The organism is Prevotella sp. C0209C1, assembly GCF_056583855.1.
The window spans coordinates 1-55567 of the sequence record NZ_JBWPJP010000003.1 but is presented as its reverse complement, the minus strand read 5'-3'; the positions used below and the strand labels follow the sequence as shown (position 1 = coordinate 55567).

The 55567-nt window shown below is 36.9% G+C and carries 65 protein-coding genes and 2 pseudogenes (1 of these 67 cut by a window edge); 45 read left to right on the top strand and 22 right to left on the bottom strand.

The window, feature by feature from the left end:
- Positions 1-214, top strand: the 3' portion of a protein-coding gene (locus AC1DCD_RS01325; protein WP_464639429.1) for an MATE family efflux transporter. Its footprint begins 1139 nt before the window's first position; the window shows 214 of its 1353 coding nt (coding positions 1140-1353); the start codon falls outside the window, past its left edge; it ends in the stop codon at positions 212-214.
- A gap of 92 nt (positions 215-306) precedes the next feature.
- On the opposite strand, the gene AC1DCD_RS01320 is transcribed toward AC1DCD_RS01325, so the two are convergent.
- Together AC1DCD_RS01320 and greA are read right to left on the bottom strand one after the other, a co-directional pair.
- The gene (locus AC1DCD_RS01320; protein ID WP_060932457.1) at positions 307-705 is read right to left on the bottom strand and encodes an HIT family protein; all 399 of its coding nucleotides are present in this window, start codon (positions 703-705) and stop codon (positions 307-309) included.
- 19 nt (positions 706-724) lie between these two features.
- Entirely contained in the window at positions 725-1195 is a 471-nt protein-coding gene (gene greA, locus AC1DCD_RS01315; protein ID WP_036855038.1) for a transcription elongation factor GreA, read from the bottom strand.
- Between the two features lie 701 nt (positions 1196-1896).
- Between greA and AC1DCD_RS01310 the strand changes: the two genes are divergently transcribed.
- Entirely contained in the window at positions 1897-2109 is a 213-nt protein-coding gene (locus AC1DCD_RS01310) for a hypothetical protein (RefSeq protein WP_464639427.1), read from the top strand.
- A complete protein-coding gene (locus AC1DCD_RS01305) occupies positions 2106-4646 on the top strand; it encodes a hypothetical protein (RefSeq protein WP_464639425.1) in 2541 nt (846 codons plus the stop codon). The genes AC1DCD_RS01310 and AC1DCD_RS01305 overlap by 4 nt, the downstream gene beginning before the upstream one ends.
- 427 nt (positions 4647-5073) lie before the next feature.
- Here AC1DCD_RS01305 and AC1DCD_RS01300 read toward each other — a convergent pair whose 3' ends face one another.
- Together AC1DCD_RS01300 and AC1DCD_RS01295 are read right to left on the bottom strand one after the other, a co-directional pair.
- Entirely contained in the window at positions 5074-5793 is a 720-nt protein-coding gene (locus tag AC1DCD_RS01300) for a Bax inhibitor-1/YccA family protein (RefSeq protein WP_308532509.1), read from the bottom strand.
- A 223-nt stretch (positions 5794-6016) separates the two neighbouring features.
- Positions 6017-7267: a clostripain-related cysteine peptidase gene (locus AC1DCD_RS01295; RefSeq protein ID WP_464639423.1), complete on the bottom strand. Its 1251-nt coding sequence runs from the start codon at positions 7265-7267 to the stop codon at positions 6017-6019.
- A gap of 303 nt (positions 7268-7570) precedes the next feature.
- On the opposite strand from AC1DCD_RS01295, the gene AC1DCD_RS01290 reads away from it, so the two are divergent.
- Genes AC1DCD_RS01290 through AC1DCD_RS01280 form a run of 3 tightly spaced genes read left to right on the top strand, consistent with a single transcriptional unit; the run spans position 7571 to position 9363 of the window.
- Complete coding sequence (locus AC1DCD_RS01290) at positions 7571-8056, top strand: arginine repressor (RefSeq protein ID WP_019035860.1); 486 nt, start codon at positions 7571-7573, stop codon at positions 8054-8056.
- Between the two features lie 45 nt (positions 8057-8101).
- Complete coding sequence (gene ung, locus AC1DCD_RS01285; RefSeq protein ID WP_464639421.1) at positions 8102-8767, top strand: uracil-DNA glycosylase; 666 nt, start codon at positions 8102-8104, stop codon at positions 8765-8767.
- On the top strand, positions 8761-9363 hold the full coding sequence (locus AC1DCD_RS01280; protein WP_019035862.1) for a DUF3109 family protein: 603 nt from the start codon (positions 8761-8763) through the stop codon (positions 9361-9363). The genes ung and AC1DCD_RS01280 overlap by 7 nt, the downstream gene beginning before the upstream one ends.
- 165 nt (positions 9364-9528) lie before the next feature.
- On the opposite strand, the gene AC1DCD_RS01275 is transcribed toward AC1DCD_RS01280, so the two are convergent.
- The 7 genes from AC1DCD_RS01275 to prmC form a co-directional block, all read right to left on the bottom strand.
- Positions 9529-10572 (bottom strand): ribonucleotide-diphosphate reductase subunit beta, encoded by a 1044-nt coding sequence (locus AC1DCD_RS01275; RefSeq protein ID WP_008448011.1) that lies wholly within the window; start codon positions 10570-10572, stop codon positions 9529-9531.
- 98 nt (positions 10573-10670) lie between these two features.
- Positions 10671-13190 carry a ribonucleoside-diphosphate reductase subunit alpha gene (locus AC1DCD_RS01270; RefSeq protein WP_464639418.1) on the bottom strand — a complete coding sequence of 840 codons (2520 nt, stop codon included), beginning with the start codon at positions 13188-13190 and terminating at the stop codon, positions 10671-10673.
- Positions 13191-13226: 36 nt separating this feature from the next.
- Positions 13227-13649, bottom strand: coding sequence for a polyketide cyclase (locus AC1DCD_RS01265; protein ID WP_008447938.1), 423 nt, complete (start codon positions 13647-13649; stop codon positions 13227-13229).
- Between the two features lies 1 nt (position 13650).
- A complete protein-coding gene (gene pyrE, locus AC1DCD_RS01260) occupies positions 13651-14283 on the bottom strand; it encodes an orotate phosphoribosyltransferase (protein WP_008447963.1) in 633 nt (210 codons plus the stop codon).
- A gap of 230 nt (positions 14284-14513) precedes the next feature.
- Positions 14514-15218 carry a ComF family protein gene (locus AC1DCD_RS01255; RefSeq protein WP_353585509.1) on the bottom strand — a complete coding sequence of 235 codons (705 nt, stop codon included), beginning with the start codon at positions 15216-15218 and terminating at the stop codon, positions 14514-14516.
- On the bottom strand, positions 15202-15687 hold the full coding sequence (locus AC1DCD_RS01250; protein WP_019035863.1) for a regulatory protein RecX: 486 nt from the start codon (positions 15685-15687) through the stop codon (positions 15202-15204). Before AC1DCD_RS01250 ends, AC1DCD_RS01255 begins: the two co-directional genes overlap by 17 nt.
- Positions 15684-16544 (bottom strand): peptide chain release factor N(5)-glutamine methyltransferase, encoded by an 861-nt coding sequence (gene prmC, locus AC1DCD_RS01245; protein WP_464639415.1) that lies wholly within the window; start codon positions 16542-16544, stop codon positions 15684-15686. The genes AC1DCD_RS01250 and prmC overlap by 4 nt, the downstream gene beginning before the upstream one ends.
- A 28-nt stretch (positions 16545-16572) precedes the next feature.
- On the opposite strand from prmC, the gene ribD reads away from it, so the two are divergent.
- From ribD to AC1DCD_RS01220, 5 genes are all read left to right on the top strand, one after another.
- Positions 16573-17514 (top strand): bifunctional diaminohydroxyphosphoribosylaminopyrimidine deaminase/5-amino-6-(5-phosphoribosylamino)uracil reductase RibD, encoded by a 942-nt coding sequence (gene ribD / locus AC1DCD_RS01240; protein ID WP_464639413.1) that lies wholly within the window; start codon positions 16573-16575, stop codon positions 17512-17514.
- A 142-nt stretch (positions 17515-17656) separates the two neighbouring features.
- Complete coding sequence (locus tag AC1DCD_RS01235) at positions 17657-18430, top strand: sugar phosphate nucleotidyltransferase (RefSeq protein ID WP_036855003.1); 774 nt, start codon at positions 17657-17659, stop codon at positions 18428-18430.
- Between the two features lie 65 nt (positions 18431-18495).
- Positions 18496-20040: a glutamine-hydrolyzing GMP synthase gene (guaA, locus tag AC1DCD_RS01230; RefSeq protein WP_008448068.1), complete on the top strand. Its 1545-nt coding sequence runs from the start codon at positions 18496-18498 to the stop codon at positions 20038-20040.
- A 334-nt stretch (positions 20041-20374) separates the two neighbouring features.
- A complete protein-coding gene (gene pepT / locus AC1DCD_RS01225) occupies positions 20375-21598 on the top strand; it encodes a peptidase T (protein ID WP_008447947.1) in 1224 nt (407 codons plus the stop codon).
- 93 nt (positions 21599-21691) lie between these two features.
- Positions 21692-23941, top strand: a complete 2250-nt coding sequence (locus AC1DCD_RS01220; protein ID WP_464639410.1) for a cation:proton antiporter domain-containing protein — start codon at positions 21692-21694, stop codon at positions 23939-23941.
- Between the two features lie 182 nt (positions 23942-24123).
- On the opposite strand, the gene rbr is transcribed toward AC1DCD_RS01220, so the two are convergent.
- The 9 genes from rbr to AC1DCD_RS01175 form a co-directional block, all read right to left on the bottom strand.
- Entirely contained in the window at positions 24124-24777 is a 654-nt protein-coding gene (gene rbr, locus AC1DCD_RS01215; RefSeq protein WP_008448005.1) for a rubrerythrin, read from the bottom strand.
- 481 nt (positions 24778-25258) lie between these two features.
- The gene (gene groL, locus AC1DCD_RS01210; protein ID WP_353585514.1) at positions 25259-26887 is read right to left on the bottom strand and encodes a chaperonin GroEL; all 1629 of its coding nucleotides are present in this window, start codon (positions 26885-26887) and stop codon (positions 25259-25261) included.
- 50 nt (positions 26888-26937) lie between these two features.
- Positions 26938-27207: a co-chaperone GroES gene (locus AC1DCD_RS01205; protein ID WP_008447979.1), complete on the bottom strand. Its 270-nt coding sequence runs from the start codon at positions 27205-27207 to the stop codon at positions 26938-26940.
- 305 nt (positions 27208-27512) lie between these two features.
- Positions 27513-28544, bottom strand: coding sequence for a M28 family peptidase (locus AC1DCD_RS01200; protein WP_464639407.1), 1032 nt, complete (start codon positions 28542-28544; stop codon positions 27513-27515).
- Between the two features lie 35 nt (positions 28545-28579).
- Positions 28580-30436: a membrane dipeptidase gene (locus AC1DCD_RS01195; protein ID WP_464639405.1), complete on the bottom strand. Its 1857-nt coding sequence runs from the start codon at positions 30434-30436 to the stop codon at positions 28580-28582.
- Between the two features lie 42 nt (positions 30437-30478).
- Positions 30479-30955 carry an Lrp/AsnC family transcriptional regulator gene (locus AC1DCD_RS01190; protein ID WP_019035872.1) on the bottom strand — a complete coding sequence of 159 codons (477 nt, stop codon included), beginning with the start codon at positions 30953-30955 and terminating at the stop codon, positions 30479-30481.
- Between the two features lie 243 nt (positions 30956-31198).
- Positions 31199-32164, bottom strand: a complete 966-nt coding sequence (locus AC1DCD_RS01185) for an FKBP-type peptidyl-prolyl cis-trans isomerase (protein ID WP_464639403.1) — start codon at positions 32162-32164, stop codon at positions 31199-31201.
- 92 nt (positions 32165-32256) lie between these two features.
- Positions 32257-33147 (bottom strand): FKBP-type peptidyl-prolyl cis-trans isomerase, encoded by an 891-nt coding sequence (locus tag AC1DCD_RS01180; RefSeq protein WP_464639401.1) that lies wholly within the window; start codon positions 33145-33147, stop codon positions 32257-32259.
- A 32-nt stretch (positions 33148-33179) separates the two neighbouring features.
- Positions 33180-33785: an FKBP-type peptidyl-prolyl cis-trans isomerase gene (locus tag AC1DCD_RS01175; protein WP_464639399.1), complete on the bottom strand. Its 606-nt coding sequence runs from the start codon at positions 33783-33785 to the stop codon at positions 33180-33182.
- 582 nt (positions 33786-34367) lie between these two features.
- Here AC1DCD_RS01175 and AC1DCD_RS01170 point away from each other — a divergent pair.
- The 34 genes from AC1DCD_RS01170 (at position 34368) to AC1DCD_RS01005 (ending at position 54986) form a co-directional block, all read left to right on the top strand.
- Complete coding sequence (locus tag AC1DCD_RS01170) at positions 34368-35273, top strand: IS982 family transposase (protein ID WP_464639397.1); 906 nt, start codon at positions 34368-34370, stop codon at positions 35271-35273.
- Between the two features lie 344 nt (positions 35274-35617).
- Positions 35618-36001 (top strand): 30S ribosomal protein S12, encoded by a 384-nt coding sequence (gene rpsL / locus AC1DCD_RS01165; protein ID WP_004335835.1) that lies wholly within the window; start codon positions 35618-35620, stop codon positions 35999-36001.
- A 205-nt stretch (positions 36002-36206) separates the two neighbouring features.
- A complete protein-coding gene (gene rpsG, locus AC1DCD_RS01160; protein WP_008448289.1) occupies positions 36207-36683 on the top strand; it encodes a 30S ribosomal protein S7 in 477 nt (158 codons plus the stop codon).
- 37 nt (positions 36684-36720) lie between these two features.
- Positions 36721-38835, top strand: a complete 2115-nt coding sequence (fusA, locus tag AC1DCD_RS01155) for an elongation factor G (protein ID WP_008448272.1) — start codon at positions 36721-36723, stop codon at positions 38833-38835.
- An 89-nt stretch (positions 38836-38924) separates the two neighbouring features.
- Positions 38925-39230, top strand: coding sequence for a 30S ribosomal protein S10 (gene rpsJ / locus AC1DCD_RS01150; RefSeq protein WP_008448278.1), 306 nt, complete (start codon positions 38925-38927; stop codon positions 39228-39230).
- Positions 39231-39281: 51 nt separating this feature from the next.
- Entirely contained in the window at positions 39282-39896 is a 615-nt protein-coding gene (gene rplC, locus AC1DCD_RS01145; RefSeq protein WP_008448336.1) for a 50S ribosomal protein L3, read from the top strand.
- Positions 39896-40525 carry a 50S ribosomal protein L4 gene (gene rplD / locus AC1DCD_RS01140; RefSeq protein WP_008448323.1) on the top strand — a complete coding sequence of 210 codons (630 nt, stop codon included), beginning with the start codon at positions 39896-39898 and terminating at the stop codon, positions 40523-40525. The genes rplC and rplD overlap by 1 nt, the downstream gene beginning before the upstream one ends.
- 21 nt (positions 40526-40546) lie before the next feature.
- The gene (gene rplW, locus AC1DCD_RS01135) at positions 40547-40990 is read left to right on the top strand and encodes a 50S ribosomal protein L23 (RefSeq protein WP_008448287.1); all 444 of its coding nucleotides are present in this window, start codon (positions 40547-40549) and stop codon (positions 40988-40990) included.
- A gap of 7 nt (positions 40991-40997) precedes the next feature.
- Positions 40998-41825, top strand: a complete 828-nt coding sequence (rplB, locus tag AC1DCD_RS01130; RefSeq protein WP_019035878.1) for a 50S ribosomal protein L2 — start codon at positions 40998-41000, stop codon at positions 41823-41825.
- 22 nt (positions 41826-41847) lie between these two features.
- The gene (gene rpsS, locus AC1DCD_RS01125) at positions 41848-42114 is read left to right on the top strand and encodes a 30S ribosomal protein S19 (RefSeq protein ID WP_004335814.1); all 267 of its coding nucleotides are present in this window, start codon (positions 41848-41850) and stop codon (positions 42112-42114) included.
- A 42-nt stretch (positions 42115-42156) separates the two neighbouring features.
- Complete coding sequence (rplV, locus tag AC1DCD_RS01120) at positions 42157-42567, top strand: 50S ribosomal protein L22 (protein ID WP_008448267.1); 411 nt, start codon at positions 42157-42159, stop codon at positions 42565-42567.
- Between the two features lie 8 nt (positions 42568-42575).
- Positions 42576-43313 (top strand): 30S ribosomal protein S3, encoded by a 738-nt coding sequence (gene rpsC / locus AC1DCD_RS01115; RefSeq protein ID WP_008448273.1) that lies wholly within the window; start codon positions 42576-42578, stop codon positions 43311-43313.
- A 14-nt stretch (positions 43314-43327) separates the two neighbouring features.
- Positions 43328-43756, top strand: coding sequence for a 50S ribosomal protein L16 (rplP, locus tag AC1DCD_RS01110; protein WP_008448314.1), 429 nt, complete (start codon positions 43328-43330; stop codon positions 43754-43756).
- A gap of 5 nt (positions 43757-43761) precedes the next feature.
- The gene (gene rpmC, locus AC1DCD_RS01105; protein ID WP_008448280.1) at positions 43762-43956 is read left to right on the top strand and encodes a 50S ribosomal protein L29; all 195 of its coding nucleotides are present in this window, start codon (positions 43762-43764) and stop codon (positions 43954-43956) included.
- Between the two features lie 2 nt (positions 43957-43958).
- Positions 43959-44225, top strand: coding sequence for a 30S ribosomal protein S17 (rpsQ, locus tag AC1DCD_RS01100; protein ID WP_464639392.1), 267 nt, complete (start codon positions 43959-43961; stop codon positions 44223-44225).
- Between the two features lie 2 nt (positions 44226-44227).
- Entirely contained in the window at positions 44228-44593 is a 366-nt protein-coding gene (gene rplN, locus AC1DCD_RS01095) for a 50S ribosomal protein L14 (protein WP_004335794.1), read from the top strand.
- A 19-nt stretch (positions 44594-44612) separates the two neighbouring features.
- Positions 44613-44930, top strand: coding sequence for a 50S ribosomal protein L24 (rplX, locus tag AC1DCD_RS01090; RefSeq protein WP_008448305.1), 318 nt, complete (start codon positions 44613-44615; stop codon positions 44928-44930).
- Positions 44930-45484, top strand: coding sequence for a 50S ribosomal protein L5 (gene rplE, locus AC1DCD_RS01085; RefSeq protein ID WP_019035880.1), 555 nt, complete (start codon positions 44930-44932; stop codon positions 45482-45484). Before rplX ends, rplE begins: the two co-directional genes overlap by 1 nt.
- Positions 45485-45489: 5 nt before the next feature.
- The gene (gene rpsN / locus AC1DCD_RS01080) at positions 45490-45792 is read left to right on the top strand and encodes a 30S ribosomal protein S14 (RefSeq protein WP_008448326.1); all 303 of its coding nucleotides are present in this window, start codon (positions 45490-45492) and stop codon (positions 45790-45792) included.
- Positions 45793-45911: 119 nt separating this feature from the next.
- Complete coding sequence (gene rpsH / locus AC1DCD_RS01075; protein WP_019035881.1) at positions 45912-46307, top strand: 30S ribosomal protein S8; 396 nt, start codon at positions 45912-45914, stop codon at positions 46305-46307.
- A gap of 15 nt (positions 46308-46322) precedes the next feature.
- Positions 46323-46889 (top strand): 50S ribosomal protein L6, encoded by a 567-nt coding sequence (rplF, locus tag AC1DCD_RS01070; protein WP_036856402.1) that lies wholly within the window; start codon positions 46323-46325, stop codon positions 46887-46889.
- 21 nt (positions 46890-46910) lie between these two features.
- On the top strand, positions 46911-47255 hold the full coding sequence (rplR, locus tag AC1DCD_RS01065) for a 50S ribosomal protein L18 (protein WP_008448265.1): 345 nt from the start codon (positions 46911-46913) through the stop codon (positions 47253-47255).
- Positions 47256-47261: 6 nt separating this feature from the next.
- On the top strand, positions 47262-47774 hold the full coding sequence (gene rpsE / locus AC1DCD_RS01060) for a 30S ribosomal protein S5 (RefSeq protein WP_008448282.1): 513 nt from the start codon (positions 47262-47264) through the stop codon (positions 47772-47774).
- A gap of 19 nt (positions 47775-47793) precedes the next feature.
- On the top strand, positions 47794-47970 hold the full coding sequence (gene rpmD, locus AC1DCD_RS01055; RefSeq protein WP_008448268.1) for a 50S ribosomal protein L30: 177 nt from the start codon (positions 47794-47796) through the stop codon (positions 47968-47970).
- Between the two features lie 24 nt (positions 47971-47994).
- Positions 47995-48441, top strand: a complete 447-nt coding sequence (gene rplO / locus AC1DCD_RS01050; protein ID WP_008448332.1) for a 50S ribosomal protein L15 — start codon at positions 47995-47997, stop codon at positions 48439-48441.
- A 4-nt stretch (positions 48442-48445) separates the two neighbouring features.
- Positions 48446-49780: a preprotein translocase subunit SecY gene (gene secY, locus AC1DCD_RS01045; RefSeq protein ID WP_008448317.1), complete on the top strand. Its 1335-nt coding sequence runs from the start codon at positions 48446-48448 to the stop codon at positions 49778-49780.
- A 133-nt stretch (positions 49781-49913) separates the two neighbouring features.
- Positions 49914-50132 (top strand): translation initiation factor IF-1, encoded by a 219-nt coding sequence (gene infA / locus AC1DCD_RS01040; protein ID WP_008448263.1) that lies wholly within the window; start codon positions 49914-49916, stop codon positions 50130-50132.
- Positions 50133-50143: 11 nt separating this feature from the next.
- Positions 50144-50260 carry a 50S ribosomal protein L36 gene (rpmJ, locus tag AC1DCD_RS01035; protein ID WP_004352823.1) on the top strand — a complete coding sequence of 39 codons (117 nt, stop codon included), beginning with the start codon at positions 50144-50146 and terminating at the stop codon, positions 50258-50260.
- Between the two features lie 98 nt (positions 50261-50358).
- Entirely contained in the window at positions 50359-50739 is a 381-nt protein-coding gene (gene rpsM / locus AC1DCD_RS01030) for a 30S ribosomal protein S13 (protein ID WP_008448269.1), read from the top strand.
- A gap of 20 nt (positions 50740-50759) precedes the next feature.
- A complete protein-coding gene (gene rpsK / locus AC1DCD_RS01025) occupies positions 50760-51149 on the top strand; it encodes a 30S ribosomal protein S11 (protein WP_008448330.1) in 390 nt (129 codons plus the stop codon).
- Positions 51150-51180: 31 nt separating this feature from the next.
- Positions 51181-51786 (top strand): 30S ribosomal protein S4, encoded by a 606-nt coding sequence (rpsD, locus tag AC1DCD_RS01020; protein WP_353585523.1) that lies wholly within the window; start codon positions 51181-51183, stop codon positions 51784-51786.
- An 18-nt stretch (positions 51787-51804) separates the two neighbouring features.
- Complete coding sequence (locus tag AC1DCD_RS01015) at positions 51805-52803, top strand: DNA-directed RNA polymerase subunit alpha (RefSeq protein WP_008448321.1); 999 nt, start codon at positions 51805-51807, stop codon at positions 52801-52803.
- 87 nt (positions 52804-52890) lie between these two features.
- The gene (gene rplQ / locus AC1DCD_RS01010; protein WP_036856408.1) at positions 52891-53373 is read left to right on the top strand and encodes a 50S ribosomal protein L17; all 483 of its coding nucleotides are present in this window, start codon (positions 52891-52893) and stop codon (positions 53371-53373) included.
- Between the two features lie 479 nt (positions 53374-53852).
- A complete protein-coding gene (locus tag AC1DCD_RS01005; RefSeq protein ID WP_464639385.1) occupies positions 53853-54986 on the top strand; it encodes a hypothetical protein in 1134 nt (377 codons plus the stop codon).
- Positions 54987-55183: 197 nt separating this feature from the next.
- Here AC1DCD_RS01005 and AC1DCD_RS01000 read toward each other — a convergent pair.
- Both AC1DCD_RS01000 and AC1DCD_RS00995 read right to left on the bottom strand, forming a co-directional pair.
- Positions 55184-55417 (bottom strand): annotated as a pseudogene (locus AC1DCD_RS01000) (IS256 family transposase, variant Zn-binding type); the annotation flags it as partial.
- A gap of 8 nt (positions 55418-55425) precedes the next feature.
- Positions 55426-55567, bottom strand: a pseudogene (locus tag AC1DCD_RS00995) (IS5/IS1182 family transposase); the annotation flags it as partial.

The window sequence follows — 55567 nt, the reverse complement described above, 5'->3', positions numbered from 1 at the left end:
GCTGCGTGGAATAGGGTATGTAAAACCACTTATGGGTGTAGCTTTTGTGTCTTATTTTCTTACCTCTTTGTCTATGTCTTATCTTTTAGGTATATATTTTCATGGAGGTATTGTTGGTGTGTGGGCAGCCTTTCCTATATCGCTCACATTAGCAGGCATTCTTTATTATTATTATTATAGGAAAGGAATGAGCCGAATGGAGCAAGCATCATGATATAAAGGCTTTTATATTAGGGTAAAGAAACGAAAAAGGTGCGGAAAGCAAATGTTTGTTTATTTGCTTTCCGCACCCTTTTGTTTTGTATGTTATTTATGTGCAGAAAAAGCTGCAAATACTTTTTCGGCTATTTCCTTTTGCTCTTCATTGCTTATTGTAACATGAGAATGAAAGTTAGCATCTTCTTCTTTGTTTATAGGCAAAAGATGTATGTGAGCATGGTTTACTTCTAAGCCATACACGGCTTGAGCTATCTTCTTACAAGGTATCACCTCTTTAAGAGCCTTGGCTACACGCTTTGCAAAGATCTGAAATTCAGCCAAGTCGTCGTCTTCCATGTCGAATATATAGTCTATCTCTTTACGAGGAATTACCAGTGTGTGCCCCTTTGTTACAGGATTGATGTCGAGAAAAGCATAAAACTTGTCATTTTCAGCACATTTATAACTTGGTATTTCGCCTGCGGCAATTTTGCTAAAGATACTCATAATAACCTCCTTTTTTTATTTATGCATCAATAGAAATCTTATCTATTCTTAGTTTTATTGTTCCGCGAGGGATTGTTATCTCGGCTATATCGCCCACCTTTTTGTTTAAGAGTCCTTGCGCAATAGGTGTCTTAATAGATATCTTGCCCTGCTTAAGATTAGCCTCTGTTTCGCTTACAATGGTGTAAGTCATCTTTGTTTGGTTATCGATGTTGGTCATTTCTACTGTAGAAAGTATCTGTACAGCTTCAGTGCTTAAGCGTGAAGTGTCTACTATCTTAGCTTCGGCTAAAGTCTTTTTCATCTCAAGTATCTTTGCTTCAAGGTGGCGTTGTGCTTCCTTTGCAGCATCGTATTCTGAGTTTTCACTTAAATCGCCCTTATCGGCTGCTTCTGCTATTGCTGCCGATGCCTTTGGACGCTCTACGGATTCAAGTTGTTTAAGGTCTTCAACGAGCTTGTCATAGCCCTCTTGTGACATGTATGCCATAATTATTTCGTGTTATATATATTAATTCTACTTGTTTTAAACAGATATAAAAATAAAAGAATTCCAACACGTATTGCTTGCTGTCAGAATCCCTATAAATCTTTTTACCCATAAAATGATGCTACAAAGTTAGGCAATGTTTTTTATATAACCAATAGTTTATAGTTTTATTTACTTATTATTATTTTTTTTAGATAAAGTGCTTTTGTTCAGATATAAATGTTTAATTTTGTGCGCATTAATAAAACATAAAGCTATAATATCTCTTTATGTTATGATATAAAGAGTAATGTGTAAGGTAATGGATTTTTTTTTCAGTGTATATATGTATAAGCTAAAACTATATGGTGCGTTATGTTCAAGCACAGGTTTAGCTTGCCTAAAAGGATTGGGTAAAAAGATATATACATTAGGTGTATTGTTAATATTAGTTATTACCCCCCCCGTTATTTAACTTTTTTTACCATTTTGCGGCTAAAAAGTGCTTCTTCTTTGGTCTATCCATAGGTCAGAGCAGGGCTGTATTGTCGTGTCTCTGGATATGTTATGTTTAAAAAAACATCTCTTTTCTTTTGCAAAAAGGATAGGTTTTAAGCTCTTAAAAAGGCTAAGGGTTATGCTTTATAGCTTATGTATTACGTATAAATGCTTATATAAAAATATTTCATTACAAAATAATAATTTTTCTTATTTAAAAAAACATGCATAAAGACAGTAAAAAAAAGTGTTTGTATATACCTCCTACCTGTGAGGTAATAAAGATGGAAGCGTCTAATATTATGGAGGCTTCGGGTAACTTGGAAGGTTTTCATTATGACGGTACTTTGAACGGAGATGAAGGAGATGGCCCACAAAACTCTGGTAATAGAAGTGCTGAAGAAGAAAATAATATAATACATTATATAAAGAAATGAATAAAATGCAGATACTATTAAGACAGCAAACAATGGTTAAAACATTAGGGATAATGATGGTTTTGGCAGTTGTTAATATCATGTTTTCTTCATGTACCGATGAGGGTATAGCTGGGAAAACTAAGGTTTCAAACAAAGTAGAGGGCAAGGAAAGCATTGAGCTTGCACAGTCTACTGTTTCTATAACAGCAGATGCGGGAATGCAGTTGCCTGATGTAAGTAAGCCTATAGACCCTACTATAGAGCCAACAAGCCGTGCTGTTTTTCTAAACGAGAAATATATGCCTTTAGCAGAAGGTTCTGAGCTTAAAGCACGAGTTTTTATTGTTAAAGCACCTAAAGACGCAAGAAAGAAGATAGGTAGGAGCGATGCCATTGACCCTAAAGATATTATTTTAGGTGCTGGAGATCTGGAATGGGATACAAAACAAACTATGCCCGGTGGTGGTGTGAGGTTATATTCTACAAAGGAAGTAACTTTTCACTGGCTAAAAGGTAATAATAAAGTGAATATTAAGAAGGGAGAAGACTGGTATATATGTGGTATTATAGGAGGAGAATATAGTAAGCTTTACGATGAAGCGCGTAATGATCCTCAATATGATGAGGCTACTCGTAAGCTTGCCGAGCAGCTTTATTATTTCTTTGTAGACTTCGATCCTAACCATTCGCCTAAGCATAACACTATAGATAGTAAAGGACACATACAGGTAACAGCACCGTTTACAACGGGGTGGACTAAGTTAGACATAAAAGAAGACAACAAGATAAGCTTGCATCAGTGGAACTTTAAACCTATGGGAACGCTGTTACATTTTCGTATTAAGCGCGATGAGAGCTTGGTGCCACTTGAGGCATGTAGATATAGCTTTGCCAGCTCGCAGCTTACAGCTAATGGCGGATTTCTTATGATGCCACAAACTATGATTAGAACAATGGACAATGACTTAAACGAAGATTACAAAGCAGGGGTAGACTGTGAGATACGCCCATGGACTAACAGCATAGTAGGTAACTTTTACTGGAATTATGTAAACGATATGCGTCCGCATTTTAATAACACTTCCAATCAGACGGGATACGAAGAAAGTAAACATGCTAATGATTGGGGTCCTGCTATATATGAGTATAGATATACCTTTGATGCAAACGCTATGCGTAAAAATAACAAAACTGGTTATGACGACTTTTATGTATGGGGTATGCCTGTGCCTCACACAGAGCAGATAGGCACCTCACAGATGACTGCCGAGCGTGGAGGCTTTATGCTTGGTTGTAAGCAGAAAAAAGGTGGAAAATACGATTATGCTAACGAATGGCTTTATGCAGCTAAAGAGCGTGAACTAAAGTCGGGGGAATATAATATTTTCGACTTTAAGCAAAAGCAAGGAAAAGCCTTCTTAGTAGAGCTTGGAGTATGCCGCCCACGGTATAGCACTATGGAAGGCGAAAAGCTAAAATATCCATGGGCAAACCCTCTTGAGCGTCTTGCTGTAACTAATAGCCGCACAGAGGGTAAGGGCTTTCATGGAGATAACCTTCAGCATACTAATGAATATAATGATGGGTATGTATCTGATTGGTCAGTTAAGGGTGGGCAGTTTAAGACGCGCTTTGTAAAGAAAAACAGAAACTATCTGCCTGAAGGTTATCATGTACCAAGCGGTGAGGAGTTTGGAATATTCTTTCCTAATATGCTTACAAGCATATATGAAATGAAATTGTATAAAGACTTTGTAAACTATCCTGATATAAAGTCAGCACCTAACCCATACTATGAGCTATATAGCCCTAACGAAGACGACACAAGAGATTTTATTGTTGCTACTAGCAAAAATCCTAATGATGATGAAGACAGGTATTGGCAAACCAAACCATTGTTTTATGGCTACTATATGCATAACCCTAAAAACCCTCTTGAGTTTTATGCTATACGTTTTTGTGGAGACAACAAAGAGGCATCAAAGATAGAGAATAGAAACCGTAGCATCATAGGTAACCGTTACAGGTGTGTGTATCGCTGGCGTGTGCTTGATGCAGGAGGTAATAGCTTAAGCGACGATAAGCAAGGTATGCGTATTGTTGTGCAGAGCCGATGGATAGGGCATGCTAATGTTAGCGTAAAAGATATTATAGACGAGCGTTGGTGGGGTAAGTGTTCGCCGCAGAACCCTTTATATAAGGCAGATTGTTACCGTGTGTTGCCTGCTGTGGGGTATCCGTATGTTATATCAGGTATTTGGAGCATTACTTACTTCTCAAGGACGCGGTGGCTTTATGATAGATACAGCAATGATGATGCCGATCATAATATAAGTTTCTGTTATAGAGCTTATAATAGGGACGGATTTGTTCGTAAGCATTGGGATAAAGCTTCGCAACACTATGGTGTACGTTTGGTAACTGATATGGACACTTACGAGTTCGGACCGCTTGCGCCACGTAACAGTCAAAGAGATATGTATGAAGGCGGACTTATTCATCGCCCAGAAGACGATGGGAGAAGTGATTGGACTTATCCCGTAAAGAAGAAATAACCATTTTTAATAGTTAGCGGTATGGTAAAAGAAGATATGTGCTTTTTAGCTAAAAGAAAAGCTATGATTATCTTTCTTTTTACAAACCGTTAGCTATAAACGAACAATAGAAGAGCATTTAAGAGGAAGGAAAATAAAGATAAAAAAGAAAAATAAGTTATTTTTATACTAAAAATAACTTAAAAATGCTTTTAAAATAATTTATTTTTCCTCGCTAAACCTTTCCTTTTACTGCTTTAACTTTTGCCTTTTACAGCTTTAAGTGTAGGCTTTTTTCTCGGAAAGGTTGTTTTATAGGCTTTATAAGGCTTTAAAGAGAGATTTAGGTTAAAACAACGAAAAGGGCTAAAACCATATATAGGTTTTAGCCCTTAATCATAACATCTGAGAAATGTTTACTGGAAACAAACAACAATATGTGTGCTTCTTACTTTCTATCTCCTAAAAAGCGTAATAGGTATAAGAAGAGATTAACGAAGTCGAGGTACAGACTTAAAGCTCCGATGAGAGCTACTTTTTGTGCCTGCTCGTTAATATCGCCTACTAAAGATAGCTGTTTTTTAATGTTCTGTGTGTCCCACGCTGTTAGTCCGGTGAAGATTAATACACCAAATGCGCTAACTATGAGGTCCATCATAGAGCTTTTTAGAAAAATATTAACCACACCTGCTATTATAAGTCCTATGACAGCCATCATGAGAATGCTGCCCAAGCGCGATAAGTCGCGTTTTGTAGCATATCCTATAAGAGCCATAGCACCAAATGTTCCTGCTGTGATAAGGAATGTTTTTGTTATAGATGCTATGTTATAAGCCATAAATATCCAGCCTAATGTAGCCCCATTGATAATAGAAAACAATATAAACCACATTGTAGCGCTTTGCAGTGATAGCCTGTTTATGCGTGCCGATACATAAAAAACAATGCCTACCTCAATGATGGCACATATTAAAATGGGCATTCTGCTTGTGTAAAGCATTTGCATCATGGCAGGCGACGTGCTTAAAAAGTAGGCTGTGATGCCTGTTATAACAAGTGCCATGGTCATCCATGTAAATACTTTGCGCATTAATACCGGCATAGCTTTTTGCATAGCAAGATCGCGCTCTCTTGTGTTAGTTTGAGTAGAAAAGTTGTCAAAATTCATGTTAGCTCTTATTTTTATTTATGTTATTATTTTACATCAGCATATAGCTGACATGCTTTATTTTATTTTATATCATTGATAATATTACAGATACGAACAAAAGGTGTACCATATTATGGTTTTAGGTAAGGTTTTGTGCGTGTTTTTTGTTAATTTTCATTATAGTAATTTAATAGTTAGTCTGTTATCTTTAGAAATGCTTTTTCTGCAGCTTTTTGCCCTCTTAGTGGGTTGCCTCCCACCAATGTGTGTTTTTTATAGTCTTTAGGGCTACAGGGTGTGTTGTAGGGTCTGATATGGTTAAGCCGCTATAATCTTCTACAGGTATATACTTTTCATTGCCTCCGTATAAAACGCTCAAAAGCTCTTTTGTAGAAGTAGATGCTATAACGGTGCTTTGTAATGTTTGACGGAAGGCAGAAAGGTCCTTTTCAGATGGCTTCATTTGTTTTACATACGATAAGATGTCAAAGAAGATAGTAGGCTCAAATCCTCCTAACTTCTGAATATAATCTTTCTGGTTATCTTGTATTGTATATTTATGGTTTAGCTTTTTCATCTGTTCTGCTAAAGGCTCAGTCTTTGAACAGTCTATAACAGAAAGTGCGCCATAAGGAAAACGATATGTATCGAAAAACTTTTTAAAAGAGCTTACTACCTCTTTATAGTTTGGCTTTTCAGGGTTAAGATGAGCATACATATCTTTGTAAGGCATACCTACGGCAAGTATCTCGCTTGTGCTTGCTATGAGATAACGGGTAACGTCTTTAAGAGCATAGGCAGTTTCTACATTTGCCATATAGCAATTGTCAAAGAGCAGGTATTGTAGCTTTATACCAGCTTGTTTTATACCACGGGCAATATCGTCTACGTCCATAGCATACTCTTTGTCAGAAACACTACCTATGAAGCGTGTCATTGTAAATAGTGGTGCTTTCTGTGTGTTTTTTATAGACCTGCGAGCGCGGGTAGGATATTTTTCCCATGCGTCTTTTGCTGTCCACCCTGTGCCGTGTCCACCTATAATGAAGCCGTACTTTGTTTTGCTGTCTGCGTTAGTGTAAGTCTTAACTGTAGAAAGCAGCGAAGCAAGCCCCTTAGAGGTGTTAAAAGAGTATGCCGAGGTATAGGTTTTTACAATATTCTCTTTAACAGCTCCATCTTTATATGTTAATAGATAAAGTTCCGATTCTTTTGCCGACTTGCTTAGAAACACCATTATCTTTAGACCATTAGCAATGCCACCTTCTTTTTTTATTCCATCTTCAATACCTTTTATGTTGTTTTTAAAGTCTTCTAACAAGCCCGCGTAAGTATTATCGGCATTGCCAGTCCATGGCATATATACTATTAAGACACTTGAGGTAAAGGGATCGTTACCAAAGTGTGTATCTTCTTCATCTGTCTTACAACTTATTACGATTACTACTGCTATAAGAAGTAATAATAAGTGGTATAAATATTTTTTTTTCATTATTTTTGTTTCAGTGTGCTGCTTAGCTTTATATTACTTAAGGCAAAGTTACATTGTTATTTAGAATAAAATTGTGAAAATATGAATTTAAAAGGAACTTTAACGAAAATATTCTTTTTTCGTCTTCATACACTTGTTTTATAGTGTGCGTGCTTTATGCATAACGTGTCCTTATATATAGGCTTTATAGTTGTTTTTTTTAGTGGAAATAAAAGAAAATGGTTTTTATTGCAAAAGTATTTGTTTTTATGCAGTGTTTTATATAGTTTTGTATAGGAAAAGAAACGGTATGAATATTAGAAGATGAAGGTAAAAAAAAGCAGATTAGAGGCTTTGAGGCTTATTATCTCAAGTATGGAGCTTGGGTCTCAGACAGATGTGCTTAAAGAGCTTAAGAAGAGGGGTTATAAGCTTACCCAAGCTACATTGAGCAGAGACCTAAGACAGCTAAAGGCAGCAAGGGCTGCCTCACATGATGGTAAGTATGTGTATGTTTTGCCTAATGAGACAACCTATAAGCGTGTATCTACACCGTTATCTACTGGCAAGCTCTTACAGCAAGAGGGGTGCTTGTCTTTCAGTATGTCGGGGCAGTTAGCAGTGTTAAAGACGCGTAAGGGATATGCCAGCGCATTAGCCTGTGATATTGATTCGGCTCATATAGATGGTATATTAGGCACGATAGCAGGCTATGATACCATATTTATAGCTATCAGAGAAGGTATGTCTAAGGAAGAGATAAAAGGTAAGTTTGCTTTAATCATACCAGACATTATTCATGAGGTTTAGTAGCTTACGGCTTTAAAAGTATATATTTTTACGTTAAAAAGGAATATGGATTTATTATTAGACGCATCATGGAAAGAGGAGCTTAAAGAGGAGTTTATGAAGCCTTATTTTACAGAGCTTTATAAAAAAGTGCAGCAAGAGTATGAGCAGTACACCTGTTATCCGGACAAGAGCCTCATCTTTAATGCTTTTAACCTGTGCCCTTTTAGTAAGGTTAAGGTAGTTATTCTGGGGCAAGACCCTTACCATGGGCAAGGGCAAGCTATGGGGTTAAGTTTCTCAGTGCCAGAGAGTGTTAGTGTTCCGCCTTCTCTAAGAAATATTTATAAAGAGATATTAAGTGATGTAGGTAGCCCAATACCTTTATCTGGCGACTTGACACGATGGGCAGAGCAAGGTGTTTTATTGCTAAATGCCACGCTAACTGTGCGTGCGCAGAAAGCAAATAGTCATAAAAAGATAGGGTGGGGCATGTTTACTAATGAAGTAATAAAGATATTAAGCCAGAGAAAAGAGCATTTGGTCTTTATGCTTTGGGGCAGGTTTGCATGTTCTAAGAGAGCTTTTATAGATACTACTAAGCATTGTATTTTAGACAGTTCTCACCCTTCACCATTGTCAGCAAATCGTGGAGGGTGGTTTGGTAAGCACCACTTCTCACGTTGTAACTTATATTTAAAGAGTAACGGTATAAAGGAAATAAGATGGTAAGTAGAGATACTTTTTCGGAGCAGATAGTTCTGGTGGGTAATGTTTATGTCTCAACTAAGCTGTTTACAGTAAACTTTTGTTGCGATTTAGATAGTTGTCATGGGCGTTGTTGTGTGGAAGGAGAGTCTGGCGCACCTGTAACAATAGATGAGGTAATGGAAATAGAAGGCTCTGTAGACGATGTTTGGAAGGATCTTTCAGCATCTGCACAGACAGTAATAGACAAGCAGGGTGTGGCATATACTGATATAGATGGCGACCTTGTTACAAGTATAGTAAACGGAAAGGATTGTGTGTTTACCTGTTATGATAAGGAAAACTGTCTATGCTCTTTAGAAAAAAGGTACAGGGAGGGAAGTATTAGTTTTGTTAAGCCCATATCATGTGCTCTTTATCCGGTAAGGGAGAAAGACTTTCATGACGGTACTTTTGGTATAAACTATCATAAGTGGGATATATGTAAAGATGCTATAAAGAAGGGTGAAGCACTTCAGCTGCCTCTTTATAAGTTTTTGGAAGTGCCTTTAAAAAGGCGTTTTGGTGTAGAGTGGTATGATGAGTTGTCTGCCATAGGCGAGCAGATACTTTTGCTGTAAGCAAGTTAAAAAGACAAAAAAGGCGTAATGACGCTTGCCTCTTCTAAGAAGCTCCAAGCATCATTACGCCTAACTTTCCACCATTATATAAAGCTACTGTTTTGTTATTAAATAAAGTAAAAACTATAAATAAGGTTTTTGTTCTTATTATAAGATAGCAGCTTTTTATAAGTCGTCTATAAGTGCAGTACTCTTAGCATACGCAGTACTCTTAGCTTCAAAGAAGTCTGTCTTTACCATATTAGCATTAGAGTATTGTGCTACCCATTGCATATCGGCAGGCTCTGCCTGATTATCTTCAAAAAGATAATCGAAGCCTAAGCTCTTCCAGCGTAAGTTTCCAAGGTAACGTATGTAGTCGTAGACCATCTGCTGAGTAAGCCCTTGTACATCATTACCTATAACATACTGCCCCCATGCTATTTCTTGCCTTACCCCCTCGCGCATCATCTCTTCATATACTGCTACTTTTTCTGGTGTAAAGAGGTCTGGCTCTTCTTGTTTTAGCTCTACAATGATATTACGAAATAGCCATAAGTGGGTGTTTTCATCACGATTTATATAGCGTATTTCTTGTGCAGAGCCTGGCATTTTACCATTTCTACTTAAGTTGTAGAAGAACATAAATCCGCTGTAGAAGTATATTCCCTCAAGTATAAAGTTAGCCACGCATGCTTTCATAAGGCAAAACTTATCACGATTGGCCTGAAACTCATTATAGCAGTCGCCAATAAAAGTGTTACGACGTAGTAGATGTTCATCGGTTTTCCATTGATAAAGAATATCATTTCGTTCCTCTGGTGAGCATATTGTGTCTAACATATAGCTATAGCTTTGGCTATGCACACACTCTTGAAAGGTTTGTATGTGTAAGCATAGGTTTACCTCATTGGCTGTGATATATTCGCTTATAGTAGGGAGGTTATTGCTTTGCAAAGAGTCGAGGAACACTAAAAAGCTAAGAATCTTATCATAAGCCTTGCGCTCTGCAGCAGGTAAGTTGGGGTAATCTTTTATATCTTGTGCCAAATTAATTTCTTCTGGAATCCAAAAGTTGTTCATAGCTTGTCGATACCAGTCGCTCACCCATGAGTAGCGCATGTTATTAAAGTCGTTAAGATTAGTGGAGTTGCCCCCTATCATACGACGTAATCTTAAGTCTGTGTCGCCTTGTGGATTAAATAAGGCGTTACGTTGAAGTTTAGACATATTAATAAAAAAATGAGAATTTAATAATTTGATAATGTAGTTTTAATGATTTGCAAGAGCATAAAAAGTAAAAGTAAAAGAGTCTTCAGTTTTTTTACTTATGATGCGCAGCTTTCACATTCTTCCACTTCTAACGACTTGCTCCTAACATAGTATATTGTTTTCACACCACATTTCCATGCTAAAAGGTATAAGTTAAGCACTTGCCTCATAGTGTAATCGTTTGTTATATAAAGGTTCATGCTTTGTGCTTGGTCTATATGTCGTTGTCTAATGCCTGAGGCACGAACGCTCCATTGCTGGTTAATGTAGTATGCACCTTTATACATCCAGTAAGTTTTATCAGACAGTTCTGGTGCTACACGAGGTAATATAGCTCCTTTTTTCTCTTCGAGGAAGAAGCGTTGCATGATAGGATCAAGCCCTGCTGTGGTACCTGCTAAAATACTTGTGCTGCTTGTAGGTGCTACAGCTAAAAGATAAGCGTTGCGCATACCTTGTGTTTGTACCTTTTCTTGTAAGTGTTTCCATTTATCGCTGCGGTAATCGCGTTTTTTAAAGTAAGCTCCTGTTTGCCAGTCGCTACCATTGAAGTATTCGTAGCTGCCTTTTTCTTTGGCTATATCAGAGCTGGCCTTTATAGCTGCGTAATTGATAGTTTCAAACACTTCGTCCATAAATTCTAAGTGGCGATCGCTTTCCCATTTTATTCCTCGTTTTGCTAAGGCGTGATGATAACCACTTACCCCAAGCCCTATGCTACGATAGCGATGATTAGTAATTTTAGCAAAAGGTACTGGGTAAAAGTTGAGGTCGATAACGTTATCTAAAGCTCTTACAACGGTGTTAATCTTATCGCACATAGCGTCTTTATCCTCTAAAGGTAGCCTGCCTAAGGATAGACTGGCTAAGTTGCACACAACAAATTCGCCGGGCTTAACGGTAGTTACTACCACCTTATCGCCATTTTCTGTTTTCACCTCTTGGCTTATTTCTTCTATAGGTGCCATGTTTTGTGCTATCTCTGTACAAAGGTTAGAACAGTAAATAATGCCTTTATGACCATTAGGATTAGCGCGATTAACAGTATCTCTGTTAAAAGTAAATGGTGTACCTGTTTCTACTGCCGAACGTAGAATAAGCCTGATAAGGTCTTTTATGCTTATAACACGGCGTGAAAGGCGTGTGTCGTCTATGCATTCCTGATAGTGGCGTTCCCATTCTTCGCCATAGAAGTCTTCTAAAGCATATCCTTTAACACGTAAAATCTCATTAGGACAGAATAAAACCCAATTCTGATCAAGGTTTTGTTCTGCCATGCGCCAAAACAAGTCAGGGTAGCATACGGCAGGGAAGATGTCGTGAGCCTTCATACGATCATCACCGTTATTTGTGCGCAACTGTAAAAATTCAGGAATATCCTTGTGCCAAACATCTAAATATACAGCCACTGCACCTTGTCGCATACCAAGCTGATCTACAGCTACAGCGGTGTCGTTTACCAATTTCATCCAGCGTATTACTCCACCTGCAACACCTTTAAAGCCACGAATATCACCACCTGTGGCACGTACTTTACCAAAATACATTCCCATACCACCACCAAACTTGCTCACTTGTGCAAAGTTGTCAATGCTGCGATAAATGCCGATAAGGCTGTCTGGCACAGTGTCTATGAAGCAGCTTGATAGCTGATGGCTTGGCTTACGAGCATTAGAGAGTGTAGGAGTGGCCATGGTTACTTCCAGCTTGCTTAGCAAGTCGTATATTTTTCCTACCCAAGAGAGTCTGTTTTCCTTTTCGGGCATTGCCAAATGCAGGGCAATACCCATATACATTTCTTGTATGCGCTCTATTATTTTATGATCGAAAGTGCGAATGAGGTAACGTTTAGATAGAAGGTCTAAACCACTATAATTGAAAAGGTAGTTACGACTGTTATCCATTCGTTTTTCTGCCCATGCTATATCTTCTTTAGAATAGTTTTCTAAAATATAGCCACCATATAACCCTTCATCTGTAAGATAGCGTATCTTGTCATAAAAAGAACTAATCCCCAGCTTACGTTCTACCTCGTCTATGTTACGATTTATCTGAAAGCTAAGCAGCCTACCTGCTATCATCTCCCATTTAGGACATTCTGCAGTGGTAAGTTCTACGGCAGCTTTGATAAGAGCATTCATCTTTTCCTTTTGTGTCATTAAAGGTTTAGAGAAGCTCATAAACTTATCTGAAAGTAATGTTACGCTATATTCTGCACTACGAAAGTCTTGCCTAATACCATTGAGGACTTTTTCTATCTCATTATCACCAATATTAAAAGCAATGTTTTTTATATATTTGCGTTGTTCGTTGCGTTGCCAACGAAAGAGAATATAGCTTTTAGCTTCATCGAAAAACCCATGTTTCATTAATGTCTTCTCAACACGGTCTTGAATACTTTCTACATCGCGCTTGTCGGTGTTCTCTTTTATGAAGCACTCTACCTCTAAAGCCATCTCTTCTATTTCTTTCTGATGCCCTGTATTTTCGGTGCTTATAAAGCTTTTACTTATTGCTATTATTATTTTAGATGGTGTGTAAGCTTCTATGCTGCCATCTCTTTTTGTAATGTTCATTATAATAAAATCCGTAAAAAATGTATAAAAGAAGAGCTATTTTGCGCTACTATATGGTATCATGGCTAAAGCATCGGCTATTTTTTCTACACCTTCCTGTAGTGGCCCTGCTACCATGCCTTTTGCAAAAAAAGGAATATTGGCGTCTATAGTAAGCTTTATTTTAGATGAAGAATCGTCTGTAGGGAGTATTTGTATCCAAAAATTAAAAGATAAGGGCGAGTTTTCACTGGCAAACTTTATAGTTTTAGGTTCATCACGCTCAATGATGCGCATGGATATTTTCCCAACAGGGTTTACAGATATAGATATTGTATCTTCATCGAAGGTAAGATCCTTTAGCTTATCATCAGGGATCTGGCTCTTTATACGTTCTATATTAGTTAGATTGCTTAGCATATTATACACATCTTCTTGTGGATAAGCAATCTGTTTTATACTACTTTCAAATTTACTCATTTTATTTATTCCAATTAGAAGGGTCTTTACGCCAGTTGTTTAATAGCGCAACATCACCTTGTTTTATATATCCTGTTTCTAAAGCTTTTTCTACTACATGCTCATAATCGGTAAGAGTAACAAGCTCTACACCAGCTTCTTTAAATGCTTGTTCTGCTATAGGGAAACCATAGGTGTAAGAAGCCACCATACCTACTACCTTTAATCCTGCTTCACGTAGAGCAGCTACAGCTTTTAGAGAAGAGCCACCTGTAGAAATAAGGTCTTCTACTACTACCACTTTCGATCCTTTAGGAAGTTCGCCCTCTATTTGATTTTTCATACCATGGTCTTTTGGTTTAGGGCGTACGTATGCATAAGGTAAAGCCAGCTCTTGTGCCACAAGCATACCTTGTGCAATAGCCCCAGTAGCTACTCCTGCAACGGCAGAGGCTTCAGAGAAGTGTTTTAAGATGGCATGTACCAACTCTGTTTTTACAAAGGAGCGCACATCATGATAAGATAATGTTTTACGGTTATCGCAATAAAAAGGAGATTTCCACCCACTGGCCCATGTAAAAGGGTCGTTTGGTTGTAACTTGATGGCTTTAATACTTAGGAGCTTTCCTGCAAAAACTTTCTTTAGATCTTCCATAAAATGAATTATAAGTGATTGTTTGTATCTGCAAACTTACATATTTTTTTTGAGATAGCTCTCCCTTTTATCTTCAATCTTATGTATTACCTTTTATTTACAATTTATAATAAAAGCATTTAATATGGGTATAGTTAAAAAATAAAAGTTTATTAACGATAACGTTTTCTTTTTATAATATATCTATAAGGACAGGCTTTTATATGTTATGTTTTTAGGAGCAGATGATATTAATCTTTAGCATATCCCAGTCCGCAGATGCTTAGTTTTACCCCTTCAGCCTTTAGTAGCTCTTTGCTTATCGCAGTAATAGTAGCTCCCGTGGTAATAATATCATCTATAATAAGCAGATGTTTGTTTTTTATTATCTCTTTATTAAGCAAGGTAAAAGCGTTCTTTACGTTTTCATTTCGCTGCCAACGATCGAGTTTTGTTTGGCTTTGTATGAAAACATCTCTACATATAACATTGTTTAATATAGGTATATTTACTACATTGCTTATCCCCCTTGCTATCATTTGGCTCTGATTGTATCCTCGCTGTTTATACCTATATTTGGAAATTGGAACGGGAAGGAGAGCGTCTATTCCTTCGAAGAAGCCATTATGAGTATATATCTTAGCTATAGTCTCACCAAAAAAAACACCTATATCGGGACGATCGCCATATTTGAGAGCATAGATAGCATTACTTATTTGGGTATGATGTTGATAAAAAAGATATGCTACGCAGCGTTCAATAGGTATTTTACCCCAAAAACATCTTGCCAACTCATTGTCGTAAGGTGATAAATAGTAATTGGTTCGGTTAAAATGTAATGTACAAGTAGCACAAATAACATCTTCAGAAAGGCTTAATCGCTTTTTGCAAACACAACATTCACGTGGAGCTATTAGGTCTATTATGCTCGACCATATATTAAAGTTCTTCCTCATCTATAACAGTATCAACACATTGTTTAATTAAATCGAAAGAGAATCCTTTGGAAAGACCATACTTTATTAGTTTTACGGATCGTTCGTAGTCGTTATTAGCATTAATAGAGGGGTATTTGTTTTTAAGTAGTGGACGTAGCACGGTGAGGTATTCTTCGTTTGGTATAGCATCGAGGGCAGGCGTATATATCTTACTATCTATGTGCTTTGCCCACAGTGCTTGTTCTATTTTGCGTCTTCCCCATTTATTATACTTTATTTTATCACTTATAAAAGCCTTAGTATAACGTTCGTCATTGATGTATCCATAATCAAAAAGTTTCCCTAAGATGCGCACTTTAGCTTCTTCGGAAAGCCCCATTTTGTACATCTTGTCCATTATCTCGCTTGAACAATGTTCAGCTTTTGCACAGAAATTGCCCATTTTTTTTAGAGCTTGTTCTTCTGTTATAGGTTTCTTTTGTATCATAAAAAAAGAGTAGCTTTTATAAATCGTTTTTTATCAAACTGGTCGTTCCTGTATTGTATCATTGTATAGCCTATATCTTCGAGCATGTTTTTTATATCATTAATATATAAAGGATTAGTTTCAAAATAAAGAGAGCCTCCTTTTATTAAAGCTGATTTTCCAATATTAGCAATGGCTCTATAGAAACGTAAAGGGTCATCGTCAGGTACAAATAGTGCAATATGTGGTTCATGTTTGAGTACATTATCAGACATTGACGTATGCTCTTTACAGCAAATATAAGGAGGATTGCTTATAATAACATTCCACTTTCTTTCACTTACATTTACATTGAAAACATCTTGCAACCGGAAATTTACCTTTCCTTTTAAGGCGGAAGCGTTTTCTTTAGCAATAAGCAAAGCCTCTTTGCTTATATCCCAAGCTGTAACATTACTATGTGGAATATCGAGCGAAAGGGTAATTGCTATACATCCACTTCCGGTTCCTATATCCAAAATTTTTATATTATTAGAATCTAATAAGTTACAAGCAGTAGTACAACAATCTTCTTTCACCCATTCTACAAGTACTTCAGTTTCTGGGCGTGGTATTAATACTCCAGAGCGCACATGAAAGGATCTACCTAAAAAAGTTTCTTTACCTAACACATATTGTACGGGTTCGAACGATTCTATACGGTGTATTAATTCCTCGAGTTTTAGCCGTTGTTCTTGGGATAATTCATTAACTTTGCCTATAAGAATATCAGCAAAGGAAAGATTAAACTCCTCTTCTAAGATAAGTCTGATAATGGCTTGTGCTTCACGTGGATTGTATAAAGGGGTTAGCCTTTGCCAAAGATGTTGATATTTCATAATGGCAAAGTTATAAAAAATAACGAAAATGGAATTAAAAGAAATCGATGAAATGTACATGCGGCGCTGTTTGCAGTTGGCAAAGAATGGCATGCTATTAGCTAAACCTAACCCGATGGTGGGAGCTGTGATAGTGTCGGATAATGGTAGGATTATAGGTGAAGGTTATCATATATGTTATGGAAAGGAGCATGCGGAAGTAAACGCTTTTGCTTCTGTACGAAAAAAAGACGAACATTTATTATCTAAAAGTACGATTTATGTAAATCTCGAACCTTGTTCGCATTTTGGTAAAACCCCACCTTGTGCAGATCTTATTATAAAAAAAGGAGTAGGCAGAGTAGTGTGTGGCTGTATAGATCCTTTCTCTGTGGTATCAGGGAGAGGTATTCAGCGTATAAGAGAAGCAGGAATACCTGTAAGTGTGGGTGTTTTGGAGCGAGAATGCTTAGCACTTAATAAGCGTTTTATAACGTTTAACACAAAAAAGCGTCCATATATAATATTAAAATGGGCACAAACAGCTAATGGATTTATAGGCATAAAAGGAGATGTGCTTAAGATTTCTACTTCGTTTACTAAAATGCTTGTTCATAAGTTGCGAGCAGAAAATGATGCAATAATTGTAGGGAGAAACACTGAAATGTTAGAGCATCCACAGCTTAATGTACGAAAGTGGTGGGGGAAGAGTCCTTTAAAAGTAGTGTTGTCATCTACTTTGCCTGAAGCTATTCACGATATACCTATTCTATTGAATGAGTTATACAGAAGAAAGTGTCAAAGTGTTATTATAGAAGGTGGTGCTATGACTTTAGAAAACTTTATTAAGAATGATTTATATGATGAAATAAGAGTAGAAGAGTCGTCATTAACAATAAAAGAAGGAATTAAGGCTCCGCAACTTCCTACAAACATAAGAGTAGTGAAAAAAGAATATTTTGATAATGTTATTACTACTTATAAACGATAAGTGTTTCATTTTCTAATAGTAATATTTATCTTATGCTTTGATAAATAAGGAAAGAATTAATCGTGGTATATCTTTTGATTTCCAAGTAAAATTATTATCTTTGTAGCTTGTTAAAGCAGTAAAAATATTTCTAAGATATACAATGCAGGCAATGATATTTGCGGCGGGTTTAGGTACTCGTTTAAAGCCCCTTACAGAAACAATGCCCAAGGCGTTGGTGCGAGTGGGCGGTAGAGAGCTTCTTGATAGGGTTATCGTGCGGCTTAAGGACTCTGGTGCGACTCATATAGTGGTGAATGTGCATCATTTTTCAGAGCAAATAATAAATTATTTATGTGTTCATAATTATGGAATACGTATAGATATATCCGACGAAACTGAGCAGCTCCTTGATACAGGTGGTGGTATTAAGCGAGCTGCTTCTCTTTTTAGTAGAGAAGAACCTGTTTTAATACATAATGTAGATATATTGAGCAATGTAGATTTAACAAAGTTTTATAACAATGCTTCTAATAGTGCTGCTGATGCTTTGTTACTTGTTAGTAGTCGTAAGACTGAGCGTTATCTTATCTTTTCTGAAGATATGCGTCTTATGGGTTGGACAAATTTGTCTACTTCTGAAGTAAGATCGCCTTATGCAGAGCTTCAAGGTTTATGTTTTAAGTCTCCTTGTGATAGCGTTGCTTTAGCTCATGGCTATCGGCTTTATGCTTTTTCGGGTATTCATGCGGTGTCATCTTCAGTCTTTGATGTGATGAGGCGTGAAGAAAGTGATGTTTTTCCTATAATAGACTTTTACTTACGTCATTGTCGTGAGCTTTGTTTCCGTGGCGAGGTGAAGAACGATCTAAAGCTAATTGATGTAGGAAAGATAGCATCGCTTGATGATGCAGAGCTTTTAGTAAAACAGTTATAGTGTATGTGGGCTTATAATAATATTTCTTAAATATAAGCTTTCTCTTAACAAAAACAAAACAAGATATGCAACAAAAGATTATCATTTTAGATTTCGGTTCACAGACTACCCAGCTTATAGGTCGCCGTGTGCGCGAGTTGGATACCTTCTGTGAGATTCTTCCTTACAACAAGTTTCCTAAAGATGACCCCTCTGTTATAGGTGTTATACTTTCAGGTTCCCCTTATTCAGTGCATGATCCTGAGGCTTTTAAGGTAGATCTTAGCGATTTTATGGGTAAGATACCTGTGCTTGGTATATGTTATGGTGCACAGTTTATTTCTCAAGAATGTGGAGGTAAGGTGGAGCAGACGGGCACTCGTGAATATGGTCGTGCTAATTTGGCTACTGTCAATACAGATAATGCTCTTTTTAAGGGGTTCGATGAGCATTCTCAAGTGTGGATGTCGCATGGTGATACAATAACAGCAATTCCTGTAGATTGTGATATTGTTGCATCTACTGCTGATGTTAAGTATGCTGCTTATGCCTTTAGGAATATACCAGTATGGGGGGTACAGTTCCATCCTGAGGTATATCATTCTTTACAAGGTTTTGAGTTACTTAAAAATTTTGTTGTAGATATTTGTGGCAGTAAGCAGAGTTGGAGTGCAGCATCTTTTATAGATACTACTGTAGAGGAGCTTAAAAACCAGTTGGGTAATGATCGTGTTATATTAGGTTTGTCAGGTGGAGTAGATTCTTCAGTTTGTGCTGTGTTGTTAAATAAAGCCATAGGTAGTAACCTTACTTGTATATTTGTCGATCATGGTATGCTCCGTAAGAATGAGTATAATAAGGTTATGGAGGCGTATAAAGGGTTAGGCTTAAATGTAGTGGGGGTTGATGCTTCGGATAAGTTTTTTAATGATCTTCAGGGAGTTACCGATCCTGAGCAGAAGCGTAAGATTATAGGTCGTGATTTTGTAGAGGTGTTTAACGCAGAGGCTAAGAAAATTACCGATGCTAAGTGGCTTGCTCAGGGTACTATATATCCAGATAGAATAGAGAGTTTAAGTATCACAGGAATGGTAATAAAGAGTCATCATAATGTGGGAGGTCTTCCTTCTGATATGCATTTGCAGCTATGTGAACCTCTTCAGTGGCTTTTTAAAGATGAAGTTCGTCGTGTGGGGTACTCTTTGAATATGCCTGAACGTCTTATTAAGCGTCATCCTTTTCCAGGTCCTGGATTAGCAGTTCGTATATTGGGTGATGTTACTCGTGAGAAAGTTCACATCCTTCAAGAAGCCGATGATATTTATATAGAGAAGATGTATAATTATATTATGGCTGATGGATCGAGTCTTTATGATAATGTTTGGCAAGCAGGTTGTGTGCTGTTGTCTACTATTCGTTCCGTAGGTGTTATGGGTGATGAACGCACGTATGAGCATCCGGTAGCATTACGTGCTGTAACTTCTACTGATGCAATGACAGCCGATTGGGCTCATTTACCTTATGACTTTTTATCTGATGTTTCTAATGAGATAATCCGTAAGGTAAGAGGAGTAAATAGAGTTTGTTACGATATCTCTTCAAAGCCTCCTTCGACAATAGAATGGGAGTAGACTATATAGAAGGAAAATATTATTTTAAAAGTAATGTATCTTGTTTATATCTTTGTACAAAAGATGTTAAAGCTACGGTAATATTAAGATATGTTACTTGCATAAATATATGATAAGATGTACTTTTGTAAAAAGTTTTTTTAGTGGTTAATTTAGTTTTAGTATTTATTCCTTGGGTGATGTGATATCAGCCAAGGTTTTTTTTAATATGGGTATTAAGCAGAAAAGTAGAAAAGATAAGTATTATTAGCGTAGTAATAAATAATATGAAAAAAAACAATCGTTTTTCTTTTTTATTCTTATCTTTGTATTCAAAATGACAATAAGTTAGAATATGGAAATACAAGAAAGATTTATTAATTATACTAAGTTTGATACTCAGTCTGCAGATGAGTCGGATACTATACCAAGCACTTTGAAGCAGCTCGTCTTTGCTAAATATCTAAAATCAGAATTAGAGAAAGAGGGATTAAAAGACGTAGAAATGGATAGTATGGGTTATATTTATGCCACTTTACCATCTAATAGTAAGCGTAAGATCCCAACAATAGGTTTTATATCTCATTATGATACAGCTCTTGATGCAAGTGGTGCTAATGTTAAAGCTCGTATAATAAGCAATTATGATGGAGGTGATATTCGTTTGAATGATGATATGGTGTCTTCACCTTCACGTTTTCCTGAGTTATTAGAGCATAAAGGTGAAGATCTTATAGTAACTGATGGCACAACTCTTCTTGGTGCAGACGATAAAGCTGGTATTGCAGAGATAGTGCAAGCAATGTGTTATCTTCGTGATCATCCTGAGATAGAACATGGTGATATTCGTGTTGGGTTTAATCCTGATGAGGAGATAGGAATGGGCGCTCATCATTTTGATGTAGAGAAATTTGGTTGTGAATGGGGTTATACCATTGATGGAGGTGATATAGGAGAATTAGAGTTTGAAAATTTTAATGCGGCAGGAGCAAAGCTATTGATTCATGGTAGAAGTGTTCATACTGGTTATGCTAAAGGTAAGATGATTAATGCAAGTGTATTAGCATGTGAATTTCAGTCTATGATACCAAAGGATGAGCTTCCTGAAACGACAGAAGGTTATCAAGGTTTTTACCATTTGTTGGGTATTGAGAGTCGTTGCGAAGAGGCTACTTTAAGTTATATTATCCGTGATCATGACCGTCAGCGTTTTGAGGCTCGTAAGGCATTCATAGCTTCTTGTGTAAAAAAGCTAAATGCAAAGTATGGTGATGGCACTGTAGAACTAAAACTTACCGACCAGTATTATAATATGAAGGAAAAGATAGAGCCTAATATGCATGTTATTGATCTTGTTCTTCAGGCTATGCATGAAGCAGGTGTAGCTCCTAAGGTACAGCCTATTCGTGGTGGAACAGATGGTGCACAGTTGTCTTTCAAAGGATTACCTTGTCCAAACATATTTGCGGGCGGTGTTAATTTTCATGGACCTCATGAGTTTGTTTCCATTCAGGTTATGAAGAAAGCCATGGAAGTTATAGTAAATTTATGTCGTCTTACAGCCGATTATAATGCTTAATAATATTTTATTATAGAGAGAGAGCTTCTTTTTTATGTATAATGAGAAGTTTCTCTCTTTTTCTTTGAAAAACATAAGAACATATTTCTTTTTATGAGTTTAATTTCTGATCTCGCCTTGATTCTTATAGTAGCAGCCTTTGTTACGATTATTTTTAAAAAACTTAATCAGCCGTTAGTGCTTGGTTATATAGTAGCAGGCTTTATAGTATCTCCTCATATGCCTTATACAATGAGCGTGATAGATAAGGCTAATATTCATACATGGGCAGATATAGGGGTTATCTTTTTATTATTTTCGCTTGGTTTAGAGTTTTCTATTAAGAAGATATTAAAGATGGGTGCATCTCCTATTATATCAAGTATGATAATAACCTTTTCAATGACCTTTTTAGGTTTTGTTGTTGGTCGTTTCTTTGGTTGGGAGCAGATGGACTGTATGTTTTTAGGTGGTATGATAGCAATAAGTTCTACTACTATTATATATAAAGCATTTACTGATATGGGATTGACGCAAACAAAGTTTGCTATAAATGTGATGAGTGTTATCATTTTGGAGGACATTCTTGCTGTTGTAATGATGGTGATGCTTAGTACAATTGCAGCTGGTAATAGTCTTAGTGGTAGTCAGATATTAGGTAGCTTGATAAAAATAGTATTCTTTCTTGTGTTGTGGTTTGTTATTGGACTTTTTGCTATTCCTTTAATATTACGTTCTGTGCGTAAGTATCTTAATAATGAGACGTTGCTTATAGTAGCTTTAGGTTTGTGTTGTTTAATGGCAGTATTGTCTACAGAGGTAGGTTTTAGTGCAGCTTTTGGTGCTTTTGTAATGGGTAGTATACTTTCAGAAACAGTGGAAGCTGAACGTATAGAACATTTAGTTGAGCCTGTTAAGAATCTTTTTGGTGCTATTTTCTTTGTTTCAGTGGGTATGTTAGTAGATCCTGTAATATTAGTGAAGTATGCTGTGCCTATTCTTTTGCTAACGCTAACAGTACTTTTGGGTAAGATTATATTTGGTACATTAGGATATTTTCTTAGTGGTCAACCCCTGAAGACATCTATGCGTTGTAGCTTTTCTATGGCTCAAGTGGGCGAGTTTGCTTTTATTATAGCCTCTTTGGGTTTATCTTTGGGTGTAATAGCAAAATTTCTTTACCCTGCAGTTGTTGCAGTATCGGTAATTACTACATTTCTTACTCCTTATATGATACGTGCAGGTGAGCCTGCTTATAATCTTCTTACTCGGATTCTTCCTAAGTATTGGGTACGTCGTTTAGAGCATATTCAGGCAGCTCCTACTTATAATCCTATAAATGAGCGTTATTGGCACCGTCTTGTAAAGTCGATGATTTCTAGTACTTTGATTTATAGTATATTGTCTATAGCTGTCATAGTGGTGATGTTTTCAGTGTTATTACCATATTTGCGTAATATATCTGTAGAGTGGTTTAATGTGGAGTGGGTAGGTAATACTGTTTGTGGTGTTGTTACATTAGCATTGATAAGTCCGTTTTTACGTTCTATTTTGATGAAAATAAATCATTCTGAAGAGTTTCGTATTTTATGGATTCGTAATCGTCTTAACCGTCTTTCTTTAATAGGTACTATGGTTATTCGAGGTTTTGTAGCAATGGGTTTTGTCTTTTATGTTATTAATTATTTATCTCGTTTTCGTACAGCTCTTATTATAGTAGTGGCATTAATAGTGCTGTTGCTTATAGTATTATCTCGCACATTAAAGGCTCGTAGTATATCTTTAGAACGTGTATTTGTGCAAAATCTTCGTAATCGTGATCTTCATGCACAGATACGGGGTGAGGCTAAGCCACAGTTTGCAAATGACCTTCTCGACCGTGATATACATATAGGAACTATAGAAGTGCCAGAAGGCTCATTGTGGGCAGGTAAGTCGTTAAGTAGTTTAGAGCTTAGAACTCGTTTTGGTGTACATATAAGTAGCATAATTCGTGGTAGTAGACGTATAAATATCCCTAATGGTAGTGTGCATATTTTTCCAAATGACAAAATAGAGGCTATTGGTGATGATGAGCAGTTAACGAAGTTTTCTTCGGCTATAGAGCATGATGTTATTGACTATGATATAGATATAGAGAAGCGTGAGATGAAACTTCGTCAGATAGTAATAGCGTCAGATAGTCCTTTTGTTGGTAAGAGCATTCAAGAAAGTGGTTTGCGCGATCGTTATAATTGTATGGTAGTAGGTATTGAGCAGGGACAACAAAAGCTCACTCTCATAAATCCTAACATACCTTTAGTATCAGGTGATGTTATATGGGTAGTAGGTGAGGAGAAAGATCTTAAAAACATAGGAGGGTAGTTAGATAAAAAAGAGATTGTTTTAATCTAAGTATTTTCGTTGTATTATTTATATATTATACCTTTATTAATATAGGTGGTATAGATGTTTATATGATAGAATATAGGGTGATGTTAGATATAACATCACCCTATATTTATGAAATGATAAGTTGTTATTTTTTTTACAAAAAAGAAAAGAGTTTAGAAATTGTTTTCTTGTAATTGGAAGAAGCTCTTTGGATGGTTGCAAGTAGGGCAGAACTCTGGAGCCTTCTTACCTATTACTATATGACCACAGTTACGGCATTGCCATATTGCATCTCCATCACGTGAGAATACTACTTGATCTTCGATATTCTTTAGTAGCTTACGGTAACGTTCCTCATGATGCTTTTCTACAGAACCTACGAGCTTAAACTTGGTAGCTATACCTTTAAACCCTTCTTCTATAGCGTCTTTAGCCATTTGGTCATACATATCTGTCCACTCATAGTTTTCACCATCTGCGGCATTTTCCAAATTGGTAGTTGTAGTGGGTATTACACCTCCATGTAAAATCTTAAACCATAGTTTAGCATGCTCTTTCTCGTTGATAGAAGTTTCTGTAAAGAAGCCTGCTATCTGCTCGTAACCTTCACTTTTAGCTTTTGAAGCGTAGTATAGATATTTAGTATGTGCTTGACTTTCACCAGAAAAAGCTGCCTGAAGATTAGCTTCAGTTTTAGTTCCTTTTAGCTTTTCAGAATCTATCATTTCCATTTTGTTTGCTTTAGCATGGCATACAGGGCATTCAGCCAATGGTTCCTCGCCCTCATACATGTACCCACATACGGTACAAATAAATACTTTTTTCATAATGTTTTTATTTCATAATGTTTTTATATAGCTTTTCCCTTTTTAGGGAAAAGAATAAGTTAGTATATTTCTTGTTTGTAGCAAGAGAATATGTCGTAACTTATCTTTATTAAAGCAGATGTTAACTGCTTAAAAGTGGTGCAAAGATAAATATTCTTTTTGTAATATTTTCTGAAAAAGGAAAAGAAAATAATCTTATGCGGTCTATTTTTACATTTTCTAAGTAGTAATGTTTTTTGTTTTCATTTAATGATTATGGTTTAGTAAATAGACAGCTTTGGTTTGTGTATAATAGTTGTGAATGCTATGGTATTGATTTGTTACAGTGTTTTCTTGTGTTTTGTTATTATGAGAAAAATCTTTATAGTTTTTCTTTTTATATTTATTAGTATAACGATAAAAAGCTGCCCCTTTTTATTATTTAAGGGACAGCTTTTTCTTGATTTATTAATTTATTATGATGTTTAAATTGTTTTCAACATTACATCATTCCACCCATACCAGGATTCATTGCTGGCATAGCTGGGGTCTCTTCTGGTTTATCTACGATAAGACATTCTGTAGTTAGGAACAATCCTGCGATAGAAGCGGCATTCTCTAATGCTACACGAGCAACTTTAGCAGGATCAATAACACCAGCTGCGCGAAGATCCTCGTATTGTTCTTTGCGAGCATTGTAACCAAAGTCGCCTTTACCCTGACGTACTTTGTCTACTACAACAGCACCTTCGCCACCTGCGTTGAATACAATCTGACGTAAAGGCTCTTCGATAGCACGGCATACGATGTTTATACCTGTTTGCTCATCACCGTTTTCACCTTTTAGATTTTCTAAAGCCTCTTGTGCACGAATGTATGTAGTACCTCCACCTACAACAACACCTTCTTCAGTAGCTGCACGAGTAGCACATAAAGCATCGTCTACGCGGTCTTTCTTTTCTTTCATTTCTACCTCAGAGTTAGCACCTACATATAACACTGCAACACCACCTGAAAGTTTAGCCAAACGTTCCTGCAATTTCTCTTTATCGTAAGAGCTTGTAGAGTTAGCTATCTCGGTCTTTATTTGTGCCACACGATCTGCTATAAGCTGCTTCTCGCCATCACCATCTACTATAGTAGTATAGTCTTTGCTAACGGTAACTCTCTTAGCATGACCAAGCATGTCTAAGGTTGTCTTGTCAAGGGTTAAGCCTTTCTCTTCGCTGATAACGACACTACCTGTTAACACTGCAATATCTTCGAGCATAGCCTTACGACGATCGCCGAAGCCAGGAGCCTTTACAGCACATATCTTCAAACCTGCACGAAGACGGTTTACAACAAGTGTTGTTAAAGCCTCAGAGTCGACATCTTCTGCTATTACCAATAATGGTCTACCACTTTCTGCAACAGGCTGGAGAATAGGAAGGAAGTCTTTTACAGAAGAAATCTTTTTATCGTAAAGCAAGATATAAGGATCTTCCATCTGACACTCCATCTTATCTGTATCGGTTACAAAATAGCCAGATAGATAACCGCGATCGAACTGCATACCTTCTACTACACCAATAGATGTTTCACGAGTTTTGCTTTCTTCTATTGTTATTACACCGTCTTTAGAAACTTTGCGCATAGCGTCAGCTAATAGCTTACCTATTTCAGGGTCATTATTAGCAGATACAGTAGCTACTTGCTCTATCTTGTCATAGTTATCACCTACTATCTCGGCACTATCTTTTATAAAATCTACAACCTTATTTACTGCCTTATCTATACCACGTTTTAAGTCCATAGGGTTGGCACCTGCTGCTACATTCTTTAAGCCCTCGTTAACTATAGCCTGTGCGAGAATGGTAGCTGTGGTAGTACCATCGCCAGCATCATCACCAGTTTTGCTTGCTACACTCTTAACAAGCTGTGCACCAGCGTTCTCAAAAGTATCTTCAAGCTCCACTTCCTTAGCTACAGTTACACCATCTTTAGTTATTTGAGGAGCACCAAACTTCTTGCCTATTACTACGTTTCTACCCTTAGGACCAAGGGTTACCTTTACTGCGTTAGCCAACTGGTCAACACCGCTCTTTAATAGCTCACGTGCGTCTTTGTCAAACTTAATATCTTTAGCCATTGTTTTTACTTACTTTATATTAAAAAAAAATGTTGTAATACTTTGCTTTCTTATTTTACTACTGCCAAAACATCGCTTTGGCGCATCATAAGATATTTCTCACCCTCACACTCTATCTCAGTGCCAGCATATTTGCCATATAACACCTCGTCATTAACCTTCAGAATCATTTCTTCATCTTTAGTGCCATTGCCCACTGCTATTACTTTGCCACGCTGTGGCTTTTCTTTAGCTGTATCAGGAATGATAATTCCACCTACTTTTTCTTCTGCTGGTGCAGGGAGTACCAATACTCTGTCTGCTAATGGTTTGATTGTCATAATTATTATATTTTTAAAAGTTTTAAATCTGTATTATCTTTTTTGGATAGCCCATATATAATATTAGGCTTTTCGCTATGATATATGCCAAAATCGTGCCAAAGGTAGGCTTCTGACATAAAATCATGCCAAGATGGCAGATAAAGATTTTACTTATTTCTTATTTTAAGAGGTGTGCATCTTTTGTTGTTATGCCTTGCGAAATAGGTGTAAAGAAGTTTTTTCCTTCAAAGCAACATATAAAAGCTAATATGTACACCAAAGAAAGGTGTAATATTAGCTAAACGTTTTTATCGTAAAACATATTATTTATAAGTGTAGATAACCTGTATCATAGTTTGCCCTACTGCTTTTAAGCTGTTTTTATCAATATGTTCTATAGTGTCGTATATGGTATGCCATGTCGGACCAAAAGAGCTTTGTTGGCAATCAGGATAGTATGGAATGACATCTATTGTAGGAATACCAGCTTTTTTATTTATAGGAATATGATCATCTGTAATCATTCCCCCCATATCATCAGGAAAAAAAGATTCATATCCTGCTTCTTTAGCGGCATTCCATACACGCTCAACAACGTCAGGAGCATACTGCATAGACATTCCTTCACGATAAAATTGTGCTCCCTCGCCACCTACCATATCTAAGAGAATACCAAATAGTGGTTTTGTTTTCTTATAGTAATTATCAGCAAAGTATTGTGCTCCTAAAGCCCAACTCTCTCCGGTATCTGTTACAGTATGTTCCCATGAGGGTACTCCCCAGTCTTCGGCATCGAAGCAAACGAAATCGATACCTATATTTAATGGTTGCTTTTTCTTGTTTAATATGCGAGATAGTTCTATCATAACAGCTACACCACTTGCACCATCGTTAGCTGCCATAACAGGTTTTTTATGGTTGGAAGAGTCGGGATCGTTGTCAGCCCAAGGACGAGAATCCCAGTGAGCACATATCAAAATACGTTTTTTTGCATTGGGATTATATTGTGCAATGATGTTAGTAGCCCTTAATATGGTACCGTCATAGCCTTTTAAGTTGGCTTTTTGCTCTTTTACAGTACAGCCATATTCTTTAAATTTTTTTACTATCCATGCTCTGCATTTTTCATGTGCGTCCGAGTTCATTACACGTTCGCCAAACTTGCATTGTGCAGCAATGAAGGTATAAGTTGAGTCTTCATTGAAATTAGGTCCTACAGGTTTAGCTGTAGATACATCTTTTTGCTCGTCATTATTAGATGATTTAGAATTATTCTTTCCTTTACAGCTTATGGTAGATGTAGCTATTATTATTAAAATAAGGGCAGAAAGAAGAAATGTTATATTTTTTTTCATGTTTATTCTGTTGTGTGAAATTCTAAAAAAAACTATTAAACTTGTTGCACTTGCGCCATAACACGAAGCCAATTTTTACCCCATATCTTTTCTATATCATGCTCATTATATTTGCGACGAAGTAAGTGAATGGTAAAATTAATCATCTCACTGGCATCAGCCATTCCTTTTATGGTGCCATCTCCATCGAAGTCGGTACCTATACCAACGTGGTCTATACCCATAATCTTTATGGCATGCTCAAGATGTTCTATGGCGTTAAGTATAGTGACTTGACCTTGTGTTTTTAAAAAACCATGATAAAGCGTGATGTGAGCTACACCTCCTTTTGCGGCAAGTGCTCTCATTTGGTCATCTGTAAGGTTACGAGGAACATCGCAAAGAGCTTTACTGTTAGAGTGGCTGCATACTATAGGCTTTTGGCTTATGTCTAAAGCGTCATAAAAACTCTTCTCGCCCCCATGACTAAGATCCACCATAATGCCATTTTTATTCATTTCTTGTATTACCTTTTCGCCAAAAAGGCTTATACCGCCATGAGTGTTTGAGCCACGTGCAGAGTCGCAAATGTCATTATCTCCGTTATGACAAAGGGTGATATATGATACTCCACGTTGTGCAAAATGTTTAACATTTTCGAGCTTCCCATCTATAGCAAGCCCGTTTTCAATGGCTAATATTATACTTTTTTTATTGTTATGTTTGTTTTCATAGAGGTCAGACGGTGTGCGTGCAATAGCTAAATATTTGCTATTTTGATGTACTATCTGTTCTATTTTGTCAAAAATAAAATTTGTATAGCTAAAAGGGGTGATAATGTTAAGTTGCTCTTTGAGATCAGGATTATATCGTTTTAGTCCTTCAATATCTATTTTTGAGGCAAACGATTCTCCTTTTTTAGGTTGTGGAAGATAAGCTACCATAGACACAGCATCTTGTCGTCCCTCGGTCATCTTGTGTAGGTCATAAAGTATGCGAGGGTCTCTTTTCTCAAAATGTACTCCTTGAGGGAAGAACATTGGTGTATCACAATGGGTGTCAAGGGTAAGAATGTGTTTATGTACTTGTTTAGCAGAACAAAATATACTTGCCTGTTTTACAAGCCACGAAAATAGCTTCCCTCCTTCTTCTCCCATCCATTCAGGATGCCATTGCACTCCTATTAAGGGCTTACATTCTACACTTTCTATAGCCTCTATAACTCCATCTGGAGCAAGTGCTGATACTTGAAAATGTTTACCAGGTGTTTTTACAGACTGATGGTGATATGAATTAACAAAAATTTTTTCCGTTTTATAGATAGAAGATAAAATAGTGTTTGGTATAACAGTTACGCTATGTGTAGGTTCTGCTTTATCTGCGTCTTGTGAATGTTTTATTTTTGCAGAATGAAAAGTAGCTACAGACTGGGTTTTCCCCATTTTTTCATTATCAGAACACGTGTCTTCTATATAGTTTTCATAAATATCCTGCTGTACTTTTCCACCTAAAGCTGTTACCATAGTCTGAATACCACGACAAATGCCCATTATAGGTATTTGCCTGTTGAAAGCGAGATGGGTAATCATTAGTTCGGCTAAATCGCGTTTAGCATTAATGTTATGTAAATGTGGTGATGGCTCTTCACCCTCCCAAAGCGGATTAATATCACCGCCACCAGTAAGTAACAAACCATCTATCTTTTCCAAACTATTTAGTATTACATCTTTATCAGCGATGGGAGGTAGCAACATAGGTACACCTCCTGCTTTTACTATTTGTTCATAATATACCTCTCTCAATGTGGCATCTGTGTCAGTATGATTGGTTGTTATACCTATTATAGGCATGTTCTTATATTCTGGAAACCTATCATATACCTCTTGAAGATGAGCTTGTAGATTATAATCCATTCTGTTTTCTTTTCTCCTTTCTGTTTTTTCTTATATTTTTGATTATTCTTCTTCGTTAGAATTGTTTACAACAGGCACTTCCCTCTTTATGCTTTGTTCGAGAGAAATAAGCGTTTCTGTTGATACCACACCCGGTATACTTTGCATTTTGTTATTCAGCAAATCCATCAATTGCTCATTGTCCTTAGCATATAGTTTTACAAGCATGGTGTAAGGACCTGTAGTAAAATGACACTCTACTACTTCGGGTATGTTATTTAGCCGAGCTACTACCTCTTTATACATAGAACCGCGTTCAAGGTCTAACCCTACATAAGTGCAAGTGGAATAACCTAAACTTTTCGGATTTATATAATAACCACTACCCGTAATAACACCTTTTTCTACTAAATGTTGTACACGTTGATGTATAGCAGCACGCGAAACTTCACATTTTGCAGCCACGTCTTTAAAAGGCATACGAGCATTTTGTGATAGAATACTCAGGATCTTTTTATCTAATTTGTCTATTTTTCCCATTTTTTGTTTTGTATTAAACAATAGAGAATTATGTGTTAGTTATAATATATATTTTTATGTAGCACCTACACGGTTGTGAACATATCCTTATTGATAGAAAGCTATTCACATAGCATAGATCCTAATAGAATAAACAAAAGTAAATAATCTATTTTTATTAGCAAACAATATGTTATAAAAAATGCGCCCAATAGGCGCATTTTTTTATTTAAAGTGCTTTTTTAAATATATCTCGAAACTCTTTTATTTTTGCTTCTTTGTAGCTTTCTTAATAACTTTCTTTGCAGGTTCAGCCTTTTCTTCAGCTTTATTCTCAATACCTTTTAGTTCCATAGTAAATATTAAAGCAGAGTAGGGAGCTATCTTCTCGCCTGCTCCACGCGCACCATAAGCCAAGTCTTGAGGCACGAAAATAGTCCACTTAGAGCCTACGGGCATCATACAAAGAGCTTCTGTCCAGCCTTTTATAAGACCGCTAACACCAAAGACGTCATAGTCTTTACCATGTAGAGAAGTGGCGTCAAACACTTTTCCATCTATAGTCTTCCCCTCGTATACTACTCTTACTTGGCTATCCTTGGTAGGTATGGGGCCTGTTCCTTTTTGTAATATTATATATTGTAGCCCTGTAGCTGTGGTGATAACACCATCTTTCTTTGCATTCTCTGATAAGAAACGTTCGCCAGCTTCTTTGTTAGCCTTGTCCCTACTTTCTCGTAAAGCTATGCGTTTTGCTTCAAAATATTTTTCTGCTTTAGCTTGAGTAAACACACTGCTATCTTTTTCTAATGCTGCAACAAACCCTGCAAATAGCTTATCATCGTCTATATTAACCCCTGTTTCTTTAAATTGAGACTTTATATTAGGCAATATTTGTTTCTGTATTTGCTCTGCAATAGCAAAACCTGCCATGTAAGCTAAAAAGGCTTTATCAGAACGACGATTAAAAGCCTCTTTAAGACCACGAAGGAAATAGACCTTATTAGCTTCTTCTATACCGTATTTTTGTGATAAATATTGGTCTAAACCTCCTGTAACAGCTGCGCCAGTTGCATAGCTTAATGTATCAGAAGGGGTAGTTAATATTATCTTATCAGCTACCTTTTGCTCTACTTTTACCCTTTCCTTGTTTTTCTTTCTTTGAGCACTTATACTTGAGAATGCTCCACTAATCATAATGATGACTACTAAAGTTAAAATTTTCTTCATGTTTTCTTTTATTTATAATAATACTTGTTTATTACAATAAGGTCGATTCCTTAGAATCGACCTTACCGCACCATTAGTATATATATAATAGCTTATTTCTGTACAGGAGAAGTTGCAGAAGGAGCTTTCTCTATAGATACAAGCTCTATTGTAAATATCAATGTAGAGAAAGGCTTTATCTGAGGACCTGCTTGTCTTGCACCATAACCTGCTGAGGCTGGTATGGTTATTTCCCATTTAGACCCTACTGGCATCTTTGTCAAAGCCTCTGTAAAGCCAGGTATAACCCCGCTTACAGGCATGGTAGCTCCGTCGCGCTGGTCGAAAACCTTACCATCTATAGTTTTACCAACGTAGTTTATTTTTACAATATCAGAAGTCTTAGGTGTTACTCCTGTGCCTTTCTTTATCTCAAGCACCTGAACACCTTGACCTAATGTCTTAATACCTGCTTTCTTAGCATTTTTTATAAGGTAAGTCTCATTCTGCTTTTTGTAAGCACCATATGTCTTTTCTGCGCTCTTTTCCTGAATAGCAGCAGCTACAGTTTGTTCTATCTTGCGAGCTTGCTGCACTGTTATCTTCTGACCCTTACCCTTTGCAGATGCAGCAAAGCCTGCTATGAAATTGTTTATAGATATGCTCTGTGTAGAGTCTTCTCCAAAGATTTGCTTATTAATCTGCTGCTTAATCATCTGACTAATTTGCTGACCAATACCTATACCTGCATTATAAGCCGATTTCTTTTTGTCATCTGCACTCTTAGTAGCATCGTTTAGACCCTTAACAAACTCGTCAATATAAGCAGTATCTATCTTCATAGAAGCAAGATATTGCTTGACGTTCTGACCTTGGTCGATACCGATAGCATAACTTAACGAGTCTACGTCCGATTTTAATTCTGCTTTTGGATTAGAGTTTCCACAAGAAGTGAAAACTGTTGCTGCTATAATAGCGGCAGCAGCGAATGTGATTTTTTTCATTTCGTTATTATTATTTTATATTTTCTCTTTTTTTATTTTACAGCAACAAGCTCTACTATGAATATTAACGCTGCACATGGAGGTATAGAACCACCTGCACCACGCTCGCCATAAGCTAGTGTGTAAGGAATGAAGAAACGATACTTAGCTCCTTCTTTCATTAGCTGTACACCTTCTGTCCAGCCTTTTATAACCTGATTAAGCCCAAAAGTAGCAGTTTGGTTACGATCGTAAGAACTATCAAACTTTGTACCGTCTATGAGTGTGCCTTCATAATGACACTCTACTGTAGATGTTGCAGAAGGCTGCTTGCCTGTGCCTTCACGTAATATCTCATACTGAAGACCAGAAGGTAACACTTTTACACCCTCTTTCTTTGCATTCTCTGCTAAAAACTTTTCACCCTCTTCCTTGAAAGCTTTACCAGCCTCAGCCATTGCTGCAGCTTGCCTAGATTCCTTTTCTTGAAAGAATTTTTGCAATAGTTGCTGGGCTTCGCCCTGCTCCATCTTTAGTGATGTGCCAGAAAGAATATCCTTTATTGCTTGTGCAAAATCGTCAATATTTAGCTCTTTAGCACCCATTTCTGACAACTGGGTTCCGATACCAATGCCTAAGGCATAGCTTAATTTGTCCATCTAATTTGTTTTGTGTGTTAATTATAATTAGCTGCAAAGATAATATTTTTGCTACAATGAATAGCATTTCAGCTAATTAAAATTACTAAATTTGTATAGATTTATATTTTAGCTTAAAGTGTTACTATACTTTTTTAAGGAGATAAATAATAAATATTTGATCTTTTATCTGTTTACATGGCGACTTTTAATGATATGAAAATAAGACGCGAGCAGCAAAAATAATCTATTTTTAATATAAAAATAAATTAAAAATCGCTCAAAAATAAATTATTTTTCATAGTAACAACTTATCTTTCTTTGTAAAAAGTGTTATCTTTAGTCTTTCTTTATATTACTTTTACACGTTAAAATGGTGGTGAGATGGAAAAAGATATTAAAGCCTTGTAAAGCCTGAAAGAAAAGTGTATTTAAAAATGTTGATACGTGTGTTATTAATAGATTATTGATTACTATAAACTTTTCGATGTTGTTAATTAACGTGAGTTCGACGAATTATAAGTGTCTATAAATTTGGTGATTAGCGAAAATTGTTGTAACTTTATGATATTGATTTACAAATAATTACAAACAAAAATCGCTATGATCACCGAAGACAAAGTTACTGAAATATTTTGTATGGCAGATAATTTCTGCAAGTTTTTTGATGCAATGACTGCAAAATATACGCTAAAACCTATAGGAAAAAGGAAATATCATCGAAATTCTACAATGTCAAAGGCAGAAGTTATGCTGATAATGATCCTTTTCCACGATTCTGGTTATCGTTGCTTCAAACATTTCTATCTTGAAAAAGTATGCAAGCAGCTTCGCCATCTATTTCCAAAAGTTGTTTCTTATAACCGTATAGTAGAGTTGGAAAGGGATGTAGCCGTACCCTTAACCTTGTTTATCAAGAAGGTCCTGCTGGGCAAATGCACGGGTATAAGCTTCGTTGACAGCACACCACTGCGTGTCTGCAAAAACCAAAGAATACATATTCACAAAGTTTTCAAAGGCATAGCTCAAAGAGGAAGATGCTCTATGGGTTGGTTCTTCGGTTTCAAATTACATTTGATTTGCAATGAGAAAGGAGAGCTTCTCAATTTTATGATAACTCCGGGAGATGTTGATGACCGTAAGCCTTTGGAGTACAAAGCATTCATAGATTTTATATATGGTAAGCTGGTCGGTGATAAGGGATACATAGGCAAGAACCTCTTTCAAAGGCTATTCGTTGACGGAATACAGCTTATTACCAAATTGAAAAGTAACATGAAAGGAGCTTTAATGAGTGTTTCAGACAGACTTTTACTCAGAAAAAGAGCCATTATAGAAACGGTAAACGACGAGCTTAAGAACATTGCACAAGTGGAACACTCCAGACATAGATGCTTTGACAATTTCATCGTCAACTTATTAGGAGCTATTGCTGCTTATTGTCTGTTTCCAAAGAAGCCGTGTATAAATGTACAAAGGACTATTGATACACAGCTTGCTCTGTTCTGAATTCATCGAACTCACGTTAATTATATAAAAGAATAGTAGGAACTTTTATAAAGTAGATTTTTTTTAGAGTATTAAGTTTGGTGCATGGTAAATGTAGTAACCTATATATATTATAATAAGGTGGAAATTAAAACAATGTAAATAAACAAATAAAAGTTATTTATTGTTAATTATAAGTTTTCCTAAAATATTACTTATTAAAGGTAGGCGTCTATTAGAAATAAAGTTTGTACCTTTGCACTCTGAAATGGCGTAATGTTCTTTTTTAATCTAAAGAGTAACGTTTTAATAGTCATAACAAGCTGATAATAAATAAAATAAATATATAAATAAAAATTAAAATTATGCCTACTATTTCACAGTTAGTAAGAAAGGGCAGAAAGGATATCGTAGATAAGAGCAAGTCGCCTGCTTTGGATAATTGTCCTCAGCGTCGTGGTGTTTGTGTTCGTGTCTATACGACTACTCCTAAGAAGCCTAATTCAGCAATGCGTAAGGTTGCTCGTGTGCGTTTAACAAATCAAAAGGAGGTTAACTCATACATTCCTGGAGAGGGGCACAACTTGCAAGAGCACTCTATCGTTCTTGTTCGTGGTGGTCGTGTAAAAGATCTCCCAGGTGTTCGTTATCATATTGTTCGTGGTACACTTGATACCGCAGGTGTAGCTAATCGTACACAGCGTCGTTCTAAGTATGGAGCTAAGCGTCCAAAAGCTGCTAAAAAGTAATTTTTAGTATTTAAAATCTTAAAGCTAAGAGCTGATAAAAGTCGGAGATGACTGATAGCTTGGTGCTTAAAATAAAAGAAATATAGTTAAGATAGTTTTGCTGGAGAATTGTTAATAACAAGGTTGAGTAAATGTTCTGGAGAGAACGTTGAAGAACGAAAATATTACGACAGCCTCCGCAGAATATAAAATTTTAAAAAAGAAAATGAGAAAAGCAAAACCAAAGAAGCGTATAATCCTTCCTGATCCAAAGTTTAATGATCAAAAGGTTTCTAAGTTTGTGAACCACTTAATGTATGATGGTAAGAAGAATACCTCTTACGAAATTTTTTACGATGCTCTTGATATAGTTGCCGGTAAGGTTAAAGACGAAGAGAAGTCGGCTCTTGAGATATGGAAGCAAGCTCTTGATAACATTACTCCACAAGTAGAGGTAAAGAGTCGCCGTGTAGGTGGTGCTACATTCCAAGTTCCTACCGAGATTCGTCCTGATCGTAAGGAGAGTGTATCTATGAAGAATATGATCCTTTTTGCACGTAAGCGTGGCGGAAAGAGTATGGCAGAGAAGCTTGCAGCTGAAATTGTTGATGCTTTCAATAATCAAGGCGGTGCTTATAAACGTAAGGAAGATATGCATCGTATGGCAGAAGCTAACCGTGCGTTTGCTCATTTTAGATTTTAATCGAGTACTGATATTATAAAATAGGTAAAATAAAAAAATGGCTAATCGCGATTTACATTTAACTCGTAACATTGGCATCATGGCTCACATTGATGCTGGTAAGACGACTACTTCTGAACGTATCCTTTTCTATACAGGTAAAACTCATAAAATAGGTGAGGTGCATGATGGCGCTGCTACTATGGACTGGATGGCTCAGGAGCAAGAGCGTGGTATTACTATTACTTCTGCTGCTACAACCTGTAATTGGAATTATTTAGGTAATTCTTATAAGATCAACTTGATAGATACTCCGGGACACGTCGATTTTACTGCTGAGGTAGAACGTTCTCTACGTGTTCTTGATGGTGCTGTCGCTACTTATTCTGCTGCAGATGGTGTTCAGCCACAGTCAGAAACAGTATGGCGTCAGGCTGATAAATATAATGTACCACGTATAGGTTACGTTAACAAAATGGACCGTTCTGGTGCAGATTTCTTTGAGACAGTGGCTCAGATGAAAGATATTTTAGGTGCAAACCCTATAGCTATTCAGATTCCTATTGGTGCTGAAGAGAACTTTAAAGGTGTAGTAGACCTTATTAAAATGAAGGCTATCTTATGGCACGATGAAACTATGGGAGCAGAATATGATATAGAAGATATTCCTGCTGAGCTTGCTGATGAAGCTGCTGAATGGCGTGATAAATTGTTAGAGGGTGCAGCTAACTTTGATGATGAGTTGATGGAACTTTATCTAGAAGGTAAAGATATTCCTGAAGATAAAATTATCGCAGCTATTCGTAAAGGCTGTATAGCTATGGAATGTTGCCCTATGTTGCTTGGGTCTTCTTATAAGAATAAGGGTGTTCAGCCTTTACTTGACTATGTTTGTGCTTTCTTACCTTCTCCGTTAGATACTGTAGTCATAACAGGTACTAACCCTGATACTGAAGAGGAAGAAGAGCGCAAGGCAAGTGAATCTGAACCTACTGCAGCACTTGCATTCAAAATTGCTACCGACCCATTTATGGGGCGTTTAGTGTTCTTCCGCGTTTATTCTGGTAAGGTAGAAGCAGGCTCGTATGTTTATAACCCACGATCAGGGAAAAAAGAGCGTATAAGCCGTTTGTTCCAGATGAATTCTAACAAGGAAATACCTATGGATTCTATTGATGCTGGAGATATTGGTGCTGGTGTAGGCTTTAAAGATATTCGTACAGGTGATACTCTTTGTGATGAGAATGCACCTATAGTACTCGAATCTATGACTTTCCCTGATACTGTAATATCTATAGCTGTAGAACCAAAGAGCCAGGCAGATGTAGCTAAGCTTGATAATGGTCTTGCTAAACTTGCAGAAGAAGATCCTACATTTACAGTTCGTACTGATGAACAGAGTGGTCAGACTATTATATCAGGAATGGGTGAGCTTCATTTGGATATTATTATAGACCGTTTGAAGCGTGAGTTTAAGGTGGAGTGTAATCAAGGCAAGCCACAAGTAAACTACAAGGAGGCTATTACAAAGGCTGCACAGAGTCGCGAAACTTATAAGAAGCAGTCTGGAGGTCGTGGTAAGTTTGCTTGTATCGATGTTACTATAGAGCCTAAGGATGAAGACTTTGAGGGCGATTTACAGTTTATCAACGTTGTTAAAGGTGGTAATGTTCCTAAGGAGTTTATCCCTTCTGTAGAAAAAGGATTCAGAGATTGCCTATCAAATGGTGTTCTTGGTGGATTCCCTCTTACAGGGCTTAAGGTTACTCTAACCGATGGTTCTTTCCACCCTGTAGACTCTGACCAGTTATCTTTTGAGCTTGTTGCTCATCAAGCATTTAAAGTATTAGCACCTAAAGCAGGACCTGTGCTGATGGAACCTATAATGAAGGTAGAAGTTGTTACTCCTGAAGAAAACATGGGAGATGTTATAGGCGACTTGAACAAGCGTAGAGGTTTAGTACAAGGTATGGAAGAAGCTCGTAGCGGTGCTCGTATTGTTAAAGCTATGGTTCCATTGTCAGAGATGTTTGGTTATGTAACAGCTTTACGTACTATAACTTCAGGTCGTGCTACCTCTTCTATGGAGTATGATCACCATTCTCCTGTTTCGGCTAATCTTGCTAAAGAAATCTTAGATGAGCTGAAAGGTAATTCAGATTTAGTGAAATAAACAATAAGTTATCCCCCTATAGCGAATGACTCTTATAGGGGGCATACTAATGTTCAGATATAAAAATAAAATTAAAATTAAAGAAAAAGATGAGTCAGAAGATTCGTATTAAGTTGAAATCTTACGATCACCAGTTGGTAGATAAGTCAGCAGAAAAGATCGTTAAAGCAGTTAAGGCAACAGGTGCCTTGGTTAGTGGTCCTATTCCATTGCCAACACATAAGCGTATTTATACAGTTAATCGCTCTACCTTCGTTAATAAGAAGTCTCGTGAGCAATTTCAGTTATCAAGTTTTAAGCGTTTAATCGATATTTATAGCTCTACAGCTAAAACTGTTGATGCTTTAATGAAACTGGAGTTACCTTCAGGAGTTGAAGTTGAGATAAAGGTATAGGATAGTACTTTAAATAAAGAAAATTTTTATTATATTAAATATTAAATTGAAATGCCAGGATTATTAGGAAAGAAAATCGGAATGACATCCGTTTTCAGTGCCGACGGTAAGAATGTACCGTGCACTGTTATCGAAGCTGGTCCTTGTGTTGTAACCCAGGTTAAAACTGTAGAAAAAGATGGTTACAAGGCTGTTCAGTTAGGTTTCGGCGAGGCAAAAGAGAAGAGAACTTCTAAGCCTTTGCAGGGACATTTTAAGAAAGCCGGCACAACACCAAAGAAGCACTTGGCCGAGTTCAAGTTTGACGAGGAGTATAACCTCGGTGACACCATTACTGTTGAATTATTTAACGACACAAAGTATGTAGATGTTGTTGGTACTTCTAAGGGTAAGGGGTTCCAAGGCGTTGTTAAACGTCATGGTTTCGGTGGTGTAGGTCAGTCTACTCACGGTCAGGACGACCGTGCACGTAAGCCGGGATCTATTGGTGCTTGTTCTTATCCAGCTAAAGTTTTTAAGGGTATGCGCATGGGAGGCCAAATGGGTGGCGATCGTGTTACAACTCAAAATTTACAAGTGTTAAAGGTTATTCCAGAACACAATATACTTCTTGTAAAAGGGAGTGTTGCTGGATGCAATGGTTCAACCGTAATAATTGAAAAATAATGGATATTAACGTATTAGATATCAAAGGTCAGGAGACCGGCCGTAAGGTAACTCTTAACGAGAATATCTTCGGTATTGAACCAAATAATCATGTTCTTTATCTTGCTGTTAAGCAATATTTAGCAGCTCAGCGACAAGGCACTGCTAAGTCGAAGGAAAGAAGTGAACATGCTGGTTCTACTCGTAAACTTGGGCGTCAGAAGGGTGGCGGCGGAGCTCGTCGTGGTGATATAAACTCACCAGTACTTGTTGGTGGAGGTCGTGTGTTTGGACCTAAACCACGTGACTATAGCTTCAAGTTGAATAAGAAAGTAAAAGTTCTTGCCCGTAAATCGGCCTTGTCTTATAAGGCACAGGAGAATGCTGTTGTTGTTGTAGAAGATTTCAAGCTAGATACTCCAAAGACAAAAGATTTTGTAAATATTACTAAAAATCTTAAAGTTGATGGCAAGAAAGTACTTTTAGTTTTGCCAGAAGCAGAAAAAAATGTATATTTGTCAGCTCGCAATTTGAAGAAGTCTGAAGTAATGATAGCAGCACAGCTTAATTCGTATAAAGTACTTAATGCAGATGTGCTTGTTATTACGGAGAATTCTTTAAAAGTGATAGACGGAATCTTAACCAAGTAAAATTAGGAGACAGCAGCAATTATGGGATTTATTATTAAACCAATGGTCACCGAGAAGATGACTAAGATTACAGACAAGTCTTCTGAAAGTAAGAAGTTTAGTACTCGTAGCGAAAAAATCGGAAAGGCTCATAACGCAGAGAAGGAAGTTCGTAGTTATGTTGTTAAGACAAAAGCTAAGCCTGAAGGCGTAAAAAAAGAGAAGGTTGTGTATACTTATGAAAAGGAAGCACATGCTAAGTACGGTTTTATTTGTAAGCCTGAGGCTAATAAGCTTGAGATTAAGAAGGAAATTGAAAGTCTGTATAACGTTAAGGTAATTGACGTAAATACAGTGCGTTATGCTGGTAAGCGACAGGCGCGCTATACAAAGGCAGGTCTTGTAAAAGGACAGAAGAACGCATATAAGAAGGCGATCGTCACTTTGAAGTCTGGCGATACTATTGATTTTTACAGCAATATTTAAATAAAAAATGGCAGTACGTAAATTAAAACCGGTAACTCCGGGTCAAAGACACAAGATTATTGGCACGTTCGAGGATATTACTGCATCCGTGCCAGAGAAGTCTCTCGTTTACGGTAAACGTTCTACTGGTGGTAGAAATAACACTGGAAAGATGACAGTTCGCTACATAGGCGGTGGTCATAAAAAGAAGTATCGTTTTATTGATTTTAAGCGAGAGAAGGATGGTGTTCCAGCTGTAGTTAAGACAATCGAGTATGATCCTAACAGATCTGCTCGAATTGCGCTGTTATACTATGCTGATGGTGAAAAACGTTACATTATTGCTCCTAACGGTTTGCAGGTTGGTGCTACTTTGATGTCAGGTGCTCAAGCAGCTCCTGAAGTAGGTAACTCTCTACCTCTTACTAATATTCCTGTTGGTACGGTAATTCATAACATAGAGTTACGTCCAGGTCAGGGTGCTTTATTAGTCCGTTCGGCAGGTAACTTTGCTCAACTTACTTCTCGTGAAGGTAATTATTGTGTTATCAAGCTACCTTCTGGCGAAACTCGTCAGATCTTATCTGCTTGTAAAGCTACTGTAGGAAGTGTAGGAAATTCTGATCATGCGTTGGAGCAGTCTGGTAAGGCTGGTCGCTCACGTTGGTTGGGTCGTCGTCCTCACAACCGTGGTGTTGTTATGAACCCTGTAGATCACCCAATGGGTGGTGGTGAAGGTCGTCAGTCTGGTGGTCATCCACGTTCTCGTAAGGGCTTGTATGCTAAGGGTCTCAAGACTCGTGCACCAAAGAAGCTTTCAAACAAGTACATTATTGAGAGAGCTAATAAGAAGTAAACTAAGTAATTAAGAGTAAGTTATGAGTCGTTCATTAAAAAAAGGTCCATACATTAACGTGTCTCTCGAGAAAAAGATTCTCGCTATGAATGAGAGTGGCAAGCAAAATGTAGTTAAGACTTGGGCTAGAGCATCAATGATTTCCCCTGATTTTGTGGGACATACTGTTGCTGTACACAACGGAAATAAATTTATCCCTGTTTATATTACTGAGAATATGGTAGGTCATAAGCTCGGCGAGTTTAGTCCTACACGCCGTTTTGGTGGTCATTCAGGTAATAAGCGTTAAGCAGGTCATATTATCCATTTAGAAAATAGAATAATATAAATAATGGGAGCAAGAAAACATATAAAGGCTGAAGCTCGTAAAGAAGCTTTAAAAAGCCAGTATTTTGCAAAGCTCAAGGACTGTCCTTCTTCTCCGCGTAAGATGCGCTATGTTGTTGACATGGTACGTGGAATGGAAGTTGATCGTGCCCTTGGTGTGCTAAGATTCTCAAAGAAGGCTGCTGCACAAAATGTAGAGAAATTACTACGTTCTGCAATTGCTAACTGGGAAAATAAAAATGACCGCAAAGCTGAAGACGGTGAACTTTATATCTCTAAGATCTTCGTAGATGGAGGTGTTACAATGAAGCGCATGCGTCCTGCACCACAGGGCCGTGGCTATAGAATTCGTAAACGTTCTAACCACGTCACACTTTTCGTTGATTCGAAGGCTGACGCTAATAATGATAAATAAATAGTATAATGGGACAGAAAGTTAATCCAATTAGCAATCGTTTGGGGATAATCCGCGGTTGGGAATCAAATTGGTTCGGTGGCAAAAATTTTGGAGAAAGCCTTGTAGAAGATCGTAAAATACGGGCTTATTTAAATAAGCGTCTTGAAAAGGCAAGTATTTCTCGTATTGCTATTGAACGTACCTTGAAGCTCGTTACCATTACTATTTGTACAGCTCGTCCAGGTATCGTTATTGGTAAAGGTGGTCAAGATGTAGATAAGTTAAAGGAAGAGTTGAAGAACCTTTTTAAGAAGGAAATTCAAATTAATATTTTTGAGGTCAAGAAGCCTGATCTAGACGCAAATATAGTTGGAAACAATATAGCTCGTCAGGTAGAAGGAAAGATCGCTTATCGTCGTGCAATCAAGATGGCTATTGCAAATGTGATGCGTGCCGGAGCCGAAGGTGTTAAGGTTCAAATAGCAGGTCGTCTTAATGGTGCTGAAATGGCACGTAAGGAGATGTTTAAGGAAGGTCGTACACCTTTACATACTCTCCGCGCAGACATCGATTACTGTGCTACAGAAGCTCTTACTAAAGTAGGGCTTTTGGGAATTAAGGTTTGGATTTGCCGAGGTGAAGTTTATAACAAGGTAGAGCTTACACCTAACTTTACACAAGATAAGACATCTGCTCGTTCTAATAAGGGGAACGGAAATGGTCGCTCTGGTAGAGGTAATCGCAGAAGAAACAATAATCGTTAAAAGTAAAAGCTATCATGTTACAGCCAAAAAGAGTAAAATATAGAAGACCTCAAGATGGACGTGGAAATAAAGGAAACGCTCACAGAGGTACACAATTGGCTTTCGGATCATTTGGTATCAAAACGCTTGAAGCTAAATGGATCGATAGTCGTCAGATAGAGGCAGCTCGTGTAGCGATAAATCGTTACATGAACCGTCAAGGTCAAGTCTGGATACGTATTTTCCCTGACAAACCTATTACTCGTAAGCCTGCTGATGTGCGTATGGGTAAAGGTAAGGGTGATCCTGCAGGATGGGTTGCACCTGTTACTCCAGGGCGTGTCCTCTTTGAAGTAGAAGGTGTAGGTTTTGATATAGCTAAAGAGGCTCTTCGTCTCGCAGCACAAAAACTACCTGTAAAGACAAAGTTTATTGTTAGACGTGATTTCGATAAAAACGCTTAAGAAAGATGAAGATTAAAGAAGTAAAAGAACTCGAAACCAGTGAGTTGGTTGAGAAGCTAAAGAATGCTGAGGTTGCTCTTGTTAAAATGAAGATTAATCATCAGGTTACTCCACTTGAGAATCCATCTCAAATTAAGGTTGCTCGTCGTGATATAGCACGTATGAAGACAGAACTCCGTCAAAGGGAACTTAATAAATAACAATGATCCAGATGGAAACAAGAAATTTAAGAAAAGTAAGACAGGGTGTGGTTATCAGTAACAAAATGGATAAGACCATAGTTGTTGCTGCTAAGTTTAAAGAAAAGCATCCTATATATGGTAAGTTTGTTCAAAAGACAAAGAAATACCATGCTCATGACGAGAAAAATGAGGCAAATGTCGGTGATACCGTAATGATTATGGAAACTCGTCCTCTTTCTAAAACAAAGAGATGGAGATTAGTTCAAATTATTGAAAAAGCTAAGTAATTATGATACAAGTAGAATCAAAACTTACAGTATGTGATAATAGCGGTGCTCGTGAAGCAAAGTGTATTCGTGTGCTAGGTGGTACTCGCCGTCGTTATGCAAGTGTTGGTGACGTTATCGTAGTTGCTGTACAAAACGTCATTCCATCAAGTGAATTGAAAAAAGGTGCAGTTTCAAAGGCTTTGATAGTACGCACTAAGAAGGAAATTCGTCGTGCTGATGGTTCATATATTCGTTTCGATGATAACGCATGTGTGTTATTAAATAATGCAGGTGAAATTCGTGGAAGTCGTATTTTCGGACCAGTTGCTCGTGAATTACGTGCAGTTAATATGAAAGTTGTTTCATTAGCACCTGAGGTTCTTTAATTTATAAATTGAAAAGAAAATGGCAAAATTTCATATAAAGAAAGACGATCAGGTAATTGTCCTAGCTGGTAGAGATAAAGGTAAAACAGGCAAGGTGCTTAAAGTTGTTACAGACAAAGAACGTGCTATTGTTGAGGGTGTTAATATTGTCTCAAAGAGCTCTAAGCCTTCTGCTGCTAATCCACAAGGAGGAATTGTTAAGCAGGAAGCTCCAATTCATATCTCCAATTTAAATCTTATAGATCCTAAGAGCGGTAAGGCTACACGTGTTAAGATCGAACGTGAAGGTAAAACAGTTAAGCGTATCGCAAAAAAATCTGGGGAGGAAATTAAATGATGAATACAGCTCAATTAAAGAAACAGTATAAGGAACAAATAGTTCCAGCACTTCAGAAGCAGTTTAACTATTCTTCTGTTATGCAAGTTCCTGTATTGAAGAAAATAGTTATTAATCAAGGTCTTGGCGATGCTACTCAGGATAAGAAAATTATAGAAGTAGCTATTAATGAGATAACTACGATAACTGGTCAGAAGGCTATTGCTACTTACTCGAAGAAAGATATTGCTAATTTCAAACTTCGTAAGAAGATGCCTATTGGTGTAATGGTAACTTTGCGTCGTGAACGTATGTACGAATTTTTAGAAAAGTTAGTACGTGTATCATTACCTCGTATTCGTGACTTCAAAGGTATTGAAAGCAAATTTGACGGTCGTGGAAATTATACTCTCGGTATAACTGAGCAGATTATTTTCCCAGAGATTAATATCGATCAGGTAGATCGTATCCAAGGATTGAACATTACTTTTGTAACTTCTGCTAAAACAGATGAAGAAGGTTTTGCTCTATTAAAAGGTTTCGGTCTTCCTTTTAAGAATGCTAAAAACGATTAATTGATATGGCAAAAGAATCAATGAAAGCGCGTGAGATAAAGCGTGCTAAACTAGTTGCTCGTTACGCAGAAAAGCGCAAGACCCTAAAAAAGATTGTTGCGACTTCTAACGACCCAGAGGAGGCATATGAGGCTGCACGTAAGTTGCAAGCTATTCCTAAGAATGCTAATCCAATACGTTTACATAATCGTTGTAAAATAACTGGTCGTCCAAAGGGGTATATTCGTCAGTTTGGTCTTTCTCGTATTCAGTTCCGTGAGATGGCTTCACAAGGCTTAATACCAGGAGTTAAGAAAGCAAGTTGGTAATTTAGATATATTTATTATGATTGGCGAAATGTAATGTTAACATTACTTTTGCTAATCATTTTGAAAAGTATTCTTTAATATTGTCGGGGTAGTCCCGATTAATTAAAATTTTATATATTATGACAGATCCAATAGCAGATTATCTGACTAGACTCAGAAATGCAATTATGGCACATCATCGTGTCGTTGAAGTTCCTGCGTCAAATTTAAAGAAATCTATTACAAAGATTCTCTTTGAAAAGGGTTACATCTTGAATTATAAGTTCATAGAAGATGGTCCTCAAGGCACTATCAAGGTGGCCTTAAAGTATGATCCTATAACAAAGAAGAACGCAATTAAAAATTTGAAGCGCGTTTCTACACCAGGTTTACGTAAGTATACTGGTTATAAGGATATGCCGAGAGTTATTAATGGACTAGGTATAGCTATAATATCTACGTCTAAGGGTGTAATGACTAATAAAGAAGCTGCTACCGAGAAGATTGGTGGTGAAGTTCTTTGTTATATTTATTAATTGGAGGTTTGTATTATGTCAAGAATAGGAAAATTACCAATTAGTATTCCTACAGGAGTTACAGTAACCTTTAATGATGGTGTAGTTGTAGTGAAAGGTCCTAAAGGGGAGCTATCACAGAAAGTAGATGCCTCTATTAAAGTATCTATAAGTGATAAAGAGGTTAGCTTTGAAGTAGATGAAAATAGCCCTGTTAACTACAAGCAGAAGCAAGCCTTTCATGGTTTGTATCGTTCTTTGGTAAACAATATGGTAATAGGTGTTAGTCAAGGTTATTCTAAAACGTTGGAGCTTGTAGGTGTTGGCTATCGTGTTTCTAACCAAGGTAACATAGTAGAATTTTCTTTGGGTTATACACATCCAATTTTCATTCAGCTTCCAGCTGAGATTAAGGTTGAAACAAAGAGTGAGCGTAACCAAAACCCTATTATTACCTTAGAAACAGCAGATAAGCAGTTGCTAGGTCTTGTTTGTGCAAAGATCCGTTCTTTCCGTATGCCTGAACCATATAAAGGTAAGGGTATATTATTCAAGGGTGAGGTTATTCGCAGAAAGTCTGGTAAGACTGCTGCAGCTAAGTAACTTTAATTATTCATTACGATTATGACAACAAAGAAAGAACAAAGAAGGCTTAAGATAAAGCTACGCATTCGAAAGAATGTAACAGGTAGCGCAGAGCGTCCACGCTTGAGTGTTTTTCGTAGTAACAAGCAAATTTATGCTCAGGTAATTAATGACCTGAATGGTACAACTCTTGCTTCTGCTTCGTCATTGGGCATGGAGAAATTAGCTAAAATAGAACAAGCTAAAAAAGTAGGTGAATTAGTAGCTGCACATGCTAAGGCTGCAGGTATTGAGAAAGTAGTTTTTGACCGTAACGGTTATCTATATCACGGACGTGTTCAGGCTTTAGCTGAAGCTGCACGTGAAGGAGGACTTAAATTCTAAACGATTATGGCATTTAATAAAGTAAAAGTAAATAGTGATGTTGAACTTAAGGATCGCTTGGTTGCTATTAACCGTGTAACTAAGGTTACCAAAGGTGGTCGTACTTTCACATTTGCAGCTATCGTCGTTGTAGGTGACGGTAATGGCGTTATAGGTTGGGGATTAGGTAAGGCAGGTGAAGTTACAGCTGCTATTCAGAAGGGAACAGATTCTGCTAAAAAGAATTTAGTGAAGGTTCCTGTTTTGAAAGGGACCGTTCCTCATGAGGTAGAAACTCGTTTTAGTGGTGCTCAGGTTTTATTGAAGCCAGCTGCAGCAGGTACTGGTTTGAAAGCTGGTGGTGCTATGCGTGCTGTATTGGAGAGCGCAGGTATTACTGACGTTATAGCCAAATCAAAAGGATCATCAAATCCTCACAATTTAGTTAAGGCAACTATTGCAGCTCTTTCAGAGATGCGTGATGCTTATACAGTTGCGGGTGAGCGAGGTGTTAGTATGGATAAAGTATTTAACGGTTAAATAAAGGAGATTTTTAATAATGGCAACAATTAAGGTAAAGCAAATTAAGAGTCGAATAGGTGCTCCTAAAGATCAAAAAGCCACATTGCTAGCTTTAGGTCTCCGCAAGATTTCACAAGTTATAGAAATAGAAGATACACCAAGTGCACGTGGAATGATTGCAAAGGTTCATCATTTGGTATCAGTAGTTGATTAATTATTTTTTAACGATTAAATTAGTATGAAATTAAATAATTTAACACCAGCAGCAGGCTCTACACACACACGTCGGCGTCTTGGACGTGGTACAGGTTCTGGATTAGGAGGCACTTCTACTCGTGGTCATAAAGGAGCTAAAGCTCGTTCTGGTTATAAGAGAAAGATAGGCTTTGAAGGTGGTCAGATGCCATTACAGCGTCGTGTTCCAAAAGGTGGTTTTAAAAATATTAACCATAAGGAATATGTACCTGTAAATCTTTCTACTCTTCAGAGTTTAGCAGAAAAGTCTAATTTGACAAAGATTAGTTTAGTAGACCTTAAAGCTGCAGGCTTAGTTCGTAACAAAGATCTCGTAAAGATACTTGGTACAGGTGAGTTAAAGGCTAAACTAGAAGTTGAAGCTAATGCGTTCTCTAAAACTGCTGAAGAGGCTATCAAGGCAGTAGGTGGTAATACAACTATAATCTAAGTAGATGAAGAAGTTTATTGAGACACTGAAGAACTGTTGGAAGGTGGAAGATTTGCGTCAGCGTCTTCTTATCACCATTTTGTTCGCAGCAATTTACCGTTTTGGATCATTTGTGGTTCTTCCTGGTATTAATCCAGCATTATTGCAAAAATTACAGTCGCAGACTGCAGGTGGCTTAATGTCGCTTTTGGACATGTTCTCAGGTGGTGCATTTTCCCATGCGTCTATATTCGCATTAGGAATAATGCCTTATATCTCAGCTTCTATCGTTATGCAGCTTCTTGCCGTTGCTGTTCCTTATTTTCAAAAGTTACAGCGTGAGGGCGAAAGTGGAACAAAGAAAATAAATTGGTATACACGTGCCTTGACAGTATTTATTTTACTGTTTCAGGCACCGATGTATCTAACTAACCTGAGAGCACAAGCAGCAGGAGCAGTTGCTTCTGGTATTTCTTGGACGGCATTCGCAATACCAGCTACTATTATTTTAGCAGCTGGTTCAATGTTTATTCTTTGGTTAGGTGAGCGTATTACAGATAAAGGTGTGGGCAATGGTGTCTCTTTAATCATTATGTTGGGTATCATAGCACGTCTACCGCAAGCGTTTTTTCAAGAACTAACAAGCCGCTTTGAGGCTATAACAGGTGGTGGATTCGTTATGTTTATTGTAGAGATAATTGTTCTATATCTTGTAGTATGTGCTGCGATTCTTTTAGTCCAAGGAACAAGACAAGTTCCTGTGCAATACGCAAAGAAGGTTGTAGGAAATAAGCAATATGGTGGTGCGCGTCAGTATATACCTTTAAAATTGTTTGCTGCAAATGTAATGCCTATCATCTTTGCTCAAGCATTGATGTTTATTCCTTTAGCAGTAGTACAATATTCGACTGATAGTTCTAGTTCTGTACTTCAGGCGATGATGAACACTAAGAGCCTGCCATATAATATTGTTTATGTTATTCTGATTATTGCATTTACTTATTTTTATACAGCAATTACATTAAATCCAACCCAAATGGCAGAGGACATGAAACGTAATAATGGTTTTATACCAGGAGTTCGTCCAGGCAAGGAAACTGCAGATTATATAGAGACTATAATGTCTCGTATTACTTTCCCAGGATCCTTATTTATAGCCTTTATTGCTGTTATGCCAGCTTTTGCAGGGTTACTTAATGTTCAGGATGCTTTTGGACAATTTTTTGGCGGAACATCATTATTGATTCTTGTTGGAGTTGTTATTGATACTTTACAGCAGATAGAATCTCATTTGATGATGCGTCATTATGATGGTCTATTAAATTCTGGTCATACACGTAATGGTGTATCAGCCTATTAAATTCTTTGTCTTAAAAATAGATTCTAAAAAGATATAATATAAATATTAAATTAGTGCTAGTCATTTATTTGTCTGTATGAGTTAAATTTATTATATGTCAAATTAGAAAAGAAAAAAAGAGTTATTATTATATATGGCAAAGCAAACTGCAATAGAACAGGATGGTATAATCCTAGAAGCACTTTCCAACGCAATGTTTCGTGTAGAGTTAGAGAATGGTGTAGAAATCATTGCTCATATCTCTGGAAAGATGAGAATGCATTACATTAAGATTTTACCCGGTGATAAGATTAAGGTAGAAATGAGTCCTTATGATTTAACAAAGGGTAGAATTGTTTTCAGATACAAATAAATATCAAAGATATGAAGACAAGAGCATCATTAAAAAAGCGTACAGCCGACTGCAAGATAGTTCGTCGTAAAGGTCGCTTGTTCGTTATTAACAAGAAAAACCCTAAGTTTAAGATGCGTCAGGGTTAAGTTAAAAATATGTAAAGGTATGTTATTGTGCTAAATAATACTTACCTTTGCATGATTTTTATCGTAAATAGACATTTAAATTAATTAATTATTTAACAATGGCAATAAGAATTGTTGGAGTAGATTTGCCCCAAAATAAGCGTGGCGAAATCGCATTGACCTACATTTATGGTATAGGTCGAAGTAGTTCAGCAAAGATATTGGATAAAGCTGGTATCAGCCGAGACCTTAAAGTAAGTGAGTGGTCTGATGAACAAGCAGCTAAGATCCGTGAGATTATCGGTGCTGAATTCAAAGTAGAAGGTGATCTTCGTTCAGAGATCCAAATGAATATAAAGCGCCTAATGGATATTGGTTGCTATCGTGGTGTTAGGCATCGTAACGGTCTTCCTGTTCGCGGTCAGAGTACAAAAAATAATGCTCGTACTCGTAAGGGTAAAAAGAAGACTGTTGCTAACAAGAAGAAGGCTACTAAGTAATTTTAAGGAGGAAATTAATTATGGCAAAAAAAACAGCAACATCTAAGAAAAGAAGTGTAAGAGTAGATGCTATGGGACAGCTTCATGTGCATAGCTCTTTTAATAATATTATAGTATCTTTGGCAAATAATGAAGGTCAGATTATTTCTTGGTCTTCTGCAGGCAAGATGGGATTCCGTGGTTCTAAGAAGAATACTCCTTATGCAGCTCAAATGGCAGCAGAGGATTGTGCAAAAGCAGCTTTTGACTTAGGTTTACGTAAGGTTAAAGCGTTTGTTAAAGGTCCAGGTAATGGTCGTGAGAGTGCAATCCGAGCAGTAAATGCTGCGGGTATTATAGTTACAGAAATAGTAGATGTAACCCCTTTACCACATAATGGTTGTCGTCCACCAAAGCGTCGTCGTGTATAATAACATCTTATAAAAGTTTAAAGAAAAAAATATGGCAAGATATATAGGTCCAAAATCTAGAATAGCACGCCGTTTTGGTGAGCCAATTTTCGGCGCAGATAAGGTATTGTCTAAGAGAAATTTTCCTCCTGGGCAACATGGTAATAACCGTCGTCGTAAGGTTTCAGAATACGGTGCTCAGCTAGCAGAAAAGCAAAAAGCAAAATATACTTATGGCGTTTTAGAACGTCAGTTCCGCAATTTATTTGAGAAGGCTGCTAAATCTGATGGTATTACTGGTGAAGTTCTTCTTCAGAGTTTAGAATCACGTCTTGATAATGTTGTTTTCCGTCTTGGTATAGCTCCTACAAGAGCAGCTGCACGTCAGCTGGTAGGGCATAAGCATATTACAGTTAATGGTAGTGTTGTGAATATTGCTTCTTACTGTGTTAAGGCTGGTGATGTCGTTGGTGTACGTGAGAAAGCTAAATCCCTTGAGGTTATTGAAACAGCTTTAGCAGGATTTAACCATAGTAAGTATCCTTGGCTGGAGTGGGATGAAAATGCAAAGGCTGGTAAGTTTCTTCACAGACCAGACCGTGCAGATATTCCAGAGAATATTAAAGAGCAGTTGATCGTTGAGTTGTACTCTAAATAATTAAAAATCATTCAATTAATGGCGATATTAGCATTTCAAAAACCTGACAAAGTTGTGATGCTGGAGGCAAATGAGACTTTCGGAAAATTCGAATTTCGTCCTTTAGAGCCTGGCTTTGGTGTTACTATAGGTAACGCTTTACGTCGCATCCTCCTTTCATCTCTAGAAGGTTTTGCAATAAATACCATTCGTATAGCTGGTGTTGAGCATGAATTTTCTTCTGTACCAGGTGTAAAGGAAGATGTTACCAACATCATATTGAATCTAAAACAGGTTAGATTCAGGCAAGTAGTAGAAGAATTCGAGAATGAGAAAGTTAGTATAACTGTAGAGAATTCCACGGAGTTTAAAGCAGGTGATATCAGCAATTATCTGACTGGATTTGAAGTGTTAAACCCTGATTTGGTGATTTGTCATTTAGACTCAAAGGCATCTATGCAAATTGATCTTACCATCAATAAAGGGCGAGGTTATGTTCCTGCAGATGAAAATCGTGAGTTTTGCACAGATGTTAATGTACTCCCAATCGATTCAATATACACTCCTATACGTAATGTAAAATACTCTGTAGAACCGTATCGTGTAGAACAGAAGACGGATTATGATAAACTGATCATTGAAGTTACTACGGATGGTTCCATTCCTCCAAAAGAAGCTTTAAAGGAAGCTGCTAAAACTCTTATACATCACTTTATGTTGTTTTCAGATGAGAAGATTACGTTAGAATCTCCTGATCAAGAGAATAATCAAGAATTTGATGAAGAAGTTTTGCATATGCGTCAGTTATTGAAGACAAAGCTTACAGATGCAACATTGAATTTAAGTGTTCGTGCGCTTAATTGTTTAAAAGCAGCTGATGTTGAAACACTAGGCGATTTGGTTCAATATAATAAGACAGATCTTTTAAAGTTCCGTAATTTTGGTAAGAAATCGCTTTCAGAGCTTGATGATTTGCTCGAAGGTCTGAATCTATCGTTTGGAACTGATATTACAAAATATAAATTGGATAAAGAATAAGATACTTCCTTTAATTTTTCGATTATATTTATTATAAAAGTAAAATAGAAGTCAGTTCTTATAGTTTGTTCATAATGAGAATTAAAAATGAGACATAATAAAAAATTTAATCATTTAGGTCGTACTGCTCCTCATCGTGCAGCATTGTTATCAAATCTTGCAATTGCATTGATCGAGCACAAAAGAATCACTACGACTTTAGCAAAAGCTAAGGCTCTAAAGAAATTTGTAGAGCCATTAATAACACGTTCTAAAGAAGATACAACTAATTCGCGTCGTGTAGTCTTCCGCTATTTACAGAATAAGGAAGCAGTGACAGAATTATTTAAGAATATTTCTGTAAAGGTAGGTGATCGCCCTGGTGGTTATACTCGTGTTATTAAGTTGGGAACTCGTCAAGGAGATGCTGCAGAAATGGCTTTTATAGAGCTTGTTGATTTTGATGAGAATATGGCTAAAACTCTTAAAACAGAAGTTAAGAAGACTCGTCGTAGTCGTCGTTCTACAAAAAAAGTTGAGTCAGAAACTTCTGATAATGCAGTAGCATCAGAAGAGACAAAAGCAGAATAATATTTAAAAGTTCATTTATAAAACATGTTATAAGAGGGTATGTCAAATAGGCATATCCTCTTTTTGTAGAGTTTTGACTTTTTCTGGTCAGTCCTAAAACCCTGTTGCGAGTCTTCTTTTATCAAGCACATGATTTCATAAATATTTATTATTTTTGCCTCCATGAATACTACCGAACGACTATTGTGTTGTATCTTTCCAGAAGTACTTGTATATTATTTTATCAGATAGTAGTAGAAGAATATCAATATAAAATTAAAGCAAGGTCAAGAAAAGTTGGGAATCTGAACACCAAGTAAGTTTTTTCTTAAATTTGTAAACGTAGTTGAATCCACCATAGAGTATAAATAATACATTTATATAGGCGATATGGAATAAAATTAGCTTATTTGTGAAAGGCAATTAAAAGATTTCCTTGAATATTATTATATTTCTATTATTAAAAACAATTAGTGAATACAATATAACTTATATATTAAATGAATAAACGAATTTCTATCATAGTTGTTTCCTTGTTTTTATCTGTGGGCTTATACGCACAGAGGCATTTTGTGCTGTGGGATAAAGTAAATGATGTTCCTGTAAGCAGGGCAAGTGTCTATACAACTTATAAAGGGAAAGTGAAAAGCACATTCAGTGACCAACAGGGTAGCGTGAACTTGGATTTTACCTTTGATAGTCTTACAGTTTCACATGTTAACTATCAGAAAATATGCGTAAAAATGTTACCTGATACGCTGTTTTTGGAACAGACTATACGAATGCTTTCGGAGATTGTGGTGAATTATGTTGGAGAGCCAGCTTGGATTAAACCTATGCTGAAGAATTTTATCAAGACTAAAGCAGAAAAATATAGAAATAATGTAGTGCAAAATTATGACTATAAGACACAAAGTGTCGGTAATACAGAGTTGTACCGTTTTGTGAGTAAAGGATTAGTTAGAAAGAACGAATTCTTTGAAATTGATCCCGTAGAGAATATTATCACCTTTAAAGATCATAATGCTGGGTGTGATTTTGGCAATCTTAAAAATATGCTTTATCATGATTTTGTTTCTGATATGGACGAGAAATTCGTAAAGGAACATACATTTTATGTAGATGAGCAGACGGAAGGATTGGGGGCTAATGTAGTGAGAATCCTATTCAAGTCAAAAAAAGAATGGAAGGACTCGGGCTATTTATGTATAGATACGATAAGGAATGTCATACTCAGGGCTAAACGATCTACAGGGTTAGAGTATAATATTAAGAATCAAACAAATGCCTTTGTGCGTTCTACGATTAATGTATTCTATGGACATAAGTATAAAGACTGGCAGATAGACGTGGAGGTGGAATATCAGCAATCAGGAGATTCTTTTTATCTAAGTGGTTGCCAATATGCCAATTATATACAGGAAAAATTTGATAGCAAGAAAAGGAGGGGAGAGTATATTTACAATGTTATATCCACTTATAAAGCACAGCCTTATCAGGAAGGATCTGCAGGCGATAAGAGAACTTATCTTATATTACCCAAGCCTTTTGCAATGAAGATTATAATGAGTAAAAAGGAAACGAAGCAAGAGGAAATGCTGCAAAATATAAAGAAGGAATATCAAATTTATTGAAAAGCTATAATCTGACAATTTCAGTGAATTTGTTTAAAATTACAGCTGGAAAAGGTGTCATCTTGTTTTTGCTAAAATGATGGTAAAAGGGAATTAGCATGTTCTTGTTTTTTATTTTTCCTATAGGAGCAAAATAATATTCTGCGGCGTAATGGACATTTGGAGCTTTTTCAGCCTACCAAATGTCCATTACGCCACCATTTACCAAATTCCATTAAGAACTGCTCCTTTCCGATGGTAAACATCATCCTTGCCAATGCCAGCAACTCTATGCTTGCAGGCAAATGAGGGTTATTTGTCAGAAGCCTTCTGATGATTTGCAATTGATGAAACTGGCACATTTGTACCGGGCAGAAGGTTATAGCCTGTAAAAGCCCTGTGTGTCCATCACAGACTATCGCCACTATCTTTGTTCCTCCATCTTTTATATAGTCGTCCCTTAAAAACTATATTTCAGCATAAAGTTTGTACTGACAAGCTTTATGCTGATTCTTTTTATAAGGTACAAAAGAGCTCTCATAGCTCTTTTGAAGTTATATGCTGCCGCAACTAATAATACATTGATAGCATCTCCTTTCACA

What these genes read in the sequence shown, in the direction of transcription:
- AC1DCD_RS01205 (WP_008447979.1), bottom strand. Translation starts at nt 27,207, where the DNA reads ATGACAATCAAACCATTAGCAGACAGAGTATTGGTACTCCCTGCACCA.
- rpsH (WP_019035881.1), top strand. Translation starts at nt 45,912, where the DNA reads ATGACAGATCCAATAGCAGATTATCTGACTAGACTCAGAAATGCAATT.
- AC1DCD_RS01200 (WP_464639407.1), bottom strand. Translation starts at nt 28,544, where the DNA reads ATGAAAAAAAATATAACATTTCTTCTTTCTGCCCTTATTTTAATAATA.
- rpsL (WP_004335835.1), top strand. Translation starts at nt 35,618, where the DNA reads ATGCCTACTATTTCACAGTTAGTAAGAAAGGGCAGAAAGGATATCGTA.
- AC1DCD_RS01250 (WP_019035863.1), bottom strand. Translation starts at nt 15,687, where the DNA reads ATGATACAAAAGAAACCTATAACAGAAGAACAAGCTCTAAAAAAAATG.
- pyrE (WP_008447963.1), bottom strand. Translation starts at nt 14,283, where the DNA reads ATGGAAGATCTAAAGAAAGTTTTTGCAGGAAAGCTCCTAAGTATTAAA.
- rplV (WP_008448267.1), top strand. Translation starts at nt 42,157, where the DNA reads ATGGGAGCAAGAAAACATATAAAGGCTGAAGCTCGTAAAGAAGCTTTA.
- rplB (WP_019035878.1), top strand. Translation starts at nt 40,998, where the DNA reads ATGGCAGTACGTAAATTAAAACCGGTAACTCCGGGTCAAAGACACAAG.
- rplN (WP_004335794.1), top strand. Translation starts at nt 44,228, where the DNA reads ATGATACAAGTAGAATCAAAACTTACAGTATGTGATAATAGCGGTGCT.
- rbr (WP_008448005.1), bottom strand. Translation starts at nt 24,777, where the DNA reads ATGAAAAAAGTATTTATTTGTACCGTATGTGGGTACATGTATGAGGGC.
- pepT (WP_008447947.1), top strand. Translation starts at nt 20,375, where the DNA reads ATGGAAATACAAGAAAGATTTATTAATTATACTAAGTTTGATACTCAG.
- AC1DCD_RS01185 (WP_464639403.1), bottom strand. Translation starts at nt 32,164, where the DNA reads ATGAAGAAAATTTTAACTTTAGTAGTCATCATTATGATTAGTGGAGCA.
- rplO (WP_008448332.1), top strand. Translation starts at nt 47,995, where the DNA reads ATGAAATTAAATAATTTAACACCAGCAGCAGGCTCTACACACACACGT.
- AC1DCD_RS01235 (WP_036855003.1), top strand. Translation starts at nt 17,657, where the DNA reads ATGCAGGCAATGATATTTGCGGCGGGTTTAGGTACTCGTTTAAAGCCC.
- rplQ (WP_036856408.1), top strand. Translation starts at nt 52,891, where the DNA reads ATGAGACATAATAAAAAATTTAATCATTTAGGTCGTACTGCTCCTCAT.
- rplC (WP_008448336.1), top strand. Translation starts at nt 39,282, where the DNA reads ATGCCAGGATTATTAGGAAAGAAAATCGGAATGACATCCGTTTTCAGT.
- rpsE (WP_008448282.1), top strand. Translation starts at nt 47,262, where the DNA reads ATGGCATTTAATAAAGTAAAAGTAAATAGTGATGTTGAACTTAAGGAT.
- AC1DCD_RS01295 (WP_464639423.1), bottom strand. Translation starts at nt 7,267, where the DNA reads ATGAAAAAAAAATATTTATACCACTTATTATTACTTCTTATAGCAGTA.
- AC1DCD_RS01220 (WP_464639410.1), top strand. Translation starts at nt 21,692, where the DNA reads ATGAGTTTAATTTCTGATCTCGCCTTGATTCTTATAGTAGCAGCCTTT.
- rpsC (WP_008448273.1), top strand. Translation starts at nt 42,576, where the DNA reads ATGGGACAGAAAGTTAATCCAATTAGCAATCGTTTGGGGATAATCCGC.
- infA (WP_008448263.1), top strand. Translation starts at nt 49,914, where the DNA reads ATGGCAAAGCAAACTGCAATAGAACAGGATGGTATAATCCTAGAAGCA.
- AC1DCD_RS01310 (WP_464639427.1), top strand. Translation starts at nt 1,897, where the DNA reads ATGCATAAAGACAGTAAAAAAAAGTGTTTGTATATACCTCCTACCTGT.
- greA (WP_036855038.1), bottom strand. Translation starts at nt 1,195, where the DNA reads ATGGCATACATGTCACAAGAGGGCTATGACAAGCTCGTTGAAGACCTT.
- rpmC (WP_008448280.1), top strand. Translation starts at nt 43,762, where the DNA reads ATGAAGATTAAAGAAGTAAAAGAACTCGAAACCAGTGAGTTGGTTGAG.
- rplR (WP_008448265.1), top strand. Translation starts at nt 46,911, where the DNA reads ATGACAACAAAGAAAGAACAAAGAAGGCTTAAGATAAAGCTACGCATT.
- groL (WP_353585514.1), bottom strand. Translation starts at nt 26,887, where the DNA reads ATGGCTAAAGATATTAAGTTTGACAAAGACGCACGTGAGCTATTAAAG.
- rpmD (WP_008448268.1), top strand. Translation starts at nt 47,794, where the DNA reads ATGGCAACAATTAAGGTAAAGCAAATTAAGAGTCGAATAGGTGCTCCT.
- AC1DCD_RS01265 (WP_008447938.1), bottom strand. Translation starts at nt 13,649, where the DNA reads ATGAGTAAATTTGAAAGTAGTATAAAACAGATTGCTTATCCACAAGAA.
- rpsN (WP_008448326.1), top strand. Translation starts at nt 45,490, where the DNA reads ATGGCAAAAGAATCAATGAAAGCGCGTGAGATAAAGCGTGCTAAACTA.
- rplF (WP_036856402.1), top strand. Translation starts at nt 46,323, where the DNA reads ATGTCAAGAATAGGAAAATTACCAATTAGTATTCCTACAGGAGTTACA.
- rpsG (WP_008448289.1), top strand. Translation starts at nt 36,207, where the DNA reads ATGAGAAAAGCAAAACCAAAGAAGCGTATAATCCTTCCTGATCCAAAG.
- rplP (WP_008448314.1), top strand. Translation starts at nt 43,328, where the DNA reads ATGTTACAGCCAAAAAGAGTAAAATATAGAAGACCTCAAGATGGACGT.
- AC1DCD_RS01280 (WP_019035862.1), top strand. Translation starts at nt 8,761, where the DNA reads ATGGTAAGTAGAGATACTTTTTCGGAGCAGATAGTTCTGGTGGGTAAT.
- prmC (WP_464639415.1), bottom strand. Translation starts at nt 16,544, where the DNA reads ATGAAATATCAACATCTTTGGCAAAGGCTAACCCCTTTATACAATCCA.
- AC1DCD_RS01290 (WP_019035860.1), top strand. Translation starts at nt 7,571, where the DNA reads ATGAAGGTAAAAAAAAGCAGATTAGAGGCTTTGAGGCTTATTATCTCA.
- AC1DCD_RS01320 (WP_060932457.1), bottom strand. Translation starts at nt 705, where the DNA reads ATGAGTATCTTTAGCAAAATTGCCGCAGGCGAAATACCAAGTTATAAA.
- guaA (WP_008448068.1), top strand. Translation starts at nt 18,496, where the DNA reads ATGCAACAAAAGATTATCATTTTAGATTTCGGTTCACAGACTACCCAG.
- AC1DCD_RS01175 (WP_464639399.1), bottom strand. Translation starts at nt 33,785, where the DNA reads ATGGACAAATTAAGCTATGCCTTAGGCATTGGTATCGGAACCCAGTTG.
- AC1DCD_RS01190 (WP_019035872.1), bottom strand. Translation starts at nt 30,955, where the DNA reads ATGGGAAAAATAGACAAATTAGATAAAAAGATCCTGAGTATTCTATCA.
- AC1DCD_RS01015 (WP_008448321.1), top strand. Translation starts at nt 51,805, where the DNA reads ATGGCGATATTAGCATTTCAAAAACCTGACAAAGTTGTGATGCTGGAG.
- ung (WP_464639421.1), top strand. Translation starts at nt 8,102, where the DNA reads ATGGATTTATTATTAGACGCATCATGGAAAGAGGAGCTTAAAGAGGAG.
- AC1DCD_RS01170 (WP_464639397.1), top strand. Translation starts at nt 34,368, where the DNA reads ATGATCACCGAAGACAAAGTTACTGAAATATTTTGTATGGCAGATAAT.
- ribD (WP_464639413.1), top strand. Translation starts at nt 16,573, where the DNA reads ATGGAATTAAAAGAAATCGATGAAATGTACATGCGGCGCTGTTTGCAG.
- rpmJ (WP_004352823.1), top strand. Translation starts at nt 50,144, where the DNA reads ATGAAGACAAGAGCATCATTAAAAAAGCGTACAGCCGACTGCAAGATA.
- AC1DCD_RS01195 (WP_464639405.1), bottom strand. Translation starts at nt 30,436, where the DNA reads ATGGATTATAATCTACAAGCTCATCTTCAAGAGGTATATGATAGGTTT.
- rplX (WP_008448305.1), top strand. Translation starts at nt 44,613, where the DNA reads ATGGCAAAATTTCATATAAAGAAAGACGATCAGGTAATTGTCCTAGCT.
- rplD (WP_008448323.1), top strand. Translation starts at nt 39,896, where the DNA reads ATGGATATTAACGTATTAGATATCAAAGGTCAGGAGACCGGCCGTAAG.
- secY (WP_008448317.1), top strand. Translation starts at nt 48,446, where the DNA reads ATGAAGAAGTTTATTGAGACACTGAAGAACTGTTGGAAGGTGGAAGAT.
- AC1DCD_RS01180 (WP_464639401.1), bottom strand. Translation starts at nt 33,147, where the DNA reads ATGAAAAAAATCACATTCGCTGCTGCCGCTATTATAGCAGCAACAGTT.
- rpsQ (WP_464639392.1), top strand. Translation starts at nt 43,959, where the DNA reads ATGATCCAGATGGAAACAAGAAATTTAAGAAAAGTAAGACAGGGTGTG.
- fusA (WP_008448272.1), top strand. Translation starts at nt 36,721, where the DNA reads ATGGCTAATCGCGATTTACATTTAACTCGTAACATTGGCATCATGGCT.
- rpsJ (WP_008448278.1), top strand. Translation starts at nt 38,925, where the DNA reads ATGAGTCAGAAGATTCGTATTAAGTTGAAATCTTACGATCACCAGTTG.
- rpsD (WP_353585523.1), top strand. Translation starts at nt 51,181, where the DNA reads ATGGCAAGATATATAGGTCCAAAATCTAGAATAGCACGCCGTTTTGGT.
- AC1DCD_RS01300 (WP_308532509.1), bottom strand. Translation starts at nt 5,793, where the DNA reads ATGAATTTTGACAACTTTTCTACTCAAACTAACACAAGAGAGCGCGAT.
- rpsK (WP_008448330.1), top strand. Translation starts at nt 50,760, where the DNA reads ATGGCAAAAAAAACAGCAACATCTAAGAAAAGAAGTGTAAGAGTAGAT.
- AC1DCD_RS01255 (WP_353585509.1), bottom strand. Translation starts at nt 15,218, where the DNA reads ATGAGGAAGAACTTTAATATATGGTCGAGCATAATAGACCTAATAGCT.
- rplE (WP_019035880.1), top strand. Translation starts at nt 44,930, where the DNA reads ATGAATACAGCTCAATTAAAGAAACAGTATAAGGAACAAATAGTTCCA.
- AC1DCD_RS01270 (WP_464639418.1), bottom strand. Translation starts at nt 13,190, where the DNA reads ATGAACATTACAAAAAGAGATGGCAGCATAGAAGCTTACACACCATCT.
- rpsS (WP_004335814.1), top strand. Translation starts at nt 41,848, where the DNA reads ATGAGTCGTTCATTAAAAAAAGGTCCATACATTAACGTGTCTCTCGAG.
- rpsM (WP_008448269.1), top strand. Translation starts at nt 50,359, where the DNA reads ATGGCAATAAGAATTGTTGGAGTAGATTTGCCCCAAAATAAGCGTGGC.
- AC1DCD_RS01005 (WP_464639385.1), top strand. Translation starts at nt 53,853, where the DNA reads ATGAATAAACGAATTTCTATCATAGTTGTTTCCTTGTTTTTATCTGTG.
- rplW (WP_008448287.1), top strand. Translation starts at nt 40,547, where the DNA reads ATGGGATTTATTATTAAACCAATGGTCACCGAGAAGATGACTAAGATT.
- AC1DCD_RS01305 (WP_464639425.1), top strand. Translation starts at nt 2,106, where the DNA reads ATGAATAAAATGCAGATACTATTAAGACAGCAAACAATGGTTAAAACA.
- AC1DCD_RS01275 (WP_008448011.1), bottom strand. Translation starts at nt 10,572, where the DNA reads ATGTCTAAACTTCAACGTAACGCCTTATTTAATCCACAAGGCGACACA.